We start from the raw sequence: 54,914 nt of genomic DNA on the forward strand, positions 1-54,914 counted from the left end.
GGCATGTGGGTGCTGGGCAGCTTCCTGCTGCGGATCTATCTGACCAGCACGGTCGAGGGCCCCACCATCTACGGCTCACTCGCCGCGCCCATCGCGGTACTGCTCTGGATCGGCATCTCCGCCTTCGCGGTGCTGGTGGGCGCGGCCGTCAACGCCGCCATCGACCGGGTCTGGCCGTCGGTCGCCACGGCCGCGGCGCGCGCCGCCAACGAACGGCTGCGGGCGGCCCAGGCGGCGGTGCTGGTGGCCCGCGCGGCGGCCTCCTCCGCGGAGAGCCGGGACGACGACGCGGCCGGACCCGACATGCCGTCGGAGTTCCCGGAGCGATGGTCCAGGTTCCTGCCGCTGGACGATCTGAAGTCGCGTCTCCTGCGGTCCCGCCTCACGGGCCGGGTGAAGCGCCACAAGGCCGGGAAGAGCGACAAGGACCAGAAGGGCGACACGGGAGACCGGGGCCGCGGCGGCCCGGAGTGACGGCGGAAGCCGGCCCGGACCCGTCCCGTCCGCCGCGGTGCCGAGGCCACCACCGGCGGTCGATGGCCGTCCACCGGTGGAAGGTTTAGCCTCATCCACATGTACGAGGAACGGGCGTCGCGGCTCGACGGCGCGGTCGTCTGGACGCGGACCGTGACGGCCGGCCACGGATCCACGCCGTATCCGGTGCTGCCGGACGGCTGTATGGACCTGCTGTGGATCGGCGGCAGACTCCTGGTCGCCGGCCCCGACACCCACGCGTACGCGCCTCAGGGCATCGACGGGCTGTACTGCGCCGGAGTGCGCTTCGCGCCCGGCACCGCGCCCACGATCCTCGGCGTACCGGCCCACGAGCTGCGCGACCGGCGGGTGGAGCTGGCCGATCTGTGGTCTCCGGCCCAGGTGCGCGGGCTCACCGGGCGCCTCGCGGCGGCCGGAGACCCGGCGGCCGAGCTGGAGGCCGTGGCGCTGCGCAGGGCCGCCGACACCGGTCCGCCCGATCCCTTGCCGGGAGCCGTCGTCGACGGGCTGAACGCGGGCCGTACGGTCGCCGCGACCGCCGAAGCCGTGGGCCTCGGCGCCCGGCAGCTTCACCGCCGCTCACTGGCCGCCTTCGGCTACGGGCCCAAGACACTGGCCCGCGTGCTGCGGCTCCAGCGGGCTCTTGCGCTCGTCCGGGCGGGAGTCCCGTACGCCGAGGCGGCCCTCGCCTCGGGCTGCGCCGACCAGGCGCATCTCGCCCGCGAGACACGTGATCTGGCCGGGCTGCCCCTCGGCGCCTACGCGGCGCTGGCGAACAACGAGACCGCGCAGCCGTCCGGGTCGAGGACGACCGCGTAACGCTGGCCCCAGACCGCGTCCCAGGGCTTCAGGTGCCCTCGGTACCCGGCCTTGACCAGCGCCTCGTAGGTGGCGTCCACCTCGGCCGCACTGTCACAGAGAAAGGCCAGGCCGATCCGCTCGCCGCCGTCGGGCCGGGTCCAGCCGGGATCGTACGAGCGGACGGTCTCCTCGGTGTCCCAGAGGATCCGCGATCCGCCGGGCAGGGACGCCTCCGCATGAGGCGCGGAGTCCGCCTCGGCCGGGAGATCGAGGCCGAGCCGGCGGTAGAAGGAGAGCGAGGCCGCCATGTCGGAGACGACCAGGCCGATCGCGTCGAGTCGTGGAGTCATGAGCTCACCGTAGGAGTGACGGCCCGCGCGGGTCTTGAACGAATCGGACGTCATGGTCGCGCGCGAGGTGCCGGACACCGGCCGCCGCACGAGGACGGACACGGCGGGCCGCGCGTGTGCGCGGCCCGCCGGTCGTCCGAGGAGGATCAAGCGGTGAAACCGGTACCGCCGGTGGAGCGGACGAACCCCGTCCGTCGGCACACGTCCTAGAAGACGCTGACGCCGTAGTTGTTCAGGGCCTCGACGACGGGCTGGAAGAACGTGGTGCCGCCGGAGGAGCAGTTGCCACTGCCGCCCGACGTCAGGCCCAGCGCCGTGCTGCCGGCGAAGAGCGGGCCGCCGCTGTCACCGGGCTCGGCGCAGACGTTGGTCTGGACGAGGCCGGAGACGATGTCACCGCCGCCGTAGTTCACGGTCGCGTTGAGGCCGGAGACCGTACCGGTGTGCACGCCCGTGGTGGAGCCGCTGCGCGTCACGCGCTGACCGACCGAGGGGTTGGCGGCGGTCGTGATGTCCTGGTACGAGCCGTTGTACAGGTAGACCCGGCCGTCCGCGTTGGCGGAGTTCGAGTGACGGATGATCCCGAAGTCGTTGCCCGGGAAGCTCGAACCGGCCGTGGAGCCGAGCAGCGCGGTGCCCGAGGAGTTGGTGTACCAGGTGCTGCCGATGTTGGTGCAGTGTCCGGCGGTCAGCGCGTAGTACGTGGAACCGCTGCGCACGTTGAAGCCGAGGGAGCAGCGGCCGCCGCTGGTGTAGATGGCCTCGCCGCCGGCGATGAGCTTGTTGAACGTGCCACTGGTGTGCTTGATCGTGACGCCCGCGGCGGTGTCGGCCACGGAGTCCTTGATCTTGGCCACCTCGGCGTCGGAGACGGTGCTGTCGACGGTGACGACGACCTTGCCGGAGGCCTGGTCCGTGTACCAGGCGGTGCCGGCGACGTCCGCGCCGCGGACGGCCGAGCCGGCCTCGGCGAGCTGGGCCGCGGAGACCGTGGGGGCCGGCGCGGGCTGGGCCATGGCAGTCGGGGCCGCAAGCGCGGCGACGGTCACCAGACCGGATGCGACGGCGAGGAGCCGTGCGCGTCTGGACACCGCGCCGAGGGGGGAAAAGCGCTTGATGGTCACAACATCCTCCATAAGTGGGGGAAAGGCGGGGCCCGTTGGGTAGCGGGCCGCTGTGCGCGGTCGTCCACGGCCATTCGGTTTTGGCCGTGAACCTGTCAACCGCACGACCGAATCGTTGACGCCGTTCGACTTCCGGGCAAGGCCCACTTCTGGACCGGCGGAGCGGCCCGGCCGTCGTGGCCCGAAGTCCGTTGGCGGGCCGCGCTGTTGGCCGGTCTCCGAGGCGGAGTCGCGGTGGCTGGAAGTGAATTGCCGCAAAGTCCTCGGCGACGGGAGATTGGCCGACACATGACCACCGGAACCCCTGCCGAGCACGTGAGTTGAATAGTGACGTCATTCGGCCATGTGGTGAGCCGTCACAAACACACATGTCTCACTGTGGGTGGTGAGTGTATGACGCAAGGAATCCGTGGGGTCCGTGTGCGGGCGCGGGGCGGCCCGGTTTCCATGAGGCGGCAGTTGCCAGTTTGTGCGGCGTACCACCGAATTGCTCTCGTGTTGATCATGGCGAGATCTCGACGGTCCGAGGTCGGAACGGCCGTGAGCCGCCCCTGGATTCGACCGGACGGGCGCTCTTGCGCACCTCTGTGACGTGTGCTGCGCATGGGGCTGCGGGTGCTGTCCTGGTTCACGCGGGAGCGGCCGAGACCGTCACGGACGCCACCCCTGGCCCGAGGGCCACAGCAATATGGTTTAGTGTTGAACCAAGATGTTGATACGTCATCGACGTGCGCATGTCTCTCGCGCATGTGACGCAAGGAGGCTCGGCCATGAGTGACCCCGTAAAGCTCGCCGTTGTGTACTACTCGTCGACCGGCACGAACACCGAGGTGGCCAAGGCGCTGACCGAGGCCGCCGAGAAGGCCGGCGCCGAGGTGCGTCTGCGACGCGTGGCCGAGCTGGCTCCTCAGGAGGCCATCGACTCGAACCCGGCGTGGGCGGCCAACCACGCGGCCACCGTGGACGTCCCTGTCGCCACTCCGGACGACATCGAGTGGGCCGACGCCGTGATCTTCGGTACGCCGACCCGGTTCGGCAATGTCGCCTCGCAGCTCAAGCAGTTCATCGACACACTCGGCGGGCTGTGGGCGCAGGGCAAGCTGGCCGACAAGGTGTACAGCGGCTTCGTGTCCAGCGCGACCCGCCACGGCGGCCAGGAGTCCACACTGCTCGCGCTGTACAACTCCTTCCACCACTTCGGTGGCATCGTGGTGGCCCCGGGCTACACCGACCCGGCGAAGTTCGCCGACGGCAACCCGTACGGCACCTCGCACATCGACGCGCAGGGCAACAACCCGGTCGGCGAGGAGACCCGTGTGGCCGCGCGCGTCCAGGCCGAGCGTGTGGTCCGCATCGCGCGGACGCTCAAGGCCGGCGCCGGCGCCTGACGCCTCGACGGGCCGCGGCGTCAGCTCCGCGGCACCAGTGACGAGCGGCGTATCCGTGGAGTGTCAGGACTCCGCGATACGCCGCTTCGGCGTTCACCGGCAGCAACCGCCGTGCGCGACACGGTCCTTGGACTACGGCCGGAGCTCGTCGCCGGATATGGACCGCGCGTTCGGCAGTCCGGCGAGCAGCTTTCCCAGCAACGCGTCCAGGACGTCGACATCGTCGCGCGAGAGCGCGTCGAAGAAGTACCTCCGCACCGCCTCGACATGCCCAGGCGCCGCTCCTTCGACGGCGGCGCGGCCGGCCTCGGTCAGCCGGACCATCGCACCTCGCGCGTCGTCAGGACACTCCTCACGGGCCACCAGCCCGCGCTTCTCCATACGGCTGATCTGGTGCGACAGCCGGCTGCGCTCCCAGTCGACCTCCTCGCTGAGATCCCGCGCCCGCAGCAGGCCGTCCGGCGCCTCCGAGAGCGGTACCAGCACTTCGTACTCCGCGCCGCTGAGTCCGGAATCGTGCGCCAGCAGGCGGGACAGCGTTCCCATCAGCTCGCGCTGCACCCGCAGATGGGCCCGCCACACGCGGGCCTCCGTCTCGTCGAGCCATCGCGGTTCTGTCATGACCTTGATCCTACCGTTTATGTTGACGCGTCACCTATCGATGCCCGGCGGCGGCGCTCCGTGCGGTGGCGGCGGCGATCGTGGCGGCGATCGAGGGACATACCGGCCGGGGTATCGACCGGCGGCATCCAGTTGCCGGGCGCGAACGCGGGTAGCAGGGTGAAGTCAAGACCCCCCAGCAGCACGTCGCGAGGAGTGATCAGAATGCCCCGAGGTTCATCCCCCAAGCGTGAGCGCCAGTACGAACACATCAAGGAGAGCGCCCGCGAGCGCGGGGAAGACATGGACCGGGCCGAGGAGATCGCCGCACGGACGGTGAACAAGGAACGCGCCCGGTCCGGTGAGTCCCGCACGGCGAGCAAGACGTCCATGCAGGACATGTCGTCCGGCAAGCGCGGCGGGCAGCGCTCGCACAGCGGTTCCGAGGGGCCGACGTACGACCAGCTCTACGCCGAGGCGCAGCGCCGTAACATCCAGGGCCGCTCGTCCATGAACAAGGCCGAGCTCCAGCGCAAACTGGGCCGCTGAACCACACCGGCGGCGCCCGGAACTCCGATGACCGGGCGGCAAGAGCGGTCATGTCCGCCTCAGGTGCGGAGATGGGCGAAACTGGCGTCCATGGTCCTCGTGAAGACGCCAGAGACCCTGTCGGAGGTTGATCAGCGGCTGATCGCCGCACTCCAGTGCCAGGGCAGACTGACGGCCGAACGCGCCGGAGAGGTGCTCGGGCTCAGCACTCGCTCCGTGCATCGCCGCTGGTCGGCGCTGATCAATGACGGGACGGTGCGCGTGCTGGCCGCCCGTCCGCGGAGCCGGTCCATGGGCGCCATGATGCTGCGTATCCGTGTGCTGCGCGGCAAGGTGGACATGATCGCCGCGGCGCTGGCCAAGCGCGACGACATCCCGTTCATCGATGTGTCGGCGGGCGGTGACGAGATCTCGGCCGTCCTGATGTCGGGCTCCGGGCCCGACAACCGGCTGGTCTTCCAGCAGCTCCCGGCCACCGGTTCGGTCACCTCCGTCACCGCGCACACCGTGTTGCATGTCTTCAGCACCGCCGCGGACTGGCGGCTCGACGTACTGACCACGGCCGAGCGCGCGGCGCTGAGCCTGCCCGCGCCTGATCCGTCGACAGAGCCCGGACGGCCGCTCGACGCGACGGACGAAGCCATCGCCGCCGTACTGGAGGAGGACGGCAGGCTGCCCGCCGCCACGATCGCGGCACGGACCGGCCAACCGGAATCGACGGTACGGCGCAGGCTCGCCGCCCTCTTCGCGCGGCGCCGTCTCCGCACACAGGTCGTGGTCGACGCGCGCCGCCTCGGACTCGGCGTCGACGCGAACATCTGGATCGAGGTGCCGCCGGACCGGCTCGACGAGACGGGCCGGCGCTGGCCGGTCATCCGGCCGTACACGGAGCTCTGGCCACCACCGGCACCTCGAACCTCTGTGTCGCCGTCTGGCTCCGGGACGCGGAGGACCTCTACCGCTACCTACACAGCGGTCAGCGGGCAGGGCGCGTACCGCGACGGCCGGCCGGTCGAGCCGTCCCGCAAGACCGATCTCTCGCTCTGCCTCATCGGCACGAGCCAGCCTCCGACGATCTCGTCCGACCCGCGGGCGACGGCGGGCGCGGGACGGTCGCTGTCGGCGGTCCTGCCGTTCGCCGGAGCCGTCCGTAATCTCGGGCCCACGTCATGGCAGGTCGCCGATACCGCCGCCGGACGCATGGACGCCTTCTGGGAGTTCGGGCTCGATGACAGCAATCTGCTCGGCGGGGCGTTGGTGGCCGCGGAGGCGGGCATCCTGGTGACGGACACCGAAGGCAGGCCGTGGCGAGCGGGAGCCGGAAGTTTTCTCGCCGCGCCGGCCGCACTGCACCAGCGGCTTGTGAAGATCCTCAACGTCCGGTCCTGAGCCCTCGGTGGCCCACGGCCGGGCGGGTGACCACTCCGGTGAGCGGCCGCGGCTGGGGTAGCAGGTAGGAGAAGCCGACCAGGAGGAGACCTTATGAGCAGCGAACTCCAGCTCCTCATCGCCGTGGCCGCACTCCTGGCGGCAGTCACCCTGGGTGTCGCGATCACCCTGGCGGTCCGGCTGGTCCGGGCCCGCCGGACCCTCCGGGGGGCCGGTGTGCCCGTCCGGAACCGCTGGGCGTTCTGGGGAGCCATGATCTATTTGGTGCTTCCCACCGATCTGCTGCCGGATCCGGTGTTCGTCGACGACATCGGTTTTCTGCTGCTGGCGCTGCGTTCTCTGCGCTCGGCCGAGGCCAAGATCCCGTACACCGCCCGGCTCGGCCGGAGCGAAGGCGCCCACGGTCCGGTTCGCTGAGTCCCGGGCTCCGGACCGAGGGCGACCTTCGTCACATATCGCATCGGCCGGCACACCACTCCATCGCCGTCACAACGCCTCGACCAGCGGCCGACCGGCCGGCCGTCGCTGTCCGCACGCCGGCCGGGTCCGTCGCCGGGTCCGCACCGGGCCGATGGTCATTGTGTTCAAGGGATGATCGCACCGGAACACTTCGGTTTCCGACCTGTTTCATCACGGCACGAGCTTCATCTCAGCGCGAGAGGTACCAGTGACACAGCACGCGTTCCTGGACGGCAGCGGCGCCGGCCACGACGGCGCCGCACACGGCACCGGCGGCGACGGTCCCGGCAGCGATCACGACTGGTGGCGGGAGTCCGTCGTCTACCAGATCTACGTTCCCAGCTTCGCCGACGCCGACGGTGACGGGATGGGTGACCTGCGCGGGATCACCGACCGGCTCGGCCATGTCGCGGAGCTCGGCGCGGACGCCGTCTGGCTCACTCCGTTCTACCGCTCTCCGCTGGCCGACGGCGGCTATGACGTCGCCGACTACAGGGACGTCGACCCACGCCATGGAAGCCTCGACGACTTCCGCGCGCTGCTGGACCGGGCCCGGACGCTCGGTCTCCGTACCATCGTCGACATCGTGCCCAATCACTGCTCCGACCAGCATCCGTGGTTTGTCGAGGCACTCGCCTCGGCACCTGGTTCGGCCGCGCGCGACCGCTTCGTCTTCCGCGACGGAAGAGGCGCCGACGGAGGCGAACCACCCGCCGACTGGCAGTCCAAGTTCGGTGGCGCGGCCTGGACAAGGGTCCCGGACGGCCAGTGGTACATGCATATCTTCGCCGCCGAACAGCCCGATCTGAACTGGGACAACGCCGATGTCGCCGCCGACTTCGAGCGCACTCTCCGCTTCTGGCTGGACCTGGGTGTGGACGGCTTCCGTATCGATGTCGCGCACGGACTCCGCAAGGACCTCACCGCGCCGCTGCGCGACACCCACGGCGGAGACTCCGCGTCCCTCAACTCGCCGCCCAGCGGCGAGGATCATCCGTTCTGGGACCGGGACGAGGTCCATGACATCTACCGCGCCTGGCGGAAGATCACCGACTCCTACGCACCGCCTCGGATCATGGTCGCCGAGGCGGGTGTCAGCGCCGCGAGGCTGCCGCTCTACACCCGGCCCGACGAACTCCACCAGGCGTTCAACTTCTTCCATCTGCGCTGTCCTTGGGACGCCGGCTCCTTCCGGGACGTCATCGACACCTCGCTCTCCGGCGCGGAATCCGTCGGCGCCCTGCCGACCTGGGTGCTGTCCAACCACGATGTGATGCGCCACCGCACCCGTTACGGACTGCCCGAGGGCACCGGCCTCCGCGCCTGGCTGCTGACCGACGGCCTTGATCCCGCCGTCGACGAGGCACGCGGCCACCGGCGCGCCAGAGCGGCCGCGCTGCTGACCCTCGCGCTGCCCGGGACGACATACCTCTACCAGGGCGAGGAACTGGGCCTGCCCGAGGTGGCCGACCTGCCGCCGGACGCGCTGCGCGACCCGATGTGGGAGCGCACCGGACACGCGCACAAGGGCCGGGACGGGTGCCGCGTACCGCTGCCATGGACCAGGGCCGGATCGTCGTACGGCTTCGGCGCCGGCGGTAGCTGGCTGCCGCAGCCGGCCGGATGGGGCGAGTGGTCGGTCGAGGCGCAGACCGGCCGGCCGGACTCGTTCCTTGAGCTGTACCGTACGGCGCTGACGCTGCGCCGCCGCTTCCTCGGTGACGAGAGCTTCGCCTGGCTGCCTTCGGCCGACGGCGAACTGGCTTTCCGCAAGGGTGCCGGTCTGGTGTGCCGCGTGAACCTCTCCGACGAGCCGCTCCCGCTTCCCGAGGCGGCGGAGCCGCTTCTGACCAGCGGCGAACTGGCCCTCGGCGCAGCGGCCGACGGCGGCCCGGCGCCCCGTCTCCTGCTGCCGCCGGACACGGCTGTCTGGCTGGACCTCAGGGACGCCTGACCCGTACCCGTAACACGAGCACGTCCGCACCGGGCCCGCGGCTTCGCCGTCCTGGCCGGCCGGGACCCGGCGCGCAGGCTCAGCCGGTCAGGCGGCGGACCTTGAGAGCGTTGTCCATACGGACGATCGGCTGTCCGTCGGGGCCGTGGTGGATCCGCTCGTGTTCGTCGCTGAGCTGTACCTCCCACTGCCCGTCCTGGAGTTCCAGCGATTCGAGGACCTCGTCCGGCGTGGGAAGGTGCACCTCGGGATGGGGATGGTGCTCCCAGGAGGGAGACCCGGAGTGCCCGACCACAAGGAGCACTCCGCCGGGCGCGACGGCCGACGCGGCGGTCCGCAGGATCTTCTCTCGCGGCATGTCGCCGGGCGAGTGCAGAAACTGGGCGGAGACAAGATCGAAGACGCCTGCCGGAAATGACGCTCCGAGGTCGTGCTGTTGCCAGTCGACGCGGTCCGCGACGCCCGCCTCCGCCGCGTGCCGGGCCGCACGCTCAAGGGCGACGCCGGAGATGTCCGTGGCAGTAACACGCCATCCCCGCTGTGCGAGCCAGATCGCGTCTCCTCCCTCACCGCAGCCGAGGTCGAGAGCTCGGCCCGGCTCCAGGCCGGTGATCTCCCGGACCAGGACGGTGTTGGGATTCCCGCTCCAGATGCGCTCGCTCTCGCTGTAACGGGCGTCCCAGAGCTCCTCGTGCGAGATGTTGTCGTCAGCCATGGGCCGTGTCCTCACTGTCTGCGCGTGCCGGTGCCTGTGCGGGTGTGCCGGGGCGGGGCACACGCCGGTCGGGCCAGGCGTCGTACGAGGCGCCCGGGCCCGGAGGAGATGGTGCGCCCACCTCCGTCACTTGACAAATCTTCTTGCCGAGACGGCAAATGGATGTATGGCCGATAGCGACTTCACGACCGTCCTCACCGCCGTGGGCCCGCGTCTGCGCGCCCTGCGCCGTCAACGAGGCATCACTCTGGCCCAGTTGAGCGAAACGACCGGGATCTCCCTCAGCACCCTCTCGCGCCTGGAGTCCGGACAGCGCAAACCCACGCTGGAACTGCTGCTGCCGCTGGCCCACGCCCACCGAGTGCCACTGGACGAGCTCGTCGGCGCCCCGGAGACCGGCGATCCGCGGATCCACTCCCGCTCCTTCGTCCGCCACGGCATAACGTTTGTGCCGCTGACCCGCCATCTCGACGGCCTGTATGCCTACAAGCAGATCATTCCCGCCGGACACGGAGGAGGCAGGGAGCTGGAGCAGCGTGTGCACGAGGGCTACGAGTGGCTCTATGTCCTGGCCGGCCGGCTGCGGCTGGTCCTCGGCGAGCGCGATCTCGTCCTGACCTCGGGCGAAGCCGCCGAGTTCGACACCCGCACTCCACACGCGTTCGCCTGCGCGGGCCCGGAGCCGGTGGAGATCCTCAGCCTGTTCGGACAGCAGGGCGAGCGTATGCATGTCCGCGCCCGCCCCGTCGGCAGATGAGGCGCGTATCCGGCATCTCGTACTCACCGGCGGCCGGCCGTACCGGGACTCCGGACGGCGGGACCCACCGACCGCGAGGCCGGTGGGTCCCGGGCGGCGGCGTCGTCAGGCGTCTTCCGCCGCCGGCGCGGACAGCGGCGGCGGGGTCCACCGGGCGGCGCGTGACGCGGTGGAGGTGACGCCGTACTCGTTCTTGAGCTGCTCGGGGATGGCGTACTGCATGACACGGCCGCGGGTGAGAGAGCTGAGTTCCAGGTTGCTGGTGAGTCCGCCGAGGTGGTCCAGGGCCCAGGCCGCCAAGGGGGAGTTGTCCTCGACGCGTTCCAGCAGGCCCAGCAGTACGGGTCCGGCCTTGACGGCGGAGTCCCAGGCCGAGCGTGGTACGGCGAGCCAGTCGGCGGCCGTGTCGCCGATCAGGAAGCGGATCAGGGCGGAGACCACCGGGTCGAACGCGGTGCCGGGCACGACCTCTTCGTAGAGATCGATCAGTTGACGGGTGAGCCGGATGCCTTCCTCGGAGGGGCCCATGTGCCGGGTCATGTACAGGTCGGAGAACAGGCGTGCGCTCTCCAGATCGGCCGGCGCGGCGTCGACGTCGATTCCGAGCATGGCTCCGACGACGCGCCAGGCGTAGTAGTAGGACCGGGCGCCGTCCTCCGACATATGAATGCCCAGACGGTGCAGGGCATCCAGCACCTGGATGGAGAAATTCATCTGGGCGCCGATCATGTCCTCCTGACAGATCGGCACACCCAGCTCGGCCAGGTCCCAGCGGTCTTCACGGCGCAGATGGTGCCGGATGGACGCGTGCAGCAGGCGGACCTTCTGTGCGGCCGGGATGAAGCGGCTGCCGTCTTCGAAGGCGTCCGGACGCATCAGATAGACGGTGAACTGGCCGGTCTCGGCCATGCGCCGGGAGGGATAGTCCAGGGAGTGGGTGGCGCTGAGGAGTTTGGCGGCATGAGGAACGGCGTAGCAGGCGGGCATCGCCGCGAAGGACAGCGCGGTGGAGATGTGCACGTTGTTGTCGATGAAGAACAGCCGGGCCTTCTCCATCTCGTCCCAGTCCACCCAGGCCGGAGGCGTGCTGGTGGCGTGCAGATACTCGCGGGCCACGTCGGGCAGTCCGTCCGGCAGGTCCTGGCCGGCCCGGGAGAACCACCGCATGAGCGTGTTGAACTTGCCCGCTTCACCACGCTCGAAGAGCGTGGCCACCGTCGCGTCGGCGAGCTCGTCGCCGACCTGCCGCAGAGATTCCATGGACCGGTGTGTGTACGGCACGGGCGTTTCTCCTCGCGTGGTCATGAGTGACGGCTGACGGCCGAATCGATCAGTCCGGTGAGGGCCCGGGCAGCGGGAGGCGGCAGGCCGGCCCGGGTGACCGCCGAGGTGGCAGCCCGTACCCGTTCGGCGATCAGAGCCTCGATCCGCGTGACGGATCCGGTGCGGCGCATGATGTCCCGCACCTGCTCAAGGCCCTCCTGGTCGAGCGAGCGGCTGCCGAGCAGACCACGCAGGATCTCCCGCTCGGCCGGGGTGGCGGCGGGCCAGGTCACCGCCAGCAGCGCCGTGGGTTTGTGGCCGGCGAGGTCGTCCAGATTCGACTTGCCCGTGATGTGAGGAGCGCCGAAGACGCCGAGCAGGTCGTCCCGGAGCTGGAACGCCTCACCCAGCGGGAGTCCGTAGGAGCTGAAGGTCTCCAGCAGCGAGGGACCGGCTCCGGCCAGGCGGCCACCGATGTGCAGCGGGTGCTCCACCGTGTACTTCGCCGTCTTGTAGCGGATGACCTGAAGGGAACTGTCGGCGCGCGGCGGGGATCCGGTGCGCAGGATCTCCAGGGCTTCGCCGGCGACGAGCTCACGGGCCAGGGTGGCCCACATCGCGCGTGCCCGGGCCAGGTAGGCGCCCGGCAGACCGCAGGAGGTGAAAAGCTGCCCGGCCCACGACATCAGCAGATCGCCGGCGAGCATCGCCAGGGCCCGGCCGCCGGCCTTGCGCTCCGCGGGGCCGCTCAGCGTCTCCCGCAGGGCGATGTGAGCGGTGGGCGCTCCACGCCGCACGGGGCTGTTGTCGATGATGTCGTCATGGACCACGGCGGCGGCGTGGACGAGTTCCATGGCGGTGGCGGCTCTGACCATCGCATCGCTGTCGGGCTGCCCGGCCGCGCGCCAGCCCCAGTAGCAGAAGGCGGCCCGCAGGCGTTTGCCTTCCTCGGTGGCCTTGCGGAGCTGTTCGGCCAGCGGCGTCAACTGTTCATCAACAGCTATCAGTTGAGTGACCTCATGGTCCACGAACACCTTCAGCTCCACGTCGACCCGGGCTTTGAGAGCCCCTCGCTCGTGCCACTCGTCAGCCATCGCACGCACCCGGGTCCGGTCCTCGCCGGGCGGCCACGCGCCGGGCCAGCAGCTCAAGATGCGCTTCGGGCAGGGACGTGTACCGCTGGAGGGCCAGTCGGCCGCGCGCCTTGAGATCCTCTCCGCCGTCCTGGGTCAGCTCGGTCAGGTCCGACCGTCCCAGCACCCCTCGCAGGCCCCGCAGGACGGACACCGCACCGCTGACCGCGAGATCGGCCAGACCGGCGGCCAGATACGCCGCCTCGGTCCGGCGGTCGCTCCCGGAACCACTGTCGCCGACAGACATCGGCACATCGCCTCCCCGATTCCCACCCGCCCGCACACCGCGCGGCCGTCAACCGCGCCGTCTCGTGGCCCGCACGAAGCCTGCCCAGCCACAGGCGAACCGCGACCGAACAGGGGAGATTAATCCTCTATTGAGTGATCAGCGGAGGAAAAGGCTGACAGCGGACCATCTGGCTGCTAAGGGCTGTCCCGTCATCCCTGGTGGATCAGCGCGCGGCGTCGGATGCGGTGGATCGCACGGCGGAGGGACGCTCGCATACGGGACGTATCCGGGCGTTCCGACAACGCGGCGAGGCGCTGTAGCTGTCGTCGCGCGCCCGCCGGGGATTACGGGACAGCCCTGGGGGCGTGTTTCCAATTCCGCCAGACGATGTGGCGGCGGATCATGTTGTCCTGGACCTTGTGCGCGCCTCGATCCGCTGCGGCCGGGACTGCCCGTCCGGCGCCGGGTGGATCCCCGCGCCGACGGCCCCGCCCGGGTCCCTCACCACTCCTGGGTCCCGAGCGGCACCGGCGCCGACGAACATCCGTACAAAGAAAGGACGATCGATGACCAATGGAGCCCTTGAGACCTTGCTGGCCGACACCCGGCGCGGTGTCCTGACGACAATCAAATCCAATGGCCGGCCACAGCTCTCCAACGTTCTCTACAGCGCCGATCCCGCCGCCCGGCTGATCCGGGTGTCGGCCACCGCGGACCGGGCGAAGAGCGTCAACCTCCGCCGGGACCCGCGGGGCAGCCTGCATGTCACCTCTCCGGACTTCGGGATCTACGCCGTCGCCGAAGGAACCGCCGAACTCACGCCGGTGGCATCGGAACCGGACGACGCCACCGTGGAGGAGCTGATCGAGATGTACCGGGCGCTGGCCGGCGAGCATCCCGACTGGGACGACTACCGCGCCGCCATGATCCGCGACCGGCGGCTGGTCATCCGCCTGCATGTCGAACGCCTCTACGGCGGGACCGGCGGCTGACCGAGCGGTTCGCTCCGGGCCCGAGCCAGGTGGATGTCGCGCGGCGCGGGACCGTGATGTCCGACGCCGTGCGACCGCTGAGAGGCCTGCCCGCACCTGCGGGCAGGCCTGTGTCGAAACTCCCTCTCACACCGCTCGCCGAGCAGCCGTCCACTTCGCGCTGGTGACAACGCTGGTGACGGTCCGTCAGACATGTCTCTCCCTGTGCCGCTCTCTGTCCGCGCGGGCGCTTCGCACGACCAGTGTTCTTTTCGGCCGGTCCTTGTGATTCAGCCGCCACCGCCCCACCCGGCGCCGTATCCTGCCGGTCCCCACCGGCGTCCGCCGCGTCACTCTCGCCGCACACACAAGGAATTGACCGTTCATGGCACATGTACTCGTCGCCTCGACTCCCATCTACGGGCACTTCGCTCCGATGCGTTCCATCGCGAGGAGCCTGATCGAGAAGGGGCATGACGTCACATTCCTGACCGGCTCCGGATTCCGGGAGGCGGTGGAAAGCGCAGGGGCGACCTTCGCCGCTCTTTCCGGAGACGCGGACTACGACGCGGAAGCCGTTTCCGCCTCCGAGGAGCGCCTCGCCGTTCCGGTCGGAATCCCGCGCTTCGAATGGGACATGCGCAATATGTTCCTCAAGGCCGTTCCGGCACAGCACGCGGCCCTTCAGCGGCTGCTCGCGGAAGCAGGTGACCAACCGCCGATCGTTCTTGTCGAGACGGGGTTCTGGGGTGTTTTCCCCATACTCCGCGGAGCGCCGGGAATTCGACCGGCGGCCGTGATCACCGTGGGCACGGTGCCTCTTGTGCTGTCGAGCGTCGACACCGCGCCGTTCGGAATGGGACTGCCCGCGGACAGCTCACCGGCCGGCCGGGAGCGCAACCAAGAGGCCAATATCCTTCTCCAGGAGAAGCTTCTCGGTGCCGCGCAGGCTTACGCGGCCCAGCTCGTGGAGTCCGCCGGCGCGACGGAGGCGCTGCCGTTCTTCCTTGACGCCGCGGTACTGCTGCCGGACCGCTTCCTTCAACTGTCCGTCCCGGCGCTGGACTACGAGCGCAGTGACGCGCCGGACAGTCTGCGCTTCATCGGCGCGCTGCCGTCGGCGGCACCGGAGTCCTTCGAGCCGCCGGAGTGGTGGCAGGAGGTCCTGGACGCCGACCGGGTTGTCGTCGTGACGCAGGGCACGATCGCCAACCACGATTTCAGCGAACTGATCGAGCCCGCGCTGGAGGCGCTCGCCGATCTCGATGTCCTGGTGGTCGCGGCCACCGGCCGCGCCGACATCACGCCGGCCAGAGTGCCGGCCAATGCGCGTGTCGCCACGTTCATCCCCTTCGACCTGCTGCTTCCGCACACCGACGTACTGGTCACCAACGGTGGCTACGGCGGCGTCCAGCAGGGATTGAGCCATGGTGTCCCGATGGTCGTCGCGGGAGACACGGAAGACAAGGTTGAGGTGACGGCGCGAGCCGCGGGCACCGGAGCGGCCATCAACCTCGGTACCGGTCGTCCCGAGGCCTTCGCGATCGGCGAGGCCGTCACCGAGGTCCTCAAGAGTCCCGGCTACCGCGACAACGCCCAGCGGCTCAAGGCCCTCTACGCGGCGCTCGACCCTTTCACGACGATCGCGGACACCATCGAAGAATATCTGGCCGAGCAGGCCCGCTGACGGCACAGCCCGCAGGCAACCGCCCGCGCGGCCACACCGAAACAACCGTCGGCAGGCACCGCGCTTCGGACATCGCGCCGCGCGGGCATTTCAGGGTACGGAGACGCGATATGAACGCGACCAGTTGGGCGCGCGCCATCACGAACATTCTGCAGCCTCGCAACGTTCTGCTTTCTGGAATGCTGGGAGTCAGCCTGGCGGCGTCCGGCGATTGGACCGGAATTCCCTGGGGACTGACGGGCGCGCTGTGCGCCGGTATCATCCCCGCTTCCTACGTGGAATGGGAGCGAAAGCGGGGCACCTGGGGAGACCGGCACGTGGTCGACCGCAGGCAGCGCGCGCCCATCTTCCTCGTCATCCTCGCGTCCATCGGTGCGGGCGTCGTCGTGATGGTGCTGGGGCACGCTCCGCGAGACATCATCATGTCGATGATTTCGGCATGGGCCATGACCGTTGGCCTGCTGGCCGTGAACTACGCGTGGAAGATCAGCGTCGACGCCGCGGTCGCCTCTTCCGTCACGGCCATGCTGTGCGTCGTCCACTCTCCCTGGTGGATCATCGCTTACGCGCTCGTGTTCGCGGTGTGCTGGTCCCGAGTGGCCCTGAGCTATCACACTGTGGCCCAGACAGCGGCCGGCGCTCTCCTCGGAGCGTCCACCGCCGCAGTGTTTCTGGCCGTCTGAGGAGCCGCCCACCGCCGTGTTGGTGCTCAACGGACCTATCTATAGGCGGATATGGCCGGTCGCGTGCGGGATCAGCAGGCGGAGACGCCACCGTGCGGTTGCCACGAGGCAGGACGAACTGGCCGTCCGTTACGACCGTGCTGGTGGCGGCCATCAACGAATGGCAGTGACCAGCACGGTCGCAGCCCAGTGTGCGAGCGCCCCTCCCCCGTGCGATGCGCCGCATCTGACTTCGCGCGCTGATCCACCAGGGATCCAACTCAGGTCACCACGCGGGCCGCAGCTCTGCCGGCGTCTCCGCACCAACTCGCACCGCTTCGACGAGGAGAACGCCGAGCGCCACATCGAAGGCCCAGAACATCGCGTCGCCGCAGCTCACCGGCACTGTCTTGCTCAACCGCACCGCCTCGGCAACGTGTCGCTTCGCGTGCGCATCACATGTCCGTTCGGTCGGGATGCCCGCACTGCCAGGCTGACCCCTCCGCGATAGTGCCACAGCTTCGGCGCAGCGCGGCTGCTGGCGTCCGTCTCGTGGGCCGAAGGCTTCCCGTGCGTCCGCCGCTGTGACGGCGGCCAAGAAAATACGTCGCGGCGCCTCGCGAGACCCGGCTATGGTGGGCCCGTCCGGAGGGGCCACTGTGCCGCTCCGCCGGTCTGCCGTTTGTCCGTTGAGGAAACAGGAGGTGAGGACATTGATGACTGTCACGGTGACGGGCGCTGCCCGCGATCAGGAATTCGTCGTCCCCATCCCTGTGGTCTCCGGCTGACACCCACACCACTTCCGCGCCGAGCGCGCCGCCGGGGCCACCCTTTGAAGGGTTTCCCTTGTCTTTCTCGTTTTCCTCTCCTGAGGCTTCGTCTGCTTCGTACCCTCTCGCCCAGTACGGCTGGGACCAGGGATGGGAGGCGGAGTTCGCTCCGTACGCCCAGCGTGGTCTGCTGTCCGGCCGTGTTGTGCGGGTGGACCGCGGGCAGTGTGATGTCGTCACCGCCGGCGGTGTCATCCGTGCCGACACCGCCCTTGTCACACCGCACGACCCGCTGCGGGTGATCTGCACCGGGGACTGGGCCGCCGTGGACGCGGACGGCGATCCGCGATTCGTCCGCGCGTATCTGCCGCGGCGCACCGCTTTTGTACGCTCCACCTCCTCCTCCCGGTCCGAGGGACAGATTCTCGCGGCCAATGTCGACCACGCGATCATCGCGGTCTCACTCGCCGTCGAACTCGACCTCGGCCGGATCGAACGCTTTCTCGCGCTGGGATGGGAGAGCGGCGCCCTCCCTCTTGTCGTGCTCACCAAGGCCGATCTCGTGGATGACCCCGCGGTGCTCGCGCATCTTGTCGACGACGTCCAGGCCGCCGCTCCCGGTGTGCAGGTGCTGGCCGTCAGTTCGGCGACGGGTGAGGGGATCGAGGTGCTCTCCGCCGTGCTGTCGGGTGGTACGAGCGTGTTGCTCGGGGTCTCCGGCGCCGGGAAGTCGACTCTCGCCAACGCACTGCTGGGCGACGAGGTGATGGAGGTGCAGGCCATCCGCGACGCGGACGGAAAGGGCCGGCACACCACCACGACGCGCAACCTTCTCGCGATGCCCGGCGGAGGTGTGCTCATCGACACGCCGGGACTGCGAGGCGTCGGGCTGTGGGACGCGGAAGTGGGTGTCGGGCAGGTCTTCTCGGAGATCGAGCGGCTGGCCGGGGGATGCCGCTTCCACGACTGCGCCCATGTGTCGGAGCCGGGATGCGCCGTGCTCGCCGCCGTGGAGGACGGTTCGCTGCCCGTGCGCAGGCTGGAGAGCTACCGCAAGCTGCTGCGGGAGAACCAGCGCATCGTCGCCAAGACCGACGCCCGGCTGCGGAGCGAGATCCTGCGCGACTGGAAGCGCAAGGGCGCCGAGGGCCGTGCGGCCATGGAAGCCAAGCGGGGCCGGATCCGCTAGGCCGTGTCTGACACATGGCGCCGTCCGCCCGGAGGGCGGGGCCTGCGACGTCTGGTGCGTGCGATCCCAAGGCGGAGGATCATCCGTGTACTGGACGTACTCGGATGACTCCGACAACGCGGTGAGCGTGCGTGCCAGGCGTCGCAGGCCAGGCGGGATGTGTCAGACAGGGCCCAGGGCCACCGGCACCGGCGAGTGTGATGGCCCGCGCCGCGATCACACCAGGTGCCGAGACGGGCCACTCCGCGAGGTGACCCGGCCGCCGGGTCGCCCGGGGCCGTACCGGAACGCTCCGGCACGGCCCCGGGCCCGCTGACGGTCCGTCGCGGCTGCCGCCGGGCCGTTCCGGTCAGTCGAGGCCCCAGCTATGGATCTTGACGGGCCGGATGCGGATCAGTTCCTCGCTGAAGTGCGGACCGAGACCGTGCGGGCCCGTCAGGAGTTCCGCCTCGCCCCGGATGTCCACGCCGCGCACGGTCCACGGCTCGACGCTCACGATGTCGTCGACGACCAGGCCCACGCGCGGATTCACCAGCAGATTGCGCCACTTCTTGGTGTGGCCCAGCGCGTGACCGCCGATCAGGATGGTCCCGTCGTCCTGCGGGAAGAAGCCGACCGGATTGGCCTGCGGCTGGCCGTTCGGGTCGACCGTCGCCATCCGTCCCAGCCGCTGGGACCTGAGGTACGCGCGCTCGGCATCGCTGAATTCGGTCATGCTCCCAGCCTCACACGCCGGCTTTCGGCGCCGCACGGCTTCCGCCCTACCGAGGTGGGATCAGGACAACGGTGTGGCGGGATCCTGGCACCGGATCATCGCGTGGAGATCACCGCGCCCAGCCACGCACCCACCACCAGCAGGCACGCGAACAGCTCCACCAGCAGCGAATAGCCCGCCGTGCGCATGACCATACGCGTCGACGCCCAGCCGGCCCGGTGGCTTCCGAGCCTGCTCCGCTCCGCCCAGTAGACGCCACCGACGAACCCCAGAATCCCGCCCACCACCGGCACCACGAAGAAGCCCGCGATCCCGCTGACCCCGCCCACCAGCAGCGTGTGCCGCGGAGCCCCGGTCCTGCTGGTCCTGCGGGGCGGCAGCAGTGGTCTGAGCGCCTGGTTCAGCAGCAGCAGTGCCGTCGCTCCGATGAGCACGGCCCAGGCCACCCGGCTCGTGTCCGACAGCGACCACCAGAGCACCGAGGCCCAGACGATCGCCTGGCCGGGTACGCCCGGGACGAGCACGCCGAACAGACCGAGCAGCATGACCAGGCCCACCAGCACGAGCTGCCACACGTCCATCTGCCAACTGTGCAGGAACCGGCTCAGTCCCGCAGTCCGCGAGCCACCCAGCCCTTCTCATAGGCGTGCCAGCCGAGCTGCAGCCGGGTCGTCACGCCGCTCAGCTCCATCAGCCCCCGCACCCGGCGCTGTACGGTCCGCAGACCCAGATCGAGCTGTTTGGCGACGCTCGCGTCGGTCATCCCGGCGAGCAGCAGTGACAGAATCCGCAGATCCGTCTCGTCCGGACCGGGAAGGGCCTCCCGGACCACGGAGCCGTCCGCACTCAGCCGCAGCGGCAGTCCCTCCCGCCACACCGCCTCGAACAGTCCCGTCAGAGACTCCAGCAGGCCGCTGGCGTGCACGACCAGAGCCGCGGGTTCGGCCCCGGGTCCGGTCAGCGGCACCATCGCCAGAGCGCGGTCCGCGATCACCAGCTTGGTGGGCACTCGCTCGGTCACCCGGACCTGCTCGTCGCGGCCGAGCGCGGCGGAGAGTTCGGTGATCCCGTCGGGCAGCGAGAGGACCTCGCGCTCGATCACCACCCGATAGGCGACTCCCCGGCCCGTGGCCCGTTCCTCCGCCTCGTTGTCCATCCCGGTCACGGCGACGGGCTTCCCGGTGACCAGGGCGCAGACCTCTTCGGTGGCGCCGAGCTGCAACTGCAGAAAGCGGTGGGCGACCGCGCCCGCGCCCGTCACCACCTCGACCAGATCGTGTACGGCCGGTTCCGCGGCCTCCATCCGGTACTCCTCGGCGAGGAGCACCGCGGCCAGCTCGGCCTGCTCCAGCTCATGGCGGTGCTGAGTGAGCAGCGCGCCGAGTGCGACGGCGGGCGGCGCGGCGACCCACCGTCCGGTACGGGACGAGGACTGGGCGGCCAGGCCCTGCTGCTCCAGTTTGCGCAGGGCCCGTTCGGTGTCCGGTTCCGGGAGAGCCAGCCGGTGGGCCAGATCCGCGACCTCCGCGGCGCCGATCGCCACCAGCGCGCGGTACGCGGACTCCTGTCTCTCGTCAAGACCTATCGCTCCCAGCACCCCTGCAACCCCTCCCCGGACGCCTCACGCGCCCTCCCCGGACGCGCCGGTTTCCGCCGCCTGCCGTGGCGGAAACCGGCCACGGCGTAAACCCGCCGCCCACATCATCCCTGTACGCCCGTTCACTCTGCCAAGGTGGCGCCATCACAGCAGCAACAAAGCCGGTCATATGCCTTTCGGGTGTCTGGGTCCGGATTTGCTCGGGAGAGTGAAGTGTCCGGCTCCGCGCCGGAGCACCCGCCCGCTGAACCTGTGAACGTTCGCCGGGCGTCCTTCCCGTGGGGGGTGGGGTCGCCCGGCGCACGTGAATTTTTGTTCGACGCGCCGTTTTCGCACTCTCGGCGCGGTCGACAATAGGGTCATGAGCCAGCAGGGGGAGAGGCCCGCCGACGACGACTGGTGGAACCGGCTGTACGAGGAGTCCGCGCCGGACACCGGTCCGGTCGCGGCGGCCGGGGACACGGTCGACGACCGCTTCGATTCGGCGGCGGACGCACTGGGCGCGGCGGATGAGGCGGACACGCGCGAGACCACCTCGGAGAACGGGACCGGTGCCACTCCTGACAGCGCCGCACCCGAGGACTCCGGTCCGGCGGACACGGCGGATACGGTGCGCCGACCGGGTGCCTGGTGGGAGCAGCCACCGGCGGCGGCCGTCGTGCCGCGTCAGCGGGCGCCGTGGGAGGCGCCGGCTCCGTACGCTCCCAGCGACGCGAGGCCGCTGCCCGGATCCGTGGAAGAGCGCTGTCCGCGGCCGTCCGCACCGCCCGGAGCGTCAGGCAGGGCCGAGTCCGGCGGTCCGGTGCCCGCCCGCCGTTTCGATTCCGCGCCTCCGGCCGGTGCGGGTCCCTGGCCTTCGGGGCCTTCGTCGGCCGGCCGTGGTGCGCCGGAGCCCGCCGGCCCGGAGCAACGGTCCTCGCGGTCGCGGTCGCGGCCCGGTTTCGGCGGGCCGGTGGCGCCGGGACAGTTCGATTCCGCGCCTCCGGCCGGCGCCGGTCCCTGGCCTTCGGGGTCTCCGTCGGCCGGTCGTCGTGAGCCGGAGCCGGCCGCGGACGGGCCTCGGCCCTTACCGGGACCGTCTTCCGCCGCCGGACCCGCCGGACCCGCCGAACCCGCCGGACCCGCCGAACCCGCCGAACCCGCCGGACCATTCGGCGCCGCGTCCTCGGCCGGTCCGGGGCCGTACGGCGGTGAGTCCGGCAGCCGTGGCGGGCCCGGGCCGTCCTCCGTACCGGCTCCGGGAGCCGCCGGAGACTCCACGGGCGGAGCGGAGTCTCCGTCACCGTCCGGGACCCGGCACTCGGGACGGCACCGCGGTGCGCTGCCACCGTCCGTCGTCACCCATCTCGGAGACGAACCGCCCGTCTACGATCCCGAGCCCACCACACTGCCGCCCGCTCGCGCCGACCGGCTGGACGAGACCGTCGCCGACACGGTCCTCGACGGTGCCCAGTACGGGACGTACGCGCTGAGGGCCGTGTCCATGCGAGGAGATGCCGCGCGGCATCGCGGCGAGCCGCGGCGGGACGCGCTGCTCACCGTCCGCTTCGGCCATGGCGCCGACGCGCTGGTGCTGGTCGCCGTCGCCAGTGGAGTCCACGCCTCCGGAAGTGCCCACCGGGCGGCGGCGGACGCGTGTCACTGGATCGGAGGCGCCGTCGGGCGCAGTCATGTCCGGCTCTCCGAGGACATCAGAGCCGGCCGCAGGGACGATCTCATATCCGGGCTCCAGCGGCTCACCGACCGTGGTTACGGCAAGCTCCGCGCCCGCGCCGCCGAGCTGGGAGTCGAGCCGCAGGAGTACACCGCGAGTCTGCGCTGTCTGCTTCTCTCCGCCGATCCGCGGTGCCGGACCCGGGTCTTCTTCGGAGCCGGTGACGGCGGTCTGTTCAGGCTCAGGGACGGCGTCTGGCAGGACCTGGAGCCGGACATTCCGGATCCGGCGGCCATGACCGGCGAGCCCGTCGTCGGCTTCGGCTCCCAGCCGGCCGAGACGCCGGAAGGCGACCGCCTGACCATGGATCTGGGGATTCCGTCACCTCAGGCCCCGTACATAGAAGGGCCGCTTCCGCCGCCGTCCGAGCCGTTCCGGTTCCGGGCCTCGGTGGCCCGGCCGGGTGACACGCTTCTGCTGTGCGGCACCGGCTTCGCCGATCCTCTGCGCGGCGAGCCCGCGCTCGCCAAGGAACTCGCCGACCGCTGGAGCCCCGTGGATCCGCCGGGTCTGGCCGGCTATCTGGCGGACACCCAGCTCAGAGTGAAGGGGTACGCCGACGACCGTACGGCGGTCGGCGTCTGGGAGGCGTAACCGCGCCCGGCATGGGTTGATGGACACCGGAGGCCGGACCGAGGCCGGCTCACGCCGGTCTGCGGCCCGCTGCCCGAGGCCCCACCGGAGACCAGAAAGGGTGCTCTTCCATGGCCAAGCAGAATGTGGCGGAACAGTTCGTCGACATCCTCGTCAGGGCGGGCGTCCAGCGTCTGTACGGAGTCGTCGGCGACAGCCTGAACCCCGTCGTCGACGCGATCCGCCGCAATGCCGCCATCGACTGGATTCACGTCAGGCACGAGGAGACCGCCGCTTTCGCGGCCGGCGCCGAGGCCCAGATCACCGGCAGGCTCGCGGCCTGCGCGGGCTCCTGCGGCCCGGGAAATCTGCATCTCATCAACGGCCTGTACGACGCCCACCGTTCGATGGCCCCCGTGCTCGCGCTCGCCTCCCACATCCCGTCCAGCGAGATCGGCCTCGGTTACTTCCAGGAGACCCATCCCGATCAGCTTTTCCGCGAGTGCAGCCACTACAGCGAGATGATCTCCAATCCGAAGCAGATGCCCCGGCTGCTCCAGACGGCGATCCAGCACGCCATCGGCCGGAGCGGCGTCAGTGTGGTCACGCTGCCCGGCGACATCGCTTCCGCTCCGGCGCCGGAGCGGGCGGTGGAGCACGCGCTCGTCACGTCGCGTCCGTCCGTACGTCCCGGCGACGCCGAGATCGAGAAGCTCGCTCGCATGATCGACGAGGCGGACCGGGTCACACTCTTCTGCGGCAGCGGCACCGCCGGTGCGCACAGCGAGGTCATGGAGTTCGCCGAGCGCGTCAAGTCCCCGGTCGGCCACGCCCTGCGCGGCAAGGAATGGATCCAGTACGACAATCCGTACGACGTTGGCATGAGCGGACTGCTCGGCTACGGCGCCGCCTACGAGGCCACCCACGAGTGCGATCTGCTCATCCTGCTCGGCACGGACTTCCCGTACAACGCCTTCCTGCCCGACGATGTCAAGATCGTCCAGGTCGATGTCAGGCCCGAGCACCTCGGCCGCCGCTCCAAGCTGGACCTCGCCGTCTGGGGCGATGTCCGCGAGACACTGACCTGTCTGATTCCACGCGTGCGGGCCAAGACGGATCGCAGGTTCCTCGACAAGATGCTGAAGAAACACGCCGACGCGCTGGAGGGCGTGATCAAGGCGTACACCCGCAAGGTCGAGAAACACACTCCGATCCATCCCGAGTACGTTGCCTCCGTGATGGACGAACTCGCCGACGACGACGCGGTGTTCACCGTGGACACCGGCATGTGCAATGTCTGGGCCGCCCGCTATCTGTCGCCGAACGGACGCCGTCGCGTGATCGGCTCGTTCAGCCACGGTTCGATGGCCAACGCGCTGCCGCAGGCCATCGGAGCCCAGTTCACCGACCGGAACCGACAGGTCATCTCGATGTCCGGGGACGGCGGATTCTCCATGCTCATGGGCGACTTCCTCACCCTCGTCCAGTACGACCTGCCGGTGAAGATCGTCCTCTTCAACAACTCCTCGCTGGGCATGGTCGAGCTGGAGATGATGGTGGCCGGTCTGCCGGCCTACGGCACGAGCAACCACAACCCCGACTTCGCGGGCATCGCGCGCGCGGCCGGCGCCTACGGCGTGCGGGTGGAGAAGCCCAGGCAGCTCGAAGGCGCGCTCAAGGACGCCTTCAAGCACAAGGGCCCGGCCCTGGTGGATGTGGTCACCGACCCGAACGCGCTCTCCATCCCGCCGAAGATCCGCGCGGACATGGTGACCGGGTTCGCGCTCTCGGCCAGCAAGATCGTCCTGGACGGCGGAGTGGGCCGCATGGTGCAGATGGCGCGCTCCAACCTCCGGAACATGCCACGTCCCTGAGGCTCATATCCGGCCGTGCGGCGGCTCGTTCCACGGCAGAGGTGACGCACGGCACGCGTGGCGTATGCGGTGCGGGGCATGCATCACTGGGGCGTGTCGCGGGCCGGGCGGACTTTCGCAGCAGGCCCTGGTACGGGTTCGAGAACAGGAGTGGTCACCGGTACGGACGGGGGGCAGAAGTGATGGCAGGGCTACGGCGCAGAGTGGGCGGTGCCGACCTCGCGGCGGTCCCGGAAGTGCGGCACGCGTTGCGCGAGATGCTGCGGCACTGGCGGGAGCGGGATTCCGCGGCGGTGGCCGAGCTGCTCATGAGCGAGCTGGTCACCAACGCGCTGGTGCATACGGAGAGCGGAGCGGTGGTCACGGCGACGGTCGCGGACTCACGGCTGCGCGTGGAGGTGAGGGACTTCGTCGCCGAGCTGCCGGCGTTGCCCGAGCCGCCCAGACGCGTCGCCGACGACGCGACGCACGGCAGAGGACTGGCGCTGGTGCGAAGTCTGGCGGACGACTGGGGAGTCAGGACCCGGCCGCCGGGCAAGACCGTCTGGTTCGAGCTCAACGGCGAGGCGGCTTGAGGCAGAACGCACACCGCGGCCGGTCGGAGACGATGGATCGATGACGACGACCGGTCGGCTCCTGAAGCGGTCCGGGACGCCGGACGGATGTGCGGCGGCGGTCCTGACACAGAACCGGCGTGACGGTTGTCCGTCACGCCGGTCCTGGTGTTCTTCTTGCCGGGACTCAGCCGAACTGCTGCTCAAGATCCTTGAGCTTGCGCTCAAGAGAGTCGAGACGCGGCAGCGCCTGGGTGTCGTCCTCCGCGGTGAGATCCACCGTACGGGGGGCGTCAGCGTCCTTCACGGCCTGAAGGGAGAGCCGGGACCGACTGGGCAGTTGACCCGGCTCGGATATAGCAGGCTCCGCGGCGGCCTCGACGGCGGACGCGCCGCCTCCGCTTACCGCGGGCAGTGCGACCTGGCGGCCACCGCGGCCGCGTCCCCAGGCCCGGTGCTGGCGGTTGAGCGCCTTGATCTGCGCCCGGTCCAGCTTGCCCTGCTCACGCCTGCGGTGACGGGTCTGTTCCTTCTGCCGCCGGTCCTCGCGCACCTCGTCGACCGCTTCGTCCAGTGTGCGTACGCCTTCGAGCAGCATCAGCGACCAGGCGCCGAAGGTCTCGCGCGGCGCACGGAGCCACCGTACGATCCGGATCTGCGGCAGCGGGCGGGGGACAAGCCCCTGCTCGCGAAGCGCCGCCCGGCGGGTCTGCTTCAGCGCGCGGTCGAACAGCACCGCCGCCGAGAGAGACATACCGGCGAAGAAGTGCGGAGCGCCGTCGTGTCCCAGACCCCTGGGCGCGTGCACCCAGTTGAACCAGGCGGCGGCACCGGCGAAGGTCCACACGAGCAGTCGCGAACCGAGGGCGGCGTCGCCGTGGCTGGCCTCGCGTACCGCGAGCACGGAGCAGAACATCGCCGCTCCGTCGAGACCGAACGGTACGAGATACTCCCAGCCGCCGCTCAGGTTGAGATTTTCCTGGCCGAAGCCGACGAGGCCGTGGAACGAGAGAGCCGCGGCCACGGCGGCACAGCAGAAGAGCAGGGCGTAGGAGGCGGTGCCGTAGATCGCTTCCTTGCGTCTGCGGCGTTCTTCACTGCGTTCCCAGGAGTCCTCAGTGGCGGATTTCTCACCAGCGCGCTTGCCACGCGCAAGCACTGCCACCGCCACCAGGATTCCGACGAGCAGTACGCCGCCGGGGAGTAGCCAGTTCAGCGATATGTCCGTCAGTTGCATGCGGTGATCCTTGCATCGCAGTAGGGCGTTTGGGGCGCCATAATGGCGGAAATGCGGTTCCCCTCAGGGGGTTTTGGGTCAAGACAACACCAACGAAGCGGTGTGGCGCACAAATCGGCGCGATCGACTAGAACGGCCGCACGAGAGGCGGCTGTCATGTTCGATTAATATCACCCTAGCGGGTGGTGTGGGTTCCGTGGTGACGCGGGGTCAGGTGCTCGCGGTCAGCTTCCGGACCCGGTCGGCGTCGCACGTACGCGGACAGCTCGCACAGGCGTCCTCGGGACGCAGTGTGTAGAAGAGACAGCAACTGGCCCGGTCCCGGGTGGGCAGCGACTCGCCGTTCGGCCCGGTCAGTTCACGGAATCCCGCCGTACCGACGTACGGCTTGGCCGTGCCCGGCAGCAGCTTCTCCAGCTCCGCGATCGCGCGGGGCTCCTCGCCGAGCAGCTCCGCGACATACCAGAGGCCCTCGACCAGCTCGTCGGTCGCCATGCCCCAGAGCGCCCTGCCGCGGCGCCGCATCCGCGGGCCGAATCGTTCGAGGACCGGTCCGAGATGCTCGGCGACGGCCGACCGCACCTCGGCCCGCAGGGCCTCCTCGTCCGGTACGACACGGGCACCCGGCGCGGTCGCCGCCGGGTCGTCCGGCAGACAGGCGAAGTCCCCGGTCCGCACGGTCATCCGGCCCAGCGAACGGTGGAAGGAGACGCTCTCCACAGGGACGCGCGGCACCCGGCGGCTCAGGAACCACGGCACGGTGATCAGCAGACAGGCGGGCCAGGCATAACGGTGCAGCGCGAAGCTGGCGACCACATCGGGCCGGGCCTCCTGTCCGTAGTCCCGCCGCACCTGCGCCTCGTCCCAGGCGAGAAAGCCGTCGAGAGCGGCGCCGCCGGCCGCGAGTTCGGCCGCGCCCACCCAGCCGCCGCCTTCCGGGAGCCGGCCGTCCTCGGTGAGCTCGTCGATGCGCAGCGTCGGGAACACCTCGGTCAGGCGCGTGTACGCGTCCGTCATGGGAGAGGTGAGAAGGCTGGGCAGCACGGCTGACACGGTCATGCGGGGGACCACCGAATCGGATGCGATTGCAGGTAAGCCTTACCTTACCCGATGGCGATGATGTGTGAACTGCGTCGCCGTCCGCTTATCGTGCACAGGAGACCCGGTCCGTGAGCGGGGCCGACCGGACCGGAGCGTGGAGGTGGAGCCGGTGGAGCAGAGCAGAGCGAGTGGATCCGAGCCCGCGCGGCCGCACCCGCCCGGTCAGGGACGGCTACCGGAACAGGCGCGCGCGGAGCACACGCACAGCGAGACATCTCCGGCCGCGCCGGTGCGACGGCATTCGGTGCGCCGGCAGATCCTCGCCGCACTGCGGGACGCGCTCGTCACCGGTGATCTGACGCCGGGTGAGGTCTATTCGGCTCCGGCGCTGGGAGAGCGTTTCGGAGTCTCGGCCACTCCCGTGCGCGAGGCCATGCAGCAGCTCACACTGGAGGGCGCCGTCGAGGTCGTCCCGAACCGCGGCTTTCGCGTCGTCGAGCGCGGCGCCGCCGAACTGGCCGAACTGGCCGAGGTACGGGCCCTGATCGAGGTGCCGGTGATGCTGCGGCTGGCCCGTTCCGTACCGGCCGAACGCTGGGCGGAGCTGCGTCCGCTGGCGGCGGCGGCCGGCGCGGCCGCCGCCAGTGGCGACCGGGCCGCCTATGTGGAGTGTGACCGTGCCTTTCACCGCGCCGTGCTCGCGCTCTCCGGCAATCGCCAACTGGTTGTGGTCGCGGACGACTTGCGCCTTCGGTCCCAGTGGCCGACGGCCGGCGCTCCGGCCTCGCGCCGCGCGGAGCTGGTCGCGGACGCGGCCGAACACTCGGCGCTGCTGGACGCGCTGATCGCACAGGACCTGCCGGTGGTGCGGTCGCTGGTACGGGAACACTTCGCCGGCGGATCGGTGTCATCGGGCCCGTGACCGGTCGTCGTGACCGGCCACGGGCGTCCGGTCAGTTCACCAGCACGATCTTTCCGCGGGCGTGGCGGCTTTCGCTCAGTTCGTGCGCGGCCGCGGCCTCGGTGAGCGGGTACGCCGCCGCGACCGGCACCCGCAGCCGGCCCTCGCCGGCGAGCGTGACCGCGCTCGCGAGGCCATGCACCGCCAGCGCGTCGGCGGCTCCGACGGCCGCGCCCGTGTCGTCGGCCGGCACTCCGTGCGACAGGTGTACGCCATGGGCCGCCGCGGTGACGTCGGCGATCGTCACCACGCGCGCCGCCTCGCCGGCGATGGCGACAAGGTCCGGCAGCGCTCCTCCGGCGCAGTCGAACACGGCGTCCACTCCGGCCGGTGCCAGCGCGCGGACCCGTTCGGCGAGGCCCGTTCCGTACGTCGTCGGCTCGGCGCCGAGGGAACGCAGGAAGTCGTGGTTGTGCTCGCTCGCCGTACCGATGACGGTGGCGCCGCGGGCGACCGCGAGCTGGACGGCGACGGTGCCGACCCCGCCGGCCGCGCCCTGCACGAGCACGGTGTGCCCGGCGCCGACCGCGAGCCGGTCGAGGACCCGGGTGGCCGTCTCGACGCTGCCCGCGGCGCCGCCCGCCTCCTCCCAGCTCCAGGCGGCCGGTTTGGGCGCCCAGGCGGCCAGGACCGCGAAGTCGGCATTGGCGCCGCGCACGGCCGAATGGGTCATGCCGAACACCTCGTCGCCGATGCCCACTCCCGTGACGCCGTCGCCGATCTCGTCCACCACACCCGCGGCGTCGAATCCGGTCCGGTACGGGAACGTCAAGGGCACCACGTCACGCAGTGTGCCGGAGCGGATGCGCATCTCTCCTGGCGAGACTCCGGACGCCCGTACGGCGATACGGATCTCGCCCGGTCCGGCGTGCGGCGCCGCCACCTCGGCGACATGCACAACACCGGGCGGGCCGTACTCAGTGAATTGAATCGCTCTCATGCGCCGAACGTAACGGAACACCCCGTCCGTTTGACTAAAGTGAGAGTGGTGACGGCTCAAGTGATAACGAAGCTCCGCTCCGACGCCCGCGACAACCGCGGGCGCATCCTCGCGGTCGCTCGCGCGGCCTTCGCCGCCGAGGGCCTCGACGTGCCGATCCGCGAGATCGCCCGGCGCGCCGAGGTCGGTGTCGCGACCGTCTACCGGCACTTCCAGACCAAGGAAGCGCTGCTGACCGAGGCCTTCGCCGAGCAGATGGCCTCGTGCTCGGCGGTCGTGGAGGAGGGTCTGGCGGCGAGCGACCCATGGAGCGGGTTCTGCCTGGTGATCGAGAAGCTCATGCGGATGCATGCCCTCGACCGGGGCTTCGCCCGCGCGTTCACCTCGCAGCTTCCTCAAGCGGTCGACTTCGCCGCGGACCGTGATCGCACGCTGCGTCTGCTGTACGAACTGGTGCGGCGCGCCAAGGACGCGGGGCCCTTGCGGGCGGATTTCGTACTGGAGGACATCAGCCTGGCGCTGATGGCGAACGAAGGCATCCGCGCCGAGTCACCCGAGATGAGGGTGGCGGCGTCGCGTCGCTTCGCGGCCCTGATGATCCAGTCGTTCCGGGCGAACCCCGTCCCGGCGCCGCTTCCACCGGCCGTCCGGCTGCCTCTTTCCAGGCATTGACGACACCCACCGGCAGCGCCGTGTGCCCGGCTGTCCCGGCGACCGGGAGACGGCCGCCCGAACGCGACTCCGGCACACACCGCGCCACTGGTTTCTCAGTGAGCGGTGCGCCGTGCGGCCAGAGCCGAGGAGATCGCTTCCGCGAGGGACGTGGTGGGCCGGCCCAGGAGGCGGCTGAGATCGCCGCTGTCGGTGAAGAGTTCGCCGCGCGCCAGTCCCAGGTCGGCGTCGGCCAGGACCTCGGCGAACTCGCGGGGAAGGCCGGCGCCGGTCAGCAGCTCCGCGAAGCCGGTGGCCGGAAGGCCGGCGTAGGTGATGTCGTGGCCGGTGGCGTCGGAGTACGCCGCGGCCAGCTCGGTGAGTGAGAACGCCTTGTCGCCGCCGAGCTCGTACACGGACCCGAGATGGCCCTCGGTGGTCAGGACGATCGCGGCGGCCTCGGCGTAGTCGGCACGGCTCGCGGCGCTGACCCGTCCCTCGCCCGCGCTGCCCGCGACGGTCCGGTGTTCGAGGACCGAGGCGAGCTGCTCGGTGTAATTCTCCAGGTACCAGCCATTGCGCAGGATGACGAACGGGACGCCGCTGTCGCGCAGATGCCGTTCGGTGGCCCGGTGCTCCTTGGCGAGCGTCATCGTGGCGGAGTCGGCGTTGGACATGCTCGTGTAGACCACCTCGGAGACGCCCGCGGCGCGTGCGGCCTCAAGGGCGCGGCGGTGGTTCGCGACCCGCTCGCCGACCGTCGTGGTCGAGACGAGCAGGAGTTTCCGCGCACCGGCGAACGCCGCGCCGAGACTGGCGGAATCGGCGAAGTCGGCGCGGCGCACGACCACACCGAGGTCCGCCAGATCCTTGATCTTCTCGGTGTCACGGCCGGTGGCCACGATCTCCGAGGGCCGCACCCCGCGACGCAGCAGCGCTTCGACCACGAGGCGGCCGAGGTGGCCGGTGGCGCCGGTGACGACTGTCGACATGTCATGTCTCCCTTGGTTCAAGAAGGTGAGGACCCTGTGTCCAGGAAGGTGAGGACGCCCGTCGCGACCCGCACCGTCGGGAAGTAGACAGGAGTCGCTCTCTATTCGGAAGTGGCCACTTTTTGGTAAGGTAGCCACCCAAAAGAGAGCAAGCAGGTGGGCGCGGTATGGCGGACGACGGCACGGAAAACTCATGGGATCCCTATGCGAGCGGCTGCCCGTCGCGGGATGTTCTCGACCGGATCGGAGACAAGTGGACGGTGCTGGTGCTCGGTGAGCTGGCCGAGGCCGGACCGCAGCGGTTCACGGCGCTGCGCAAGCGAGTCGCCGGAGTGAGCGAGAAGATGCTCACGCAGACTCTGCGCGCGCTCGAACGGGACGGGTTGGTCCTTCGCACCGTGTATCCCACGATCCCACCGAAGGTCGTGTACGAGCTCACCACGCTCGGAGAGACCTTGCGTGACCCGCTCGCGGTGCTCAAGCAGTGGTCGATCGACCACATGGGAGAAATTCTCTCCGCCCGGGCCTCCTACCAGCAGACGGCGGACGCACCGCCGACGGCGGCCCGCCGCTGACCGGCCGGTGTCGCGCCGTTGGCCCGGTGCCCGGGCGACAGGCGCAAACGTCCGGTCCGGCGTCCGGCTCCGAATCCGTGGCCCGCGCTCACGGCCCGCTGGACCATGGCCCGCTGACCCATGGCCCGCTGAACCATGGCCGGCCGGGTCCGCCGCCGACGATCAGCGGCGGGCCTCGGCCGGCCGGGCTCAGACGGCGGGCGCCGGCGGCGCGAGCTGAGCGGCCAGCCAGGTCGGTACGCCGCCCAGCAGCCGGAACAGGCGACCCGCCTCCGCGCGCAGGCGCGTCGCCTCCGGTTCGGGCTCGGCGTCCGCGAGAGCGGCGAGGGCCGGAGCCGTACCGACGAGGTAGCCCAACTCCTCCCGGATCCGCAGGGATTCACCGAAGCCGTGCCTGGCCTCCGCCAACTCGCCCTCTCGCAGGGCCAGTCCGGCCAGATGGCGCCAGGTGAAGGAGAGCAGGAGCGTCTCGCCGTTGGCTGTGGCGGCGGCGTGCGCGCGGCGGTAGGCGGCACGGGCCGACTGCGGGGAGTCCGAGAGATGTTCGGCGATCAGTCCGCGACGGAAGTCGAGCAGGGCGCGGCCGGGAGCCGCCGGGCCCAGCAGAGCAGCCGCCCGGCCGAGAGCGGCGCGTGCCTCGTCGGCGCGGTCGCGTACGCCGAGCACGGTCGACGCGTAGGCGAGGTGTCCGCGTTCGCAGGCGGCGGCGCCGCGTTCGTCGTCCTCGCGGGCCGTGGCCTCCGCCGAGCGCAACGCGTCCTCGGCCTCCGGCCAGCCGCCGCCGGTGAACAGACAGCGCTCGACGAGCAGCGAGGCGCGCTGGAGCGCCGGAGCCGGAGCGGTGGCGTGCGGTGTCAGGAGGGCCGCCGCGTCGGTCCAACAGCCTCGCGAGCGCAGCCGCCATACCGCGGTCTGGAGAGGGTCTTCACCGGCAGTGGTTCCGGAACCAGACATGGCGGTATGCGCCACATTGCCCTCCCCTAGCGCGCCATTGTGCTGTTGAGTGTGGACGCATCTCAGCATGGATCGGTACGCCGGGCCAATAGGGCAGGTGAAAAATTTCACAATCACTTGGCCCTCGACGGCCGGTCCATGGCCCGTGCGCGTGGCCCGGCGGGAGCGGCCGGACGGGTGGCCCGAGGCGGCGACGAGCCGGCTGGAAGGGTCCTCACCTGGGGTGATGGGCGGATGACAAGCGGTGGCCGGTCCGGTGGAGAACGCGTCCGGCGGGCGCCGGTTCTCGCCGCCACCTTTTCGGGTGATGGCGGTCAACAAAAGTCGACGGCGCGGCTGTGGCGTCCGGCCCGCGCTCCGGCGGTCCCGAGACGCGTCCCACCCGGTGGCGGCCTTTCTCAACTCATCCGCAGCGCCAGGAAGAAGTCCAGCTTGTCCTCCAGACGGGACAGATCACGACCCGTCAACTGTTCGATCCTGCCCACTCGGTAGCGCAGTGTGTTCACATGCAGATGAAGCCTGGCCGCGCACCGCGTCCAGGAGCCGTCGCAGTCCAGAAACGCCTCCAGCGTGGAAATCAACTCCGCGCGATGGCGGCGGTCGTAGTCCCGCAGCGGGTCCAGCAGACGCGCGGTGAAGGCCCGGCGGACGTCGTCGGGGACGAACGGCAGCAGCAGTACGTGCGAGGCCAGCTCATGATGGCCCGCCGCGCAGACCCGGCCGGGACGGGCCGCCGCCACGCGGCGCGCGTGCCGGGCCTCCTCCAGTGCGCCGCGCAGTCCCTCCGCCGAGTGCACCGCCGCGCTCACACCCAGCGTCAGCCGCCCGTCGGCACCGAGCCCCGAGGACAGCGGGCCGCGTACGGAGGCCAGCAGGGCATCCGCGTGCAGTCCATGGTCCGTCCCGCTCCGCTCGCCGGAGCCCGGCTCCGCGCCGTCCGGCCCGTCGGGGAGCGCTGCGCCGTCGGACGGTGTTCCCGGCAGCGGCACCAGTGCGATCGCCTCATCATCCGTGTGGGCCACCGCGATCCGGTCGGACGAGTCCGCTCCCGCCGTCGCGGGATCCACCAGGATCTCCTCCAGCAGCGACCGCGCCACCGGACCGTCCGCGGTCGCGGCGTCCGTACCGTCCTGTGCCCAGTCCAGCCGCGCCACCACGATCTGCCAGTGGGGCGCGGTGCCCAGTCCTGGCAGCAGCACCGGCGCGGCCACCCGCAGCCGCGCGGCGATCTCGCCGGGAGCCGCGCCCGTCTGGACCAGTTCCAGGATCTCCAGGGCGAGCCGGCGCCGTACCGTACGGGCGGCGTCGCGACGTTCGCGTTCCACGGCGATGAGCTGGGTGACTCCGTGCAGCAGATCGAGCCGGGCCGCCGGCCAGTCACCCGCGTCCGCCTCGACCGCCAGCACCCAGTCGGAGAAGACGGCGCCGCGCGCGTCCTGGCCGGCTGAGCCGACGGGAAACAGGGAGTACGGCGTGCCCTCGACGGCCACTCGGTGCGGCGCCCGCCGGCCGCCGCGCGCGGCGGCCAGGTAGTCACCGGCGAGCGCCGCGGCCCGAGCGGCGGGCAGCGGCTCACCGGCTCCCGCGATCTGCCGGCCGGTCGGCGAGAGCACCCAGGCGCGCAGATCGAGATCGGAGCCCAGCAGATCGAGGACGGCGTCCGGGCCGCCACCCGCCGGCCCCGAGGTCATCAGCCTGCGGTGCCGGTCGACGACCGCGGCCAGATCCCCGGCCCGCTCCCCGGACACCTGGCGGACCACGTACTCGGTGATGGTCGCGAACGCCACGTCCTCGTTCACGGCGAAGAGCGGCAGCTTGTGCCGCGCGCACGCGACGACCAGGTCGTCCGGGATGTCGCCCTGCTCCGCCTCTCCCGCCGCGAGCCCGGCGATCCCGGCGGCCGCGAGGATACGGACGAACGACTCGGCGTCCTCGGCGGAGCGCCGCCAGGCGAGGCCGGTCAGGACCAGCTCGCCGCCCGAGAGATAGCGGCTGGGGTCGCGCAGATCGGTGGTCATCACGCCGCGCACCGTCCGGTCCAGTTCATCCTCGCCGCCGAGCAGCCGCAGACCCAGCGCATCGTTTTCCAGCAGGGCGCGCAGCCGCATCTCGTCGCCGATCCTTCTCGTAGGGCAGAGTCCCGGGTTCAGGGTCTCCGGGTTTCCGGGTTCGCTGGATTCTCCGGGGTGTCCCGGGTTTCGGAGGCTCACGGTTTCGGGGACAGAGTTCTGACAGCCCGGGGACGGACAGCGCTCACCGCGGCCGGCCGACCTCACTGTCGGCAGGCCGGCCGGCTCCGTCACCGTCCGGACAGAAGCGCCGCACGTTTCGGGAGGAAGACCTTTCGGTTACCGAGCCTCGCCTTTCGTTCGAATCTACAAGACTTGGTGGGCGACCAGCCAATTCCTTCATGGTTTCGGTGACTGCACCGGGCCGGACACGGCTTGTGTACTTGTGGCACACAGCCGTCAGCAGCCCATGAACAGCCAGTCGAGGCCAGGTCGCCCCGGGTCCCGTCGCATGACGATCCGATCACTCGCATGACGACCCCGATCGCAAACGATCAAGAAGAGAGCCAATCATGGACTTCCTTCGCCCCGCCACCTGGAAGGACGCGCTCGCCGCCAAGGCCGAACATCCCACGGCTGTGCCCATCGCGGGTGGCACGGACATCATGGTCGAGATCAACTTCGATCACCGGCGGCCCGAGTATCTGCTGGATCTGAACCGCGTCGGCGAGCTGCGTGAATGGGCGGTCGGCGAGGAGACCGTCCAGTTGGGCGCCTGTGTCCCGTACACGCACATCATGGAAAACCTCCGAGCCGAGCTGCCGGGCCTCGCGCTCGCCTCGCACACCGTCGCCTCGCCGCAGATCCGCAACCGCGGCGGCGTCGGAGGCAACCTCGGCACCGCCTCCCCGGCCGGCGACGCGCATCCCGCGCTGCTCGCCGCGGGCGCCGAGGTCGAGGCGGAGTCCGTACGCGGTACCCGCCTCATCCCGATCGACGAGTTCTACACGGGTGTGAAGCGCAACGCGCTCGCCGCCGACGAGCTCATCAAGGCGGTGCACATCAAGAAGGCGGACGGCCCGCAGCAGTACTCCAAGGTCGGCACCCGCAACGCGATGGTCATCGCCGTGTGCGCCTTCGGTCTGGCCCTGCATCCCAGGACCCGCACGGTGCGCACCGGTATCGGCTCCGCCGCTCCCACGCCCGTACGGGCCCGTGACGCGGAGCTGTTCCTGAACGCGGCGCTCGACGAGGGCGGCTTCTGGGACAGCGGCGCGGCCATCACGCCGTCGGTGGTCAAGCAGTTCGCGGATCTCGCGTCGGCCGCCTGCAACCCCATCGACGATGTGCGCGGCACCGCGAAGTACCGCCGCCACGCCGTCGGCGTCATGGCGCGCCGTCAGCTCGGCTGGACCTGGGACCAGTACCGCGGCCACGGCGGCCGCACGGGTGAAGGAGTGGAACGGCCATGCGAGTGAGCTTCACGGTCAACGGGCGCGCACAGGAGGCCGACGATGTCTGGGAGGGCGAGAGCCTTCTCTACGTCCTGCGCGAACGCATGGGCCTTCCGGGCTCCAAGAACGCCTGTGAACAGGGCGAATGCGGTTCCTGTACGGTGCGGCTCGACGGCGTCCCGGTCTGCTCCTGCCTGGTCGCGGCCGGACAGGTCGAAGGCCGCGACGTCGTGACGGTCGAGGGCCTCGCCGACTACGCCGGACAACGCGAGGGCGCCCGGCTCGCGGGGACCGCCGGCACCAGCCTCCGGGACGCCCGGCGATGGCAGGCGAACGGCACCGGCTCCGGCGAGGCCGCCGAACTCTCGCCGGTCCAGCGGGCGTTCATCGACGCGGGAGCCGTCCAGTGCGGTTTCTGCACACCGGGCCTGCTGGTCGCCGCCGACGAGATGCTGGAGCGCAATCCCTCACCGACCGACGCGGACATCCGCGAGGCGCTCTCCGGCAACCTCTGCCGCTGCACCGGTTACGAGAAGATCCTCGACGCGGTCCGGCTGGCGGCGGCGCGTCAGGAGCGTCATGGACTCCAGGAAGGCGCGGTCTGACGATGGCCACCACTGGCACGCCCGGCAATCTCACCCAGGGCTCCCGGACGAAGGGCGGCATCGGCGAGTCGACGCTCCGTCCGGACGGCGTCCTCAAGGTCACCGGTGAGTTCGCGTACTCCTCGGACATGTGGCACGAAGACATGGTGTGGGGCCACACATTGCGTTCCACCGTGGCGCACGCCGAGATCATCTCCATCGACACCGCCGAGGCGCTCGCGACGCCCGGCGTCTACGCCGTGCTGACCTACGACGACCTCCCGACCGAGGTGACCCACTACGGTCTGGAGATCCAGGACACGCCGGTACTCGCCCACGGCAAAATCCGCCACCACGGCGAGCCGGTGGCTCTTGTCGCCGCCGACCACCCGGAGACCGCGCGCCGCGCCGCCGCCAAGATCCGGGTCGAGTACACCGAACTGCCCGTCGTCACCGACGAGGCCACGGCCACCGCGCCAGGAGCGCCGCTGATCCACGAGAACCGCGCCGACCACCACATCGGCCATGTCCCGCACCCCAATGTCGTGCACCGCCAGCCCATCGTGCGGGGCGACGCCGACCGGGCCGCCGCGCGCGCCGATGTGATCGTCTCCGGCGAGTATGTCTTCGGCATGCAGGACCAGGCGTTCCTGGGCCCGGAGTCCGGCCTCGCGGTGCCCGGTGAGGACGGTGGCGTCGATCTCTATGTCGCCACCCAGTGGCTGCACTCCGACCTCCACCAGATCGCACCCGTCCTCGGCCTGCCGGAGGACAAGGTCCGTATGACGCTGTCCGGCGTCGGCGGCGCCTTCGGCGGCCGGGAGGATCTGTCGATGCAGATCCATGCCTGTCTGCTGGCGCTGCGCATCGGCAAACCGGTGAAAATGGTGTACAACCGGTTCGAATCCTTCTTCGGTCATGTGCACCGGCATCCCGCGAAGCTCTGGTACGAACACGGAGCGACCCGCGACGGCAGGATCACCCATATGAGGTGCCGGATCGTGCTGGACGGCGGTGCGTACGCCTCCTCCTCCCCGGCCGTCGTCGGCAACGCCTCGTCCCTCTCCGTCGGTCCGTACGCCATCGATCACGTCGACATCGAGGCGCTCGCGCTCTACACCAACAACCCTCCCTGCGGTGCCATGCGTGGCTTCGGCGCGGTCCAGGCGTGTTTCGCGTACGAGGCGCAGATGGACAGGCTGGCCGCGAAGCTCGGCCTTGACCCGGTTGAGTTCCGGCAGCTCAACGCCATGGAGCAGGGCACACTCCTGCCGACGGGACAGCGCGTCGACTCGCCCGCTCCGGTCGCCGAGCTGCTGCGCCGCGTCAAGGCCAGGCCGCTCCCGCCGGAGCGGCAGTGGCTCACGGCCGGTGAGGCCGCGGATGTACGGGCCCTGCCCGGCGGGCTCTCCAACACCACGCACGGCGAAGGCGTCGTACGAGGCGTCGGCTACGCGGTCGGGATCAAGAACGTCGGTTTCTCCGAGGGCTTTGACGACTACTCGACCGCACGGGTGCGGATGGAGGTCCTGGGCGGTGTGCCGGTGGCGACCGTGCACACCGCGATGGCCGAGGTCGGCCAGGGCGGCGTCACCGTCCACGCGCAGATCGCCCGTACCGAGCTCGGCGTCGCGCAGGTCACCATCCAGCCGGCGGACACCCGGGTCGGCTCGGCGGGCTCCACCTCCGCCTCCCGTCAGACCTATGTCACCGGCGGCGCCGTGAAGAACACCTGTGAGCACGTCCGGGAAAAGGTGCTGGAGATGGGCCGGCGCAAGTTCGGTACGTACCATCCGGCCTGGGCCACCGCGGAGTTGCTGCTCGAAGGCGGCAAGGTCGTCACCGACGGCGGCGAGGTCCTCGCCGATCTGGTGGACGTCCTGGAGGACGAGGCGGTGGATCTGGAGCTGGAATGGCGCCACCGTCCGACCCAGCCCTTCGATCTCCGCACAGGACAGGGCAACGGCCATGTCCAGTACTCCTTCGCCGCGCACCGCGCGGTCGTCGAGGTGGATACGGAGCTCGGTCTGGTCAAGGTCATCGAGCTCGCCGTCGCCCAGGACGTCGGCAAGGCGCTCAACCCGCAGTCCGTCGTCGGCCAGATCCAGGGCGGTACCACTCAGGGCCTGGGTGTGGCGGTGATGGAGGAGATCATTGTCGACCCCAGGACCGCGAAGGTACGGAACCCGTCCTTCACGGACTATCTGATCCCCACCATCCTCGACACGCCGACCATCCCCGTCGATGTGCTCGAACTGGCCGACGATCACGCGCCGTACGGTCTGCGCGGCGTCGGTGAGGCACCGACCCTGTCGTCCACTCCGGCGGTCCTCGCGGCCATCAGGAACGCGACGGGCCTGGAACTGAACAGGACGCCGGTGCGACCGGAGCATCTCACCGGCACCTGAGGCGGGCCGGACCACCGGGCGATGCCCACACAGGGAACGAGACACCTGAGGAGACCGACATGCTGGACATCGCCGAAGAGCTGAACCGGTGGGTCGAGCAGGGACGTGACTTCGCCGTCGCCACGGTCGTGGCGGTCGGCGGAAGCGCGCCCCGGCCGCCGGGCGCCGCGCTCGCCGTCGACAGCGAGGGCACGGCGATCGGCTCGGTCTCCGGCGGATGTGTGGAAGGCACGGTCTATGAACTGTGCCGGCAGGTACTGACGGACGGCGCCACCGTCCTGGAACGCTTCGGCTACAGCGACACGGACGCCTTCGCCGTCGGGCTGACCTGCGGCGGGACCATCGACATCCTGGTGACACCGGTACGCGCGGACTCCGCCGCGCGAGGTGTGTTCGCGGCGGCCCTGTCCGCCGCGGCCCGGCGGGACACGGCGGCGGTCGCGCGGATCGCCGCGGGACCGGACGGGATGCTGGGCCGCGCGCTGCTGGTGCGTCCCGGCGGATCGTACGAGGGCAGCCTGGGCGGCCACCCGGAGCTGGACCGTACGGCGGCCGCCGAGGCCCGCGCCATGCTGGACGCCGGCCGCACCGGTACGGTCGTGATCGGCGCGCGAGGATCGCGCTGCGGCCGGCCGCTGACACTTCTGGTCGAGTCGAGTGTGCCGCCGCCGCGCCTGATCGTCTTTGGCGCCATCGACTTCGCCTCGGCGCTGGTGACGGTGGGAAAGTTCCTCGGCTACCACGTGACGGTGTGCGACGCGCGTCCCGTCTTCGCCACCGCGGCCCGCTTTCCCGGCGCCGACGAGATCGTCGTCGACTGGCCGCACCGCTATCTGGAATCGACCGAGGTCGACTGCCGTACGGCGCTCTGTGTCCTCACGCATGACGCCAAGTTCGATGTGCCGCTGCTGTGCCTGGCGCTGCGACTCCCGGTCGCCTTTGTCGGCGCCATGGGCTCGCGGCGCACTCATGAGGACCGCGAGAGACGACTGCGGGAGACCGGGCTGACCGACCTCGAACTGGCCAGGCTGCGCTCGCCGATCGGGCTGGACCTCGGTGCCCGTACGCCTGAGGAGACCGCGCTGTCGATCGCGGCGGAGATGGTCGCGGCGCGGCGGGGCGGCAGCGGTGTCCCGCTGACGGGCGCGCACACACCGATCCATCACGACGGGCCCCGGGCGGTGGCCGGCCGGATCAGCTCCGTCGCCTGAACACGACCTGGGCCCGTCCCGGGCGCCACACGCGGGACGGGCCGGCCGTCAGTGGCCGGCGATGCGGTCGAGCCATTCCCGCAGCAGGACCTGTTCGTGAGTGGTGAGAGCGGACGTCTGGGGCAGAACCGCGCGGAGGGCCACCGCGGCGCCGGCCGGGCCGGGCGCGGCGGAGACCGGAGCGTCGGTGGTGATCGCGGCGAGGACGGCCTCTCGGGCCAGGTCGGACAGCGCCGGATCGCGGCGGTCTTCGGGCATCGAGATCAGCGTGAGCGTCGTGCCGCAGCCCGCGGCGTGGACGAGGCGCGCGGCGCGCTCCTCACTGACCCGCAGCCGTCCCGCCTCCGCGATCCGGCGGATGTGCCGGTGGAGAACTCCGGCCGCGGCGACGGCCGCCGGGGATGACATGCCCGGTCGGGGCTCGCCGTAGAGGAGCGAGTACAGGGCCGGGCTGGCCAGGCCGAAGCCGATGTGCAGATCCCAGCCGGTGCGCAGGTCCGCCACCGGATCGGCGCTGGGTCTCCGTTCGGTCCGACTGTTCAGGTAGGTCTGGAAGCCGTCGGCCGCGACCGCGTCGAGCAGGCCCTTCTTGTCGCCGAAGAGCCGATAGATGGCCGGGACCTGCACACCGGCCGCGGCGCTCACCGCCCTGGTCGACACGGCCGCGCGGCCGCCCTCGGCGAGCAGCCGCGCGGCGCCGGCGACGATGCGGTCCCGAGTGCCCGCGGCGGCGGAGCGGCTGATGTTCATGTTATCGACGATAACAAAATGGTGTTAGCGATGCAATGGGTGCTCCCGTGCGTCTTTTCGAGCCGCTCCGTTCCTGTCAAGAGGGCCGAAAGCGCCGTGAATTCGGCACCATCGGCGCGCTCCCGGTGCCGGGAGGCGCTTTCGGGGGGCGAGCGCGGGGGAGCGTGCGCCGGGTGTGTGACGGGTGCGTAAATGTCCGTGTTTTGTAACCTGTGGCGGGATTTTCTACGGCAGTGTGCGACGCGGAGCCACAGTGTGAGCGTCCGTCGATCGACCGGACACAGGCATCAACGGCACCCTTCACAAGGTGCCGCAGCAGGAGGTTTTCTATGTTCAGTTCGGCATCCCGCTCCGTTGCTGTCGCCCTCGGCTCGGCAGCTCTGGTGGCCACCGCCGTTCTCCCGGCGACCGCCGCCGGTCCCTCGTCGGCGCCTCGGCCGCATCGGTCTCCCGTGGTCCTGGGGCAAATCCAATACGACAGCCCGGGGCGTGAAGACGGCTCCAACCGGAGCCTGAACGGGGAGTGGGTGACGGTCAGCAACACCGGCTGGGACGCGGTGAACCTCAGGGGATGGACCCTCTCGGACGACAGTCGTCGTGTCTACCGCTTCAAGAACCTCCGGCTGGCCGGAAAGCAGTCGGTTCGTGTGCGCACCGGCATCGGCCGCGACACCTCGCGCGACGTCTACCAGGACGGCCGCAGGTATGTGTGGGACAACCGTGACACCGCGACCCTGCGCGACGACCGCGGGCGTGTGGTCGATTCCAAGCGCTGGGGCCACAGGCATCACTGACCCAGCGGTCGGTGATCTGTAGTTCCGTGTGCGCCACAGGCCGTCCGGCCTGTGGCGCACCGCCATTTCGTGGACGTCCTTCGTGGTGCGGCCGGCGAATTCACGCGCCGGAGCGGTGCGGAACGACCGCCGCACGGAATATCCCGGAGCCACCGGTTTCCGTGGCCGTCGGCGGTCCGGACGTCGCGGCGGGCCGCCTCATCGGAATCTTGATAACCTTGATGAATCACACTCCTTACCTTACGCGGCGGGTATTTCGCGAACCGCGGGATTCTCGCCTTCCTGCTCGGGAGTGACTTCTCACTGCTCGGGAGTGACTTCTCATCGAGGGTTGATGGCGGAAGGTTCTCAGAAATGCCAGTGACTGTTGACGGGGCGAGCGTATTGATAACAGGCGCGGGGCGTGGCCTCGGCCGTGTTTTCGCGAGGACCATGGTCGAAAATGGTGCCGCGGTCGTGTACGGCGGCGCACGCGACGAGTCCAAGGTCGACGAGCCCGGGGTCGTGCCCGTGCGTCTGGATGTGACAAAGCCGGATGAAGTGGCCGAAGCGGCCGCGATGTGCGGGGACGTCGATATTCTGATCAACAATGCGGCCGTTATGCGCAAGTCGCCACTTCTGTCGGCTCCGACGCTGGACGACGCACGCGAAGAGATGGAGACGAACTACTTCGGCACCGCCGCGATGTGCCGGGCATTCGCTCCCGTCCTGGCCCGGAATGGCGGCGGCGCGCTGGTCAATATGCTCTCGGTGGTGTCATGGTTCGCGAATCCGTTCAACAGCTCTTACGGCGCTTCGAAGTCGGCGGCCTGGGCGTTGACGAATGCGGCCCGGGTGGAGCTCCGCCATCAGGGAACCCTGGTCACCGGAGTATTCGCGGGCTTTATCGACACGGAGATGGCGGCCGCCGCGGCGGTGCAGTCGAAGATCAGCCCGGAAAGCGTCGCCGAGCAAGTGGTCGCGGGCATCGAGGCCGGCCGGGAAGAGGTCCTGACCGATGACTTCACGCGCACCGTCAAGGCATCGCTGCCGGACGACCTCACCTTGATCTATTCGGCTCAGCAGGCGGACTGGGATTCCGGCGTCTGGACCTGAGCGGCAGCCGGGCCCGCGTGCGGTCGGACCGGCCGTCAGAGCGGCAGGGCGCAGACCGCGACCGGGAATGTGAACGGCTCGCCCGCGGACCGCAGTTCGCCGCCGCTCGGGTTGACATGGAAGACCGTCACCGAGTTCGACCGCTGGTTCGCGGCGAACAGCAGCTCTCCGGTGGGAGAGAGCGCGAGCTGTCGCGGAAAGTCGCCGCCGACCGGGACGGTGTCCAGCAGGCGCAGCCGCGCGCCGTCCGCTTCGACGGCGTACCGGGTCAGGCTGTTGTGACCGCGGTTGGCCAGATAGGCGAAACCGCCGTCAGGTGTGACCACGAGCTGGGCCGGGAAGCTGCTGCCCGCGCCGCCCGCGCCGGTGGACTGCGGCTCGCCCGGCGTGAGCACGCCGGTTCCCGCGTCGTACGCGCAGACGACGACGGTGTTGTCCAGCTCGTTGGCCAGATAGGCGAACGCGCCGGACGGGTGGAAGGTGAGATGGCGAGGGCCCGCGCCGGCCCGCACGGTGGCGTACGAGACCCGCGTGAGTGTGCCCGCGGTCGTGTCCAGCCGGTAGGTGTAGACGGTGTCGTTGCCCAGATCGACGGCGAGGACATGGCCGCCGTCGGGGCTGGTGATGATCTGGTGGGCGTGCGGCCCGTCCTGGCCGGGGCCGGGCGGCGGCGCGGAGTGCGTGACAAGATCCGTACGCTCGCCCAGCGCGCCCGAGGTGTCGATGGGATGCACGGCCACACTGCCCGAGGTGTAGTTGGCGCTCAGCAGCCACCGTCCGCCCGGATGCACCGAGAGATGGGTGGGTCCCGCTCCGCCGGTGCCGCGTGTGCCGAGGACCGTGTGAGCGCCGCCGTCGGAGAGAGCGATCGCCGTCACACCGCCGTCCCGCCGCTCATTGACGGTGTAGAGCGTGCCGCCGTCCGGGTGCACGGCGAGATACGACGGGTTGTCCACGCCGGTGAGTGTGCCGGTGCCCGAGATCCCGCCCGTCCCGGAGTCGTATGCCGCCAGCCCGACCCCGGTGCCGCCGCCCGCTTCCGACGTGTACGTCCCGAGGAACAGCGGCCGGACGGCGGCACGTGGCCGGACCGCCTCGTGCGGGCCACCGGCGGCCTCCGGCCGGACGGGCCCGGGCGCGGCGCCCGCGGTGGCGGACACCGCGGCGACCGCCGAGGCCCCGGCGAGCGCTCCCAGGAAGCGGCGGCGGCTCACTCCGTCCGGCGATCCTGTCGGTGGTACCGCTCCGCCGCTCGTGGGGCTCATGCCCGTCACCTCGGATGTGAATTGTGGGGGGAGTGTGGGGAAGGGACACATCCAATGTGACAGACGGGATCCCTGTGACAAATACAGTGGCCCGTTCCTGCCCCGACGACAAGGGGACCCTCTCCATTCATCCGTCGGATATGAAATGACGGGCCGTCAAGTCCCGTTTGGCTCCCGGAGTAATTCTCACTATCATCCGGCGATGATCATAAGTAAACGGTCAGCGGCCGCCGTGTGCGGTCTGGTGGCCACCCTGGCCGTAGGGCTCTTCCCTCCCGCTGCCGCCGCCGACGAACCCAGCGGGAAACCGGCCCCCAAGGTCGATCTCGTCCTCGATGTCAGCGGCTCGATGCGGACCCGCGACATCGACGGCCAGTCCCGGATGTCGGCGGCGAAACAGGCGTTCAACGAGGTACTGGACGCGGTGCCGCAAGAAGTGGAACTGGGCATCCGCACCCTCGGCGCGAACTACCCGGGCAAGGACACCAAGGTCGGCTGCAAGGACACCCGGCAGCTCTATCCCGTGGGCCCGCTGGACCGCACCGAGGCGAAGACCGCGGTCGCCACTCTCGCTCCCACCGGCTGGACACCGATCGGCCCCGCACTCCTCGGCGCGGCCGAGGACCTCGAAGGCGGTGACGCCACCCGCCGTATCGTCCTCATCACCGACGGTGAGGACACCTGCGCTCCACTCGATCCGTGCGAGGTCGCGCGGGAGATCGCGGCCAAGGGCATCCATCTCGTCATCGACACCCTGGGCCTGGTGCCCGACGCCAAGACCCAGCGCCAGCTCATGTGCATCGCCGAGGCCACCGGCGGCACCTACACCTCGGTGCGGCACACCGACGAACTCTCCGGCCGGGTGTCCCAGCTCGTGGACCGCGCCGCCGACCCGGTCGCCGTCCCGGTGGCCACCGAGGGCGCCGCGCGCTGCGCCGACGCACCGCGGCTCAAGCCCGGTCTCTACAGCGACCGCGAGAAGTTCTCCGAGCACCGCTGGTACCGCGTGGACGTCCTGCCTGGCCAGGAGCTGCGCGCCTCGGTGAGCATCGCCTCCGACCGCGCCGTCGACAACGACTACGGCGTCCTGCTGCGCGCCGTGACGGTGCACGGCCGGGAGATCGTCCGGGGTTCGGAGGCGGGCGACGGGCGGACCGATGTGATCTCGACCGGGCTGCGCTATCCGAAGCCGCCGGTCGACGACGTCGACGAGGTGGGACCGGCGCCGGAGACGGTCTGTCTCCAGGTCAGCAACGCCTTCTCGGCGCCCGACTCCGTGAAGACCACGCCGGGCATGCCGGTCGAGCTGACCGTCGGCCTGGTCGACTCGCCCGACGAGCCGTCGGACGCCGCGGCGTTCGGCCTCGGCCGGGGCTGGTGGCTGCTCGGCCTGCTGGCCCTCGCCGGCCTGATCGCCGGCCTGCTGTGGGGCTGGGTCTCGCGCTGGCGCGTCGCTGTCTGGAGGACCAACTGATGCGTATCACCGGTATGTTCACGGGAACCATGCTGGCCGGAGTGCTGCTTCTCGGCACGGCCGGCGGCGCCGTCGCGGACGACACACCGAGCCCTTCGGCCACCTCCTCGGACGCGACGGACAGCGCCGAGGGGCCGACCGAGGCGGGCACGTCCTTCGGTACGGCGGCCGCTTTCCAGCCGGGCCGGCGGGCCACCGCCGACGGCTCCACGGGTGACTATCTCTACTGGGTGTTTCCCGTCGACGCGGGACAGCGCGCCACCGTGACCGCCAAGGTCACACTGCCCGGATCCACCGCCAGACAGGGCGCGGCCACCTGGCAGGTGGATGTGTACGACGGGCTGCGCCGCCGCCAGCCGTGCGTCAACGGCGCGCAGACCAGGGCGATAGCGGCCGGCGCGGGCACGGTCGAGCTGCGCTGCACGCTCCGTACCGTACGGGCCTGGGCCGAGCCCTGGGCCAACGATCCGCTGCCGGGCAGCTACTACGTACGCCTGACCGTCCTGAACGCGCCGGCGTCGGACCTGGGTCTGCCCGTGCGGGCGGAGGTCGAGGCCACCACCGCGGACATGGGCGGGGCCCACGCGGTCGGCGGCCGGCTCGCCGCGCCGCTGACGCCCGGTGCCACCACCTCGGAGGACGAGGAGGGAGCGAGCGACGGCCGGCCGGTGTCGGCCGGTGTCGAGCCGGAGGACGGCTGGTCCTCGGGCCGGTGGTCGGACCGTTGGATCTGGACGGCGGCCGGTGGCGTGATCTGCGCGCTGGCCGGCATCGCCGGCTACTCGCTGGCGCGTCCCTCCCGGCGTCCGGCGGGGATGCCACCGGGCGCCTGACCTTGTGGACGCGGCGGCCCGGGACACCTCCCGGGCCGCCGCGGCGGTGGGATCAGTGGACCAGGACCGGTTCCGGCGTCATCGCCGTACCGATACCGAGGCCCAGCGGGACCATGGCGGGCGGTACGGGACCCGCATGTCGTTGCCGACAGCCAGATCGCACCGTCAAACAAACTAGTTCGTTTATAGTGGAGGCATGAACGCTGGAGAGGCTACGAAGCGCCGCCTGCTGGACGCCGCCACCGCCGAATTCGCCACGTACGGCATCGCCGGCGCACGGGTGGACCGGATCTCGGCCACCGCCCGTGCGAACAAGGCGCAGCTCTACGCCTACTTCGGGAACAAGGAAGGCCTCTTCGACGCGGTCTTCGGCGAGCACCTCGACATGATCGTCAACACGGTCCCGCTGGACGCGAAGGACCTGCCCGGCTATGCCACCGGCCTGTACGACGCGTATCTCGTACACCCGGAGCTGGTCCGGCTGGCGACCTGGTCCCGGCTGGAGCGCGTTCCCGCGGGTGACCTGATCACCAACATGGAGGACCACGACGCGCTGAAACTCCGGTCGATCGCCGACGCGCAGCGCGACGGCCACATCAACCCCGCGCTCGCACCCACCGATGTGCTGTCACTCGTCACCGCGATGTCCATGGCCTGGTCGCCGGCGAGCGTCATCATCGCCGCCGCCAGGGACGACGCGGACGCCGAGCATGAACGGCGCAAGTCCGCTCTCGCCGAAACCGTGCGCCGCGCGTTCGCTCCCTGACCGGGACAGGGACCGGGATCCGGACGCCGACGCGCAAAGGCGGCCGAGGAGGCAGAGCGCTCGCGCACCACCGTTCCCCGGCCACCTCGTACGACTCCGGTCCCGGCCTTCCGCGCCGCCGGTCCGGCCCGGTCAGAGGCCGACGTCCCGGCTGCGCAGGTCGTCGAAGTTCTCCCGGCGCACCAGCATCCGCGACCGCCCGCCGGAGACCGCCACCACCGGCGGACGGCCCGTCATGTTGTAGCCCGACGCCATCGACACGTGATAGGCGCCGGCGGCCGGCACCGCCAGCACATCCCCAGGCCGGATGTCCTCCGGCAGCTCCACCGCCTCCGCGAGCACATCACCGGCCTCGCAGTGCCGGCCGACGACCGTCGTCGTCCGCATCGGAGCCGTGGACGCGCGGCCCACCCTGCGGACCGTGTAGCGCGCGCCGTACAGCGCGGGCCGCGGATTGTCGCTCATCCCGCCGTCGACGGCGACGAAGACGCGACCGCCGGTCCGCTTCACCGACAGCACCCGGTAGAGCGCGATCCCGGCCGGTGCGACGACCGAGCGGCCCGGCTCCACGGTCAGCCGCGGGACCGGCAGACCGTGCTCGGCGCAGGCGCTCGCCAGCGTGTCGCTGATCACCCGGCCGTACACCGACGGGGCGGGCGCCGGATCACCGGGCAGATACGCCACCGCGAAACCACCGCCCATGTCCAGCTCGGGCAGGGTCACACCGTGCCGGTCCCTGAGCCCGGCCATAAAGGCCACGACCCGCCGTACCGCTTCCGCGTACGGCTCGGCCTCCGCGATCTGCGAGCCCAGATGGCAGTGCAGACCGACGAGTTCGAGCCTGGGCTGGCCGAGGATCCGGGCGACGGCCTCCGCCGCGTCGCCGTCCGCGATCGAGAGACCGAACTTCTGTCCTTCCGCGCCCGTACGGATCTTGCGGTGCCCGCCCGCCTCGATGCCGGGCAGCACACGGACCATGACCCGCTGCGAACCGGGCCCCGGCACCTGCGCCGCGAGCCGCGCTATCTCACAGCCCGAGTCGATGACGATCCTGCCGACGCCGAGACGCAGCGCGGTCCGCAGATCCTGAGGCGACTTGGCGTTGCCGTGCAGCACGATCCGGTCGGCCGGAAAACCGCGGGTGGCGGCCAGTTCGAGCTCGCCCGCGGAGCAGACGTCGAGGCCGAGGCCCTCCTGCTCCATCCAGTCGATGACCGCCCGGCACAGAAACGCCTTGGCGGCGTACACGACCTCGCCGCCGGGAAACGCGTGGCGCCAGGCCTGGGCACGGGCGCGCATCTCGTCCTCGTCGAGGACATACGTCGGAGTGCCGTAGCGCTCGGCCAGCTCCGCGAGGGAGACCCCGCCCACGGCGATGTCGCCGCCGGGTGCGACGACGGCGGACGCGGGCCAGACCGTCGGAGAGTTCAACTCGCTGATCTTCAGCAGAGGTTCGGTGGTCATACGGGCATCGCCTCCGAAAGATCCATGGCACGGCGCGCGCAGGCCGGGTCCGGCGCGGGCCTGCCGATCGCCGGCGCGGTGAGCTGAGGATCCACCGTGACCAGGGCCGCGCCGAGTGGCGCGGCGAGCGCGCGCAGCGCCGGCTCCGCCAGCCTGATCCACCGCTGCTGCTCACCGAGGACGGCGGTCAGCCGCCGCGCGCTGGTGAAGCCGATCGCGGTGCGCGCGCCGAGCGGCGTACGCGCGAAACGCAGATACCGTCCGCCGGCCGAGCCGATCCGTACGGGTACGTACAGCGGCTTCGCCGCGCCGGGTCTGTCGGGGTCGGCGTCGGAGTCGGCCTCCGGAGCCTGTTCCGGATGCGGGCCCGAGGCCGTGGTGGAGGCCGGGTCGGGGTCCGAGCCCTCGTCCGCGTCCTCGGATGTGAGGCGCTTCATGGTGCCCTCCCAGGAGAGTCGATCGCTGTCTGACACCTGGAAGCTATGCCCGCCGGGAAGCGGATCGCGGTGCCCCTGATGGAGCGTTGACCTGCTGAGGCCGCTTTTTGACGCGCTCCTGGCGCGGGATCCTCGTCGGCGGGTGTTCAGGGCAGCAGGCCCGCCCGCCGGGCCGCCACCACCGCGTCCAGCCGGGTGTGCGTGCCCAGTTTGCGCATCGCCGAGCGCAGATAGCCCTTGACCGTCTCCGGGCGCAGACCCAGCAGTTCCGCCGCCGTCGCGTTCGTCGAGCCGGAGGCGACGCAGGCCAGGACATCCACCTCGCGCGGTGCGAGAGTCACCGGCGACTCACGCGGCGGAGGTCCCGCCGGGATCGCCGCGCCCGATGGCCGTCCGCAGACCGCCGGCAGTTCGTCGCGCAGGGCCGGGTCCACGATCCGCGGCGCCAGCGCCCGCAGTTCGCTGTGGGCCGCGCGCACCTCCTCCCACGCACCGGGGCCCGCGGACGGCTCACGGCACAGCGTCAGCAGCCGTTGTACCTCGTCCCGTACGACCAGGGCCCGCTCCACGTCCCGGGCCGCGGCGACCGCCGCGTCGAAGGTCCGCCCGCCGATCGGGAGGGCGCTGCGCAGCGCGCCGTACAGCACTCCGCGCACCGCGCGCCGTACGACCACGGGCACCGCGAGCACCGAGCGCAGGCCCTCCGCCGCCACCGCCGCGTCGTACTCATGGCTGATGTGCCGCGCCACGCGGTAGTCGGTGACCGCGCACGGTCTGGACAAGGCGATGGACTTGCCGCCCAGGCCGTTGCCCGAGGAGATCGCGAGGCCGCGCAGCGCGCCGGTCGAGGCGCCGTTCAGCTCGGCGATACGGAGCTGTCCGGCATCGTGCAGCAGTCCACCGAAGGCCACCGGCAGTCCGGTCGTCCGGCGCAGTCGCAGCAGCGCCGCCCGTATCTCCACCGCCTCGACCGCTTCGGCCATGTCCGTATCCTCCCGCCGGGCCCGCCGCCACCTCCGTCCGGAGGTGGCGGGACCCGCGTCACTGGTTACACGATGCCGGGGCGTGTCGCGGTCGCACCCGTGTCACCTTCGCCGAGATGTCCGCTCGCTCCGACCGGGCCGCCAACCGGCCGCGTGAGCAGAGCGTACGGGCCGAGGACCGGATCGTCGTCATGCTCGGCGGCCAGGTCGAGCCGTGGGAGACCGCGCTCGCCGCCATGAGGCCGCGGGCCGTCGTCATCCCCGCCGCACCGCTCCTCGGCCGCGCCGATCCGCGCGATCGCGGCCGGTCCGGCCAGGCCCTGAATCGGAGGTGAGGTGCTCAGCTCGCATCGCCGAGTTCCTTGCCGTTCGTCTCGCGGACGAACTTGCTGATGAAGCCGAACGACAGAACGGCGAAGGCGGCGTAGACGACGTAGGTGGCCGACAGGTTCCAGTCCGACAGGCGCGGGAAGGTCTCGGTCACTGCCCAGTTGGCGATCCAGTTGAACGCGGTGGCGACGGACATGGCGGCGGCGCGGATCTTCGGCGGGAACATCTCGCCGATCATGACCCACAGGATGACGCCCCAGGAGACGGCGAAGAAGAAGACGAAGGCGTGCGCGGCGATCAGCGCCACGGTTCCCTGCGTGTCCGGGATGGAGATGCTGTCACCGCTGCCGGTCTTGTATGAGAACGCCCAGGCGGCCAGGGCGAGAGAGACCGCCATTCCGGCCGAGCCGATGAGAGCCAGCGGCTTACGGCCGATCCGGTCGATGAACAGCATCGCCACGACCGTACCCACGATGTTGATCACCGAGGTGGACAGACTGATCAGCAGCGAGCTGGACTGCTCGATTCCCACCGACTGCCACAGGATCGAGGAGTAGTAGAAGATCACGTTGATGCCGACGAACTGCTGGAAGACGGCCAGGCCTATGCCGGTCCAGACGATTGGCAGCAGTCCGAAGCGGCCGCCGAACAGGTCGCTGATCCGGGGCTTGTCACTTCTGTCGAGGGCGAGTCGGATTTCCGCGATCCGGGCCTCGGTGTCCACGTCGCTGCCCTCGATGTCGCGCAGCGCGGCGCCGGCCCGCTGCAGTCGTCGGGTGGTGATCAGGAAGTGGGGAGACTCGGGAATACGGCTGGCGAGGAGCGAGTAGAGGACGGCCGGGACCACGGCGGCCATCAGCATCCACTGCCATGCCTCCAGCGGGCCGAGGGAGTTCTGGCTTTCGCCTCCGGCGCCTTGGGCGATGACCCAGTTGACGAGTTGGGAGGCGGTGATGCCCAGCACGATCGCGGCCTGCTGGAAGGAGGCCAGACGGCCGCGGTAGCGCGTGGGGGCCACCTCGGCGATATATGTCGGGCCGATCAGGGACGCGAGGCCGATCGCGATACCGCCGAGGCCTCGCCAGGCCGCGAGGTCCCAGACGGAGAAGGGCAGCGATGAGCCGAGCGCGCTGATGGCGAAGAGTGCGGCGGCGATGTGCATGACCCGCAGTCGGCCGATGCGGTCGGCGAGGCGGCCGGCGAAGCCCGCGCCGACGGCGGATCCCAGGAGTGCGGCGGACACGATCGTGCCGGTCTCCGAGGACGAGATGTCGAAGTGCTGCTGGATTCCGGTGACAGCGCCGTTGATGACGGCGCTGTCGTAGCCGAAGAGAAAGCCGCCGATCGCCGCGGCGGCGGCGATGAAGGTGACGCGGCGGAGGTTTGGTTTCGCTGGTTGCCGGGCGGATCGGGTGTCCGGGAATGTGCTGGAGGTCATGGGAACGTGCTCCGTGTCGAGGCGCCGGGTTCGGCATGCCGAATGTCGCCGAATGGGGGCTGATGTGTAAGCCGTGGAGATCAGAAGGCCGCGGTGATGGCGGAGGCCCCGGCGAGGGAGCGATCCGCGCTGCGGTTCCACTCGACGATCACAGGGCGGCCGTGCTCGGTACCGAGGCGGCTGACCGTCGCGGTGTCGAGGCGGAACAGGGATCCCGCGGCGGGAAGCAGGCCGAGCCGCCGGGCGGTGAGAACCCGGAGGAAGTGGCCGTGGGCGACCAGGACCACATCGCCGCCTGCCGGGTCGTCGAGCAGCGGGCCGATTCGGGAGAGGACGCGGTCGGCGCGGGCCCCGATGTCGTGCGGCTGTTCTCCGGGATGCCCGGGTGGGCCGGGGACGACGCCGTCGGTCCACAGGTTCCAGTCGGGGCGGGTGCGGTGGATCTGGGCGGTTGTGATGCCTTCGTAGCCGCCGTAGTCCCACTCGTGCAGGTCGGGTTCGATCTCGGCACGACGCAGGCCGGCGAGTTCGGTGGTGCGTTGAGCGCGCTGGAGCGGGCTGGTCAGTACCAGGGCGGGCGGCCGCCCGGCGAGGAGCCGGGCGGCCGACCGTGCCTGGTCCTCACCATGCGAGGTGAGCGGCAGGTCCGTGTAGCTGGTGTGCTGACGCGAGACAGTCCACTCGGTTTCGCCGTGGCGGACCAGGACAAGTTCACCCATGGTGGGTCATCTTCTTTCGGGCCTTGTGGGCCAGCGGGGTGAGGTCCTGTCCGGTCGGTCTTCGTGGATCAGTCCGGGCGTCTGGTGCGGTGCGTCGCAAGGCGGAGGATCGTGCTCGTACTGGATGTACGTGAATGATTCCGACGACGTGGCGAGGTGCCGTGGCAGACGTTCCGGGCCCGTGAAGACCGTCCGGGCAGGGCTCAGGCGGTGAATCCGGTCTTGAAGGCGCGCGTCAGCAGGACCACGCGCTCGGCCTGGTGGCGGGCGGAGTTGAGGGTCTGTTCGCCGATGGGGTTGTTGCCCTGGGCGTCGACGTGCGAGGTGCCGTACGGGTTGCCGTCGACGAACTTGACGGGGTCGGTGTAGCCGGGGGAGACGATGAGGCCGCCGAAGTGGTGAATCGAGTTGTACAGAGCGAGGAGGGTGGACTCCTGGCCGCCGTGGGTGGTGGCGGTGGTGACGAAGCCGCTGTAGAGCTTGTTCGCGAGCTTGCCCTGCGCCCACAGGCCGCCGAGCGTGTCGATGAACTGCTTGAGCTGCGAAGAGATGTTGCCGAAGCGGGTGGGGGTGCCGAAGATCACGGCATCGGCCCAGTCGACGTCGTCAGGGGTGGCGACCGGGATGCCGGCGCTCTCCGCGGCGTGGGCGGCCCACGCCTCGTTGGCGGCGATCGCGGCCTCGGGGGCGAGCTCGGCGGCCTTGAGCAGCCGAACCTCGGCGCCGGCCTTCTCGGCCGCGTCGCTGATCTCCTTTGCGATCTTGGCGCTGAAGCCGGTGGACGAGTAGTAGATGACAGCGAGCTTGACGGGCGAAGCCATGATGTGGATCTCCAGTAGTGGATGTAGTGAGGTGCGGTCGCGGGCGCCGGCCGTGGTCGGCGGAGAGCCGCGAGCAAGTGGTTGATATTTCAACCATCTCGTTGAACTGTAAACCATGTGTTTGGATTCCCGTGCGCCCAGGGGTCTTGGATCAGGCTGATGAATCTTCCGTGGAGCCGCTCACGCTCTCCCGGAAGCGGGCGCCGGGGCATCCCTGAGGGCGCGCTGGTGCCGGCCACACCAGCGCGCTTGAAGGCGGATGTCAGCGGTATCGGGCCAGGTTGGCAGCGCCGATGAGGCCGACCTCCTGTCCGACGGTGGCGGTGACGACGTCGGCGTACACGCGGTGGTCTCCACCACCGAGTGCCTTGCGGTACGAGGCCTCGGCGGGGCGGGCGATCAGCTCACCGGTCTCGCCGAGGCCACCACCGATGACGAAAACGGCTGGGTCAAGGATGGACGCCAGGTCGGCGAGTGCCTGCCCGACCCAGCGGCCGGTCTCCTCGAAGAGCTCCAGGGCGAGCGGGTCCCCGGCCATCGCTGCCTCGGTGACGTGCCGGCCGTGGATGCCGTCAGGACTGCCGTCGCCCAGAGCGAGGAGCGCGGCGGCGCGACCGGGATCGGTCGCGGCGGCTTCGCGGGCGCGACGGGTGTGAGCGGCACCGGAGGCGTACTGCTCGATGCAGCCGTGCTGGCCGCAGCCACAGGGAAGCCCATCCGGTACGGCCCGATAATGGCCGATCTCTCCGCCCATGCCGAACCTGCCCCGGAAGAGCTGCCCTCCGGTGATGATTCCACCGCCCAGTCCCGTGCCGACAGTGACCATGACCATGTCTTCGTGGTCGGCTCCCGCGCCGTACACGAACTCGCCCCAGGCGGCGGCATTGGCATCGTTCTCGACGACGACCGGCAGCTTGGTGGCGCGTTCGACGATCTCCCGGAGGGGCTCGTCCTGCCAGCCCAGGTTGGGCGCGAAGCGGACGGTGGAGCGCTGCCGGTCGACGTAGCCGGCGGCGCCGACCCCCACCGCCCGCACGCCGTCCCAGCCTTGGCGGACCTGCTCCACGGCGCTTGCGATGGCACGGGCGATCAGGCTCGGGTCATGTGGTGTGACGACGCGGACCCTTGAGAGGATCTCTCCCTTGGGGTCCACCACCCCGGCGGCGATCTTGGTGCCACCGAGGTCGACGCCGACCGTGAGGCCGTCAGTCTGCAT

53 protein-coding genes and 1 pseudogene (1 of these 54 only partly in view) are annotated in these 54,914 nt (G+C 70.4%); 28 read left to right on the top strand and 26 right to left on the bottom strand.

Going from position 1 to position 54,914, the window contains the following annotated elements; translation table 11 throughout:
* Together PV679_RS08960 and PV679_RS08965 are read left to right on the top strand one after the other, a co-directional pair.
* Positions 1-474: the final stretch of a YihY/virulence factor BrkB family protein gene (locus PV679_RS08960; RefSeq protein WP_319679554.1), read on the top strand. The gene continues 732 nt to the left of window position 1, outside the view; 474 of the gene's 1,206 nt are visible here — the last part of the coding sequence; its start codon lies beyond the left edge, outside the window; the stop codon is at positions 472-474.
* Positions 475-573: 99 nt separating this feature from the next.
* A complete protein-coding gene (locus tag PV679_RS08965; RefSeq protein ID WP_319679555.1) occupies positions 574-1,314 on the top strand; it encodes a helix-turn-helix domain-containing protein in 741 nt (246 codons plus the stop codon).
* Here the strand turns inward: PV679_RS08965 and PV679_RS08970 are convergent.
* On the bottom strand, positions 1,254-1,646 hold the full coding sequence (locus PV679_RS08970) for a VOC family protein (protein WP_319679556.1): 393 nt from the start codon (positions 1,644-1,646) through the stop codon (positions 1,254-1,256). The genes PV679_RS08965 and PV679_RS08970 overlap by 61 nt on opposite strands.
* Positions 1,647-1,852: 206 nt before the next feature.
* Positions 1,853-2,770, bottom strand: coding sequence for a S1 family peptidase (locus PV679_RS08975; RefSeq protein WP_319679557.1), 918 nt, complete (start codon positions 2,768-2,770; stop codon positions 1,853-1,855).
* 770 nt (positions 2,771-3,540) lie between these two features.
* On the opposite strand from PV679_RS08975, the gene wrbA (PV679_RS08980) reads away from it, so the two are divergent.
* Positions 3,541-4,158, top strand: coding sequence for an NAD(P)H:quinone oxidoreductase (gene wrbA, locus PV679_RS08980; protein WP_319679558.1), 618 nt, complete (start codon positions 3,541-3,543; stop codon positions 4,156-4,158).
* A gap of 132 nt (positions 4,159-4,290) precedes the next feature.
* Here wrbA (PV679_RS08980) and PV679_RS08985 read toward each other — a convergent pair whose 3' ends face one another.
* Positions 4,291-4,779, bottom strand: a complete 489-nt coding sequence (locus PV679_RS08985) for a MarR family winged helix-turn-helix transcriptional regulator (RefSeq protein ID WP_319679559.1) — start codon at positions 4,777-4,779, stop codon at positions 4,291-4,293.
* 204 nt (positions 4,780-4,983) lie between these two features.
* Between PV679_RS08985 and PV679_RS08990 the strand changes: the two genes are divergently transcribed.
* The 4 genes from PV679_RS08990 to PV679_RS09005 all read left to right on the top strand — a co-directional run bounded on the left by PV679_RS08990 (position 4,984) and on the right by PV679_RS09005 (position 9,109).
* A complete protein-coding gene (locus PV679_RS08990; protein ID WP_319679560.1) occupies positions 4,984-5,307 on the top strand; it encodes a plasmid stabilization protein in 324 nt (107 codons plus the stop codon).
* Positions 5,308-5,397: 90 nt separating this feature from the next.
* Entirely contained in the window at positions 5,398-6,696 is a 1,299-nt protein-coding gene (locus tag PV679_RS08995) for an inositol monophosphatase family protein (protein ID WP_319679561.1), read from the top strand.
* Positions 6,697-6,789: 93 nt separating this feature from the next.
* A complete protein-coding gene (locus PV679_RS09000; protein ID WP_319679562.1) occupies positions 6,790-7,113 on the top strand; it encodes a YkvA family protein in 324 nt (107 codons plus the stop codon).
* A gap of 250 nt (positions 7,114-7,363) precedes the next feature.
* A complete protein-coding gene (locus PV679_RS09005) occupies positions 7,364-9,109 on the top strand; it encodes a glycoside hydrolase family 13 protein (RefSeq protein WP_416069674.1) in 1,746 nt (581 codons plus the stop codon).
* A 79-nt stretch (positions 9,110-9,188) separates the two neighbouring features.
* Here the strand turns inward: PV679_RS09005 and PV679_RS09010 are convergent, their stop codons facing one another.
* On the bottom strand, positions 9,189-9,824 hold the full coding sequence (locus PV679_RS09010; protein ID WP_319679563.1) for a class I SAM-dependent methyltransferase: 636 nt from the start codon (positions 9,822-9,824) through the stop codon (positions 9,189-9,191).
* Between the two features lie 166 nt (positions 9,825-9,990).
* Between PV679_RS09010 and PV679_RS09015 the strand changes: the two genes are divergently transcribed.
* Entirely contained in the window at positions 9,991-10,581 is a 591-nt protein-coding gene (locus PV679_RS09015; protein ID WP_319679564.1) for an XRE family transcriptional regulator, read from the top strand.
* A gap of 105 nt (positions 10,582-10,686) precedes the next feature.
* Here the strand turns inward: PV679_RS09015 and PV679_RS09020 are convergent, their stop codons facing one another.
* From PV679_RS09020 to PV679_RS09030, 3 genes are read right to left on the bottom strand one after another with little or no spacing between them, the layout of a single operon-like run.
* On the bottom strand, positions 10,687-11,886 hold the full coding sequence (locus PV679_RS09020; protein WP_416069675.1) for an oxygenase MpaB family protein: 1,200 nt from the start codon (positions 11,884-11,886) through the stop codon (positions 10,687-10,689).
* Positions 11,883-12,938 carry a polyprenyl synthetase family protein gene (locus tag PV679_RS09025; protein WP_319679566.1) on the bottom strand — a complete coding sequence of 352 codons (1,056 nt, stop codon included), beginning with the start codon at positions 12,936-12,938 and terminating at the stop codon, positions 11,883-11,885. Before PV679_RS09025 ends, PV679_RS09020 begins: the two co-directional genes overlap by 4 nt.
* On the bottom strand, positions 12,931-13,224 hold the full coding sequence (locus PV679_RS09030; RefSeq protein ID WP_319679567.1) for a polyprenyl synthetase: 294 nt from the start codon (positions 13,222-13,224) through the stop codon (positions 12,931-12,933). The genes PV679_RS09025 and PV679_RS09030 overlap by 8 nt, the downstream gene beginning before the upstream one ends.
* A gap of 548 nt (positions 13,225-13,772) precedes the next feature.
* Here PV679_RS09030 and PV679_RS09035 point away from each other — a divergent pair.
* From PV679_RS09035 to PV679_RS09045, 3 genes are all read left to right on the top strand, one after another.
* Positions 13,773-14,198 carry a PPOX class F420-dependent oxidoreductase gene (locus PV679_RS09035; RefSeq protein ID WP_319679568.1) on the top strand — a complete coding sequence of 142 codons (426 nt, stop codon included), beginning with the start codon at positions 13,773-13,775 and terminating at the stop codon, positions 14,196-14,198.
* 364 nt (positions 14,199-14,562) lie between these two features.
* The gene (locus PV679_RS09040) at positions 14,563-15,864 is read left to right on the top strand and encodes a glycosyltransferase (protein WP_319679569.1); all 1,302 of its coding nucleotides are present in this window, start codon (positions 14,563-14,565) and stop codon (positions 15,862-15,864) included.
* A 110-nt stretch (positions 15,865-15,974) separates the two neighbouring features.
* Complete coding sequence (locus PV679_RS09045; protein ID WP_319679570.1) at positions 15,975-16,547, top strand: hypothetical protein; 573 nt, start codon at positions 15,975-15,977, stop codon at positions 16,545-16,547.
* 265 nt (positions 16,548-16,812) lie between these two features.
* Here PV679_RS09045 and PV679_RS09050 read toward each other — a convergent pair whose 3' ends face one another.
* A complete protein-coding gene (locus tag PV679_RS09050) occupies positions 16,813-16,944 on the bottom strand; it encodes a hypothetical protein (RefSeq protein ID WP_319679571.1) in 132 nt (43 codons plus the stop codon).
* Positions 16,945-17,372: 428 nt separating this feature from the next.
* On the opposite strand from PV679_RS09050, the gene rsgA reads away from it, so the two are divergent.
* Positions 17,373-18,485 carry a ribosome small subunit-dependent GTPase A gene (gene rsgA / locus PV679_RS09055; RefSeq protein WP_319679572.1) on the top strand — a complete coding sequence of 371 codons (1,113 nt, stop codon included), beginning with the start codon at positions 17,373-17,375 and terminating at the stop codon, positions 18,483-18,485.
* A gap of 349 nt (positions 18,486-18,834) precedes the next feature.
* Here rsgA and PV679_RS09060 read toward each other — a convergent pair whose 3' ends face one another.
* The 3 genes from PV679_RS09060 to PV679_RS09070 all read right to left on the bottom strand — a co-directional run bounded on the left by PV679_RS09060 (position 18,835) and on the right by PV679_RS09070 (position 20,797).
* Entirely contained in the window at positions 18,835-19,200 is a 366-nt protein-coding gene (locus tag PV679_RS09060; protein ID WP_319679573.1) for a PPOX class F420-dependent oxidoreductase, read from the bottom strand.
* Positions 19,201-19,295: 95 nt separating this feature from the next.
* Positions 19,296-19,781 (bottom strand): DUF456 domain-containing protein, encoded by a 486-nt coding sequence (locus PV679_RS09065; protein WP_319679574.1) that lies wholly within the window; start codon positions 19,779-19,781, stop codon positions 19,296-19,298.
* Between the two features lie 23 nt (positions 19,782-19,804).
* Positions 19,805-20,797, bottom strand: a complete 993-nt coding sequence (locus PV679_RS09070; protein WP_319679575.1) for a helix-turn-helix domain-containing protein — start codon at positions 20,795-20,797, stop codon at positions 19,805-19,807.
* A 361-nt stretch (positions 20,798-21,158) separates the two neighbouring features.
* Between PV679_RS09070 and PV679_RS09075 the strand changes: the two genes are divergently transcribed.
* The 3 genes from PV679_RS09075 (at position 21,159) to PV679_RS09085 (ending at position 25,533) form a co-directional block, all read left to right on the top strand.
* On the top strand, positions 21,159-23,105 hold the full coding sequence (locus tag PV679_RS09075; protein ID WP_319679576.1) for a protein phosphatase 2C domain-containing protein: 1,947 nt from the start codon (positions 21,159-21,161) through the stop codon (positions 23,103-23,105).
* A 110-nt stretch (positions 23,106-23,215) separates the two neighbouring features.
* Positions 23,216-24,958, top strand: coding sequence for a pyruvate dehydrogenase (locus PV679_RS09080; RefSeq protein WP_319679577.1), 1,743 nt, complete (start codon positions 23,216-23,218; stop codon positions 24,956-24,958).
* Positions 24,959-25,140: 182 nt separating this feature from the next.
* Entirely contained in the window at positions 25,141-25,533 is a 393-nt protein-coding gene (locus tag PV679_RS09085; RefSeq protein WP_319679578.1) for an ATP-binding protein, read from the top strand.
* A gap of 166 nt (positions 25,534-25,699) precedes the next feature.
* On the opposite strand, the gene PV679_RS09090 is transcribed toward PV679_RS09085, so the two are convergent.
* Positions 25,700-26,749 carry a DUF2637 domain-containing protein gene (locus PV679_RS09090; RefSeq protein ID WP_319679579.1) on the bottom strand — a complete coding sequence of 350 codons (1,050 nt, stop codon included), beginning with the start codon at positions 26,747-26,749 and terminating at the stop codon, positions 25,700-25,702.
* A gap of 210 nt (positions 26,750-26,959) precedes the next feature.
* Positions 26,960-27,808: a (2Fe-2S)-binding protein gene (locus PV679_RS09095; protein ID WP_319679580.1), complete on the bottom strand. Its 849-nt coding sequence runs from the start codon at positions 27,806-27,808 to the stop codon at positions 26,960-26,962.
* Between the two features lie 151 nt (positions 27,809-27,959).
* Here PV679_RS09095 and PV679_RS09100 point away from each other — a divergent pair, with 151 nt between their 5' ends.
* Positions 27,960-28,712 carry a GntR family transcriptional regulator gene (locus tag PV679_RS09100; RefSeq protein ID WP_319679581.1) on the top strand — a complete coding sequence of 251 codons (753 nt, stop codon included), beginning with the start codon at positions 27,960-27,962 and terminating at the stop codon, positions 28,710-28,712.
* Between the two features lie 31 nt (positions 28,713-28,743).
* On the opposite strand, the gene PV679_RS09105 is transcribed toward PV679_RS09100, so the two are convergent.
* Entirely contained in the window at positions 28,744-29,691 is a 948-nt protein-coding gene (locus PV679_RS09105) for an NADP-dependent oxidoreductase (protein ID WP_319679582.1), read from the bottom strand.
* Between the two features lie 48 nt (positions 29,692-29,739).
* Between PV679_RS09105 and PV679_RS09110 the strand changes: the two genes are divergently transcribed.
* The gene (locus PV679_RS09110; protein WP_319679583.1) at positions 29,740-30,363 is read left to right on the top strand and encodes a helix-turn-helix domain-containing protein; all 624 of its coding nucleotides are present in this window, start codon (positions 29,740-29,742) and stop codon (positions 30,361-30,363) included.
* Between the two features lie 95 nt (positions 30,364-30,458).
* On the opposite strand, the gene PV679_RS09115 is transcribed toward PV679_RS09110, so the two are convergent.
* Positions 30,459-31,334, bottom strand: a complete 876-nt coding sequence (locus tag PV679_RS09115) for an SDR family oxidoreductase (protein WP_319679584.1) — start codon at positions 31,332-31,334, stop codon at positions 30,459-30,461.
* Positions 31,335-31,501: 167 nt separating this feature from the next.
* On the opposite strand from PV679_RS09115, the gene PV679_RS09120 reads away from it, so the two are divergent.
* Entirely contained in the window at positions 31,502-31,909 is a 408-nt protein-coding gene (locus tag PV679_RS09120; protein WP_319679585.1) for a helix-turn-helix domain-containing protein, read from the top strand.
* A 189-nt stretch (positions 31,910-32,098) separates the two neighbouring features.
* On the opposite strand, the gene PV679_RS09125 is transcribed toward PV679_RS09120, so the two are convergent.
* Together PV679_RS09125 and PV679_RS09130 are read right to left on the bottom strand one after the other, a co-directional pair.
* Positions 32,099-32,863 (bottom strand): hypothetical protein, encoded by a 765-nt coding sequence (locus PV679_RS09125; RefSeq protein WP_319679586.1) that lies wholly within the window; start codon positions 32,861-32,863, stop codon positions 32,099-32,101.
* Between the two features lie 398 nt (positions 32,864-33,261).
* On the bottom strand, positions 33,262-34,971 hold the full coding sequence (locus PV679_RS09130) for a PucR family transcriptional regulator (protein ID WP_319679587.1): 1,710 nt from the start codon (positions 34,969-34,971) through the stop codon (positions 33,262-33,264).
* A gap of 473 nt (positions 34,972-35,444) precedes the next feature.
* On the opposite strand from PV679_RS09130, the gene PV679_RS09135 reads away from it, so the two are divergent.
* From PV679_RS09135 to PV679_RS09150, 4 genes are read left to right on the top strand one after another with little or no spacing between them, the layout of a single operon-like run.
* Positions 35,445-36,350, top strand: coding sequence for a xanthine dehydrogenase family protein subunit M (locus tag PV679_RS09135; RefSeq protein WP_319679588.1), 906 nt, complete (start codon positions 35,445-35,447; stop codon positions 36,348-36,350).
* The gene (locus PV679_RS09140; protein ID WP_319679589.1) at positions 36,341-36,931 is read left to right on the top strand and encodes a (2Fe-2S)-binding protein; all 591 of its coding nucleotides are present in this window, start codon (positions 36,341-36,343) and stop codon (positions 36,929-36,931) included. The genes PV679_RS09135 and PV679_RS09140 overlap by 10 nt, the downstream gene beginning before the upstream one ends.
* Before the next feature lie 2 nt (positions 36,932-36,933).
* On the top strand, positions 36,934-39,318 hold the full coding sequence (locus tag PV679_RS09145) for a xanthine dehydrogenase family protein molybdopterin-binding subunit (RefSeq protein ID WP_319679590.1): 2,385 nt from the start codon (positions 36,934-36,936) through the stop codon (positions 39,316-39,318).
* A 59-nt stretch (positions 39,319-39,377) separates the two neighbouring features.
* Positions 39,378-40,529 (top strand): XdhC/CoxI family protein, encoded by a 1,152-nt coding sequence (locus PV679_RS09150; protein WP_319679591.1) that lies wholly within the window; start codon positions 39,378-39,380, stop codon positions 40,527-40,529.
* Between the two features lie 48 nt (positions 40,530-40,577).
* Here PV679_RS09150 and PV679_RS09155 read toward each other — a convergent pair whose 3' ends face one another.
* Entirely contained in the window at positions 40,578-41,279 is a 702-nt protein-coding gene (locus tag PV679_RS09155; RefSeq protein ID WP_319679592.1) for a TetR/AcrR family transcriptional regulator, read from the bottom strand.
* Between the two features lie 329 nt (positions 41,280-41,608).
* Between PV679_RS09155 and PV679_RS09160 the strand changes: the two genes are divergently transcribed.
* Positions 41,609-42,073 carry a lamin tail domain-containing protein gene (locus tag PV679_RS09160; RefSeq protein ID WP_319679593.1) on the top strand — a complete coding sequence of 155 codons (465 nt, stop codon included), beginning with the start codon at positions 41,609-41,611 and terminating at the stop codon, positions 42,071-42,073.
* 354 nt (positions 42,074-42,427) lie between these two features.
* Entirely contained in the window at positions 42,428-43,168 is a 741-nt protein-coding gene (locus PV679_RS09165) for an SDR family oxidoreductase (protein WP_319679594.1), read from the top strand.
* A gap of 35 nt (positions 43,169-43,203) precedes the next feature.
* Here the strand turns inward: PV679_RS09165 and PV679_RS09170 are convergent, their stop codons facing one another.
* Positions 43,204-44,433, bottom strand: coding sequence for a lactonase family protein (locus PV679_RS09170; protein WP_319679595.1), 1,230 nt, complete (start codon positions 44,431-44,433; stop codon positions 43,204-43,206).
* A gap of 202 nt (positions 44,434-44,635) precedes the next feature.
* Between PV679_RS09170 and PV679_RS09175 the strand changes: the two genes are divergently transcribed.
* The 3 genes from PV679_RS09175 (at position 44,636) to PV679_RS09185 (ending at position 47,506) form a co-directional block, all read left to right on the top strand.
* Positions 44,636-45,907: a VWA domain-containing protein gene (locus PV679_RS09175; protein ID WP_319679596.1), complete on the top strand. Its 1,272-nt coding sequence runs from the start codon at positions 44,636-44,638 to the stop codon at positions 45,905-45,907.
* Positions 45,907-46,740 (top strand): hypothetical protein, encoded by an 834-nt coding sequence (locus PV679_RS09180; protein ID WP_319679597.1) that lies wholly within the window; start codon positions 45,907-45,909, stop codon positions 46,738-46,740. Before PV679_RS09175 ends, PV679_RS09180 begins: the two co-directional genes overlap by 1 nt.
* A 196-nt stretch (positions 46,741-46,936) precedes the next feature.
* Positions 46,937-47,506: a TetR family transcriptional regulator gene (locus tag PV679_RS09185; protein ID WP_319679598.1), complete on the top strand. Its 570-nt coding sequence runs from the start codon at positions 46,937-46,939 to the stop codon at positions 47,504-47,506.
* Positions 47,507-47,638: 132 nt separating this feature from the next.
* Here PV679_RS09185 and lysA read toward each other — a convergent pair whose 3' ends face one another.
* The 3 genes from lysA to PV679_RS09200 form a co-directional block, all read right to left on the bottom strand.
* Positions 47,639-48,970 carry a diaminopimelate decarboxylase gene (lysA, locus tag PV679_RS09190; RefSeq protein ID WP_319679599.1) on the bottom strand — a complete coding sequence of 444 codons (1,332 nt, stop codon included), beginning with the start codon at positions 48,968-48,970 and terminating at the stop codon, positions 47,639-47,641.
* The gene (locus PV679_RS09195; RefSeq protein WP_319679600.1) at positions 48,967-49,407 is read right to left on the bottom strand and encodes an SAV_915 family protein; all 441 of its coding nucleotides are present in this window, start codon (positions 49,405-49,407) and stop codon (positions 48,967-48,969) included. Before PV679_RS09195 ends, lysA begins: the two co-directional genes overlap by 4 nt.
* A gap of 146 nt (positions 49,408-49,553) precedes the next feature.
* A complete protein-coding gene (locus PV679_RS09200) occupies positions 49,554-50,390 on the bottom strand; it encodes a helix-turn-helix transcriptional regulator (RefSeq protein ID WP_319679601.1) in 837 nt (278 codons plus the stop codon).
* 92 nt (positions 50,391-50,482) lie between these two features.
* Here PV679_RS09200 and PV679_RS09205 point away from each other — a divergent pair.
* A pseudogene (locus PV679_RS09205) lies at positions 50,483-50,707 on the top strand (AMP-dependent synthetase); the annotation flags it as partial.
* 23 nt (positions 50,708-50,730) lie between these two features.
* Here PV679_RS09205 and PV679_RS09210 read toward each other — a convergent pair.
* The 4 genes from PV679_RS09210 to PV679_RS09225 all read right to left on the bottom strand — a co-directional run bounded on the left by PV679_RS09210 (position 50,731) and on the right by PV679_RS09225 (position 54,914).
* Complete coding sequence (locus tag PV679_RS09210) at positions 50,731-52,158, bottom strand: sugar porter family MFS transporter (RefSeq protein WP_319679602.1); 1,428 nt, start codon at positions 52,156-52,158, stop codon at positions 50,731-50,733.
* Positions 52,159-52,238: 80 nt separating this feature from the next.
* Positions 52,239-52,877: a histidine phosphatase family protein gene (locus PV679_RS09215; RefSeq protein WP_319679603.1), complete on the bottom strand. Its 639-nt coding sequence runs from the start codon at positions 52,875-52,877 to the stop codon at positions 52,239-52,241.
* A gap of 203 nt (positions 52,878-53,080) precedes the next feature.
* The gene (wrbA, locus tag PV679_RS09220; protein ID WP_319679604.1) at positions 53,081-53,698 is read right to left on the bottom strand and encodes an NAD(P)H:quinone oxidoreductase; all 618 of its coding nucleotides are present in this window, start codon (positions 53,696-53,698) and stop codon (positions 53,081-53,083) included.
* A 262-nt stretch (positions 53,699-53,960) separates the two neighbouring features.
* Positions 53,961-54,914 (bottom strand): ROK family glucokinase, encoded by a 954-nt coding sequence (locus PV679_RS09225; protein WP_319679605.1) that lies wholly within the window; start codon positions 54,912-54,914, stop codon positions 53,961-53,963.

Source organism: Streptomyces sp. AK02-01A, assembly GCF_033795305.1.
In the GTDB taxonomy this organism is placed as follows: Bacteria; Actinomycetota; Actinomycetes; order Streptomycetales; family Streptomycetaceae; genus Streptomyces.

What these genes read in the sequence shown, in the direction of transcription:
- PV679_RS08965 (WP_319679555.1), top strand. Translation starts at nt 574, where the DNA reads ATGTACGAGGAACGGGCGTCGCGGCTCGACGGCGCGGTCGTCTGGACG.
- PV679_RS08970 (WP_319679556.1), bottom strand. Translation starts at nt 1,646, where the DNA reads ATGACTCCACGACTCGACGCGATCGGCCTGGTCGTCTCCGACATGGCG.
- wrbA (WP_319679558.1), top strand. Translation starts at nt 3,541, where the DNA reads ATGAGTGACCCCGTAAAGCTCGCCGTTGTGTACTACTCGTCGACCGGC.
- PV679_RS08985 (WP_319679559.1), bottom strand. Translation starts at nt 4,779, where the DNA reads ATGACAGAACCGCGATGGCTCGACGAGACGGAGGCCCGCGTGTGGCGG.
- PV679_RS08990 (WP_319679560.1), top strand. Translation starts at nt 4,984, where the DNA reads ATGCCCCGAGGTTCATCCCCCAAGCGTGAGCGCCAGTACGAACACATC.
- PV679_RS08995 (WP_319679561.1), top strand. Translation starts at nt 5,398, where the DNA reads ATGGTCCTCGTGAAGACGCCAGAGACCCTGTCGGAGGTTGATCAGCGG.
- PV679_RS09000 (WP_319679562.1), top strand. Translation starts at nt 6,790, where the DNA reads ATGAGCAGCGAACTCCAGCTCCTCATCGCCGTGGCCGCACTCCTGGCG.
- PV679_RS09010 (WP_319679563.1), bottom strand. Translation starts at nt 9,824, where the DNA reads ATGGCTGACGACAACATCTCGCACGAGGAGCTCTGGGACGCCCGTTAC.
- PV679_RS09015 (WP_319679564.1), top strand. Translation starts at nt 9,991, where the DNA reads ATGGCCGATAGCGACTTCACGACCGTCCTCACCGCCGTGGGCCCGCGT.
- PV679_RS09020 (WP_416069675.1), bottom strand. Translation starts at nt 11,886, where the DNA reads ATGACCACGCGAGGAGAAACGCCCGTGCCGTACACACACCGGTCCATG.
- PV679_RS09025 (WP_319679566.1), bottom strand. Translation starts at nt 12,938, where the DNA reads ATGGCTGACGAGTGGCACGAGCGAGGGGCTCTCAAAGCCCGGGTCGAC.
- PV679_RS09030 (WP_319679567.1), bottom strand. Translation starts at nt 13,224, where the DNA reads ATGTCTGTCGGCGACAGTGGTTCCGGGAGCGACCGCCGGACCGAGGCG.
- PV679_RS09035 (WP_319679568.1), top strand. Translation starts at nt 13,773, where the DNA reads ATGACCAATGGAGCCCTTGAGACCTTGCTGGCCGACACCCGGCGCGGT.
- PV679_RS09040 (WP_319679569.1), top strand. Translation starts at nt 14,563, where the DNA reads ATGGCACATGTACTCGTCGCCTCGACTCCCATCTACGGGCACTTCGCT.
- PV679_RS09045 (WP_319679570.1), top strand. Translation starts at nt 15,975, where the DNA reads ATGAACGCGACCAGTTGGGCGCGCGCCATCACGAACATTCTGCAGCCT.
- PV679_RS09060 (WP_319679573.1), bottom strand. Translation starts at nt 19,200, where the DNA reads ATGACCGAATTCAGCGATGCCGAGCGCGCGTACCTCAGGTCCCAGCGG.
- PV679_RS09065 (WP_319679574.1), bottom strand. Translation starts at nt 19,781, where the DNA reads ATGGACGTGTGGCAGCTCGTGCTGGTGGGCCTGGTCATGCTGCTCGGT.
- PV679_RS09075 (WP_319679576.1), top strand. Translation starts at nt 21,159, where the DNA reads ATGAGCCAGCAGGGGGAGAGGCCCGCCGACGACGACTGGTGGAACCGG.
- PV679_RS09080 (WP_319679577.1), top strand. Translation starts at nt 23,216, where the DNA reads ATGGCCAAGCAGAATGTGGCGGAACAGTTCGTCGACATCCTCGTCAGG.
- PV679_RS09085 (WP_319679578.1), top strand. Translation starts at nt 25,141, where the DNA reads ATGGCAGGGCTACGGCGCAGAGTGGGCGGTGCCGACCTCGCGGCGGTC.
- PV679_RS09090 (WP_319679579.1), bottom strand. Translation starts at nt 26,749, where the DNA reads ATGCAACTGACGGACATATCGCTGAACTGGCTACTCCCCGGCGGCGTA.
- PV679_RS09095 (WP_319679580.1), bottom strand. Translation starts at nt 27,808, where the DNA reads ATGACCGTGTCAGCCGTGCTGCCCAGCCTTCTCACCTCTCCCATGACG.
- PV679_RS09105 (WP_319679582.1), bottom strand. Translation starts at nt 29,691, where the DNA reads ATGAGAGCGATTCAATTCACTGAGTACGGCCCGCCCGGTGTTGTGCAT.
- PV679_RS09115 (WP_319679584.1), bottom strand. Translation starts at nt 31,334, where the DNA reads ATGTCGACAGTCGTCACCGGCGCCACCGGCCACCTCGGCCGCCTCGTG.
- PV679_RS09120 (WP_319679585.1), top strand. Translation starts at nt 31,502, where the DNA reads ATGGCGGACGACGGCACGGAAAACTCATGGGATCCCTATGCGAGCGGC.
- PV679_RS09125 (WP_319679586.1), bottom strand. Translation starts at nt 32,863, where the DNA reads ATGTCTGGTTCCGGAACCACTGCCGGTGAAGACCCTCTCCAGACCGCG.
- PV679_RS09130 (WP_319679587.1), bottom strand. Translation starts at nt 34,971, where the DNA reads ATGCGGCTGCGCGCCCTGCTGGAAAACGATGCGCTGGGTCTGCGGCTG.
- PV679_RS09135 (WP_319679588.1), top strand. Translation starts at nt 35,445, where the DNA reads ATGGACTTCCTTCGCCCCGCCACCTGGAAGGACGCGCTCGCCGCCAAG.
- PV679_RS09140 (WP_319679589.1), top strand. Translation starts at nt 36,341, where the DNA reads ATGCGAGTGAGCTTCACGGTCAACGGGCGCGCACAGGAGGCCGACGAT.
- PV679_RS09145 (WP_319679590.1), top strand. Translation starts at nt 36,934, where the DNA reads ATGGCCACCACTGGCACGCCCGGCAATCTCACCCAGGGCTCCCGGACG.
- PV679_RS09150 (WP_319679591.1), top strand. Translation starts at nt 39,378, where the DNA reads ATGCTGGACATCGCCGAAGAGCTGAACCGGTGGGTCGAGCAGGGACGT.
- PV679_RS09155 (WP_319679592.1), bottom strand. Translation starts at nt 41,279, where the DNA reads ATGAACATCAGCCGCTCCGCCGCCGCGGGCACTCGGGACCGCATCGTC.
- PV679_RS09160 (WP_319679593.1), top strand. Translation starts at nt 41,609, where the DNA reads ATGTTCAGTTCGGCATCCCGCTCCGTTGCTGTCGCCCTCGGCTCGGCA.
- PV679_RS09165 (WP_319679594.1), top strand. Translation starts at nt 42,428, where the DNA reads ATGCCAGTGACTGTTGACGGGGCGAGCGTATTGATAACAGGCGCGGGG.
- PV679_RS09170 (WP_319679595.1), bottom strand. Translation starts at nt 44,433, where the DNA reads ATGAGCCCCACGAGCGGCGGAGCGGTACCACCGACAGGATCGCCGGAC.
- PV679_RS09175 (WP_319679596.1), top strand. Translation starts at nt 44,636, where the DNA reads ATGATCATAAGTAAACGGTCAGCGGCCGCCGTGTGCGGTCTGGTGGCC.
- PV679_RS09180 (WP_319679597.1), top strand. Translation starts at nt 45,907, where the DNA reads ATGCGTATCACCGGTATGTTCACGGGAACCATGCTGGCCGGAGTGCTG.
- PV679_RS09185 (WP_319679598.1), top strand. Translation starts at nt 46,937, where the DNA reads ATGAACGCTGGAGAGGCTACGAAGCGCCGCCTGCTGGACGCCGCCACC.
- lysA (WP_319679599.1), bottom strand. Translation starts at nt 48,970, where the DNA reads ATGACCACCGAACCTCTGCTGAAGATCAGCGAGTTGAACTCTCCGACG.
- PV679_RS09195 (WP_319679600.1), bottom strand. Translation starts at nt 49,407, where the DNA reads ATGAAGCGCCTCACATCCGAGGACGCGGACGAGGGCTCGGACCCCGAC.
- PV679_RS09200 (WP_319679601.1), bottom strand. Translation starts at nt 50,390, where the DNA reads ATGGCCGAAGCGGTCGAGGCGGTGGAGATACGGGCGGCGCTGCTGCGA.
- PV679_RS09210 (WP_319679602.1), bottom strand. Translation starts at nt 52,158, where the DNA reads ATGACCTCCAGCACATTCCCGGACACCCGATCCGCCCGGCAACCAGCG.
- PV679_RS09215 (WP_319679603.1), bottom strand. Translation starts at nt 52,877, where the DNA reads ATGGGTGAACTTGTCCTGGTCCGCCACGGCGAAACCGAGTGGACTGTC.
- wrbA (WP_319679604.1), bottom strand. Translation starts at nt 53,698, where the DNA reads ATGGCTTCGCCCGTCAAGCTCGCTGTCATCTACTACTCGTCCACCGGC.
- PV679_RS09225 (WP_319679605.1), bottom strand. Translation starts at nt 54,914, where the DNA reads ATGCAGACTGACGGCCTCACGGTCGGCGTCGACCTCGGTGGCACCAAG.